This is a genomic window from Mesorhizobium sp. WSM1386 (assembly GCF_055901595.1).
In genome coordinates this window covers 3666366-3722084 of the sequence record NZ_CM148373.1, presented here as the reverse complement: position 1 = coordinate 3722084, position 55719 = coordinate 3666366, and the positions used below count along the sequence as shown (strand labels likewise).

Here is a 55719-nt window from a genome sequence, read left to right as displayed (position 1 = left end):
AGGCACGCGCTGATATTGCCCGCAGGCGTCAGCGATGGCGATCTTGGCAGACCGGTCTCGATCCGCAATGCCTGGTCTTCATCGACGAAACCTGGATCAAGACCAATATGGCTCCGCTGCGAGGCTGGGGGCCGAGGGGCAAGCGGCTGCGCGGCCTGGCGCCGCACGGCCATTGGCGCACGCTGACCTTCCTGGGCGCGCTGCGCTGCGATCGGCTCGCGGCACCTTGCGTCTTCGACGGACCGATCAACGGCCAATGCTTCCGCGCCTATGTCGAGCAGCAGCTCGTCACCGTTCTGAAGCCCGGCGACATCGTCGTCATGGATAATCTGGGAAGTCATAAGTCGGCGGCCATCAGGCAGATGATCAAGGCTGCCGGTGCCAGGCTTTGGTACCTGCCGCCCTACTCTCCGGACCTCAATCCGATCGAGCAGGCCTTTGCCAAGGTCAAACACTGGATGCGCCAGGCTCAGAAACGCACCGTCGAGGACACTTGGCGCCACATCGGCCACCTCGTCGAAACCATCGAGGCAGCCGAATGCAAGAACTACTTCGAAAACGCCGGGTACGCTTCCGTCAAAACCTGAAAGGCTCTAGATCACCGCGGCGACGCTGCGCAAGATCGGCTGCAGCCGCACCAGGCCGATATCCTCACGCTCGAAACGGCTGCCGACCTTGGTCAGCTTGGTCAGCACCTGCTCGCCCTCCTCCGGCCCGATCGGCGCGATGACGATGCCGCCGCTCGACAAATGATCGAGCAGGAAGCGCGGCAGGCTGTCGAAGGCGGCCCAGGCAACGATGCGGTCGAATGGCCCTTCGTTGGGCAAACCGCCGGAGCCGTCGGCCTGGCGGACAATGACATTGCCGATGCCGAGCGCCTCGAAACGTTGCCTCGCCTGTTCGACGAGCGTCTTGTAGCGGTCGACGGTGACGACCCGCGCCGCCAGCCGTGACATCACCGCCGCCGTATAGGCGGAGCCGGTGCCGATCTCGAGCACGCGGTTTCCCGCTTCGATGGCGAGTGCGGCGATCACCGCCGCTTGCATGTCCGCCCCTTCGATCGCCTCGCCGCATTCGATCGGCAGCATGCGGTCCGACCAGGCGATCTGATGGAACTGCGCTGCCACGAAGCCATGCCGCGGCGTCGCCTCGAAAGCCGCGATCAGGGCCTTCGGCACCGTTCCCCTGCCGCGCAGGCGCAAAAGGAAAGCCGCAAATCCTTCGCGATCGTCGATTGGAAAGCCCTGGTTCATGCAAGCGCCTTGCTCAATTGGTCACGGATCTCATGCGCGGTGAGGTCGAGCTGCAAAGGCGTCACCGACACCAGGCGGTTGCGCAGTGCGTAGAGATCGGTGCCTTGCTTGCCCTCGACCGGCTCGCGGCCGAAGCGCAGCCAATAGTAAGGCAGGCCGCGCCCGTCACGCCGCTCGTCGACCCAGAGGCTGTGCACGAGCTTGCCCTGCGAGGTGACCACGGTGCCTACGACTTCCTCGGGAAGGCAGTTCGGAAAATTGACGTTGAGCAGCACGCCATCGGGCAGCGGCGTCGCGACAAGCTTCTTCAGCAGCGCCGGCGCCAGCGCCTCGGTGGTCTCATAGGGAACCACGCGATCTTCGCCGACAGTGCTGTAGCCCTGGCTGAGCGCGATCGAGCGGATGCCGAGCAGCGCGCCTTCCATGGCGCCTGCGACGGTTCCCGAATAGGTCACGTCGTCTGCGATGTTGGCGCCCGAATTGATGCCCGACAAGATCAGGTCGGGGGCGCCGGGCAGGATCTTCTTCACGCCCATGATGACGCAATCTGTCGGCGTGCCGCGAACGGCAAAATGCTTCTCGCCGATCTTGCGCAGCCGCAGCGGCTCCGAGATCGAGAGCGAATGCGCATAGCCGGACTGGTCCTGCTCCGGCGCCACCACCCAGACATCGTCGGAGAGCGTGCGGGCAACGCGTTCGAGCGACGCCAGGCCCTCGGCATGGATGCCGTCGTCATTGGTCAGAAGAATGCGCATTATTTCGATTCGATCTTTTCCAGACCGCCCATGTAAGGCCGCAGCACTTCAGGAATGGTTACGCTGCCATCCTCATTCTGGTAATTTTCGATGACAGCTATGAGCGCGCGGCCGACAGCGGTGCCCGAACCGTTCAGCGTATGGACGAAGCGGTTGCCCTTGCCGTCCTTGTAGCGGGCGTCCATGCGGCGCGCCTGGAAATCGCCGCAGACGGAGCAGGACGAGATTTCGCGATAGGCGTTCTGGCCGGGCAACCAGACCTCGATGTCATAGGTCTTGCGTGCGCCAAAACCCATGTCGCCGGTGCACAGCACCATGGTCCGGAACGGCAATTCCAGCCGCTTCAGCACTTCCTCGGCGCATTGCGTCATCCGCTCATGCTCGGCGATCGACGATTCCTGGTCGGTGATCGAGACCAGCTCGACCTTGTAGAACTGGTGCTGGCGCAGCATGCCGCGCGTGTCGCGCCCGGCCGACCCTGCTTCCGAGCGGAAGCACGGCGTCAGCGCCGTATAGCGGAGCGGCAGCTTTTCATGCGCGGTGATTTCCTCGCGCACCAGATTGGTGAGTGGAACCTCTGCGGTTGGGATCAGGCCAAGCCGGCCCTCCCCGTGCGGCGTGAAGAACAGATCCTCCTCGAACTTCGGCAACTGGTTGGTGCCGAACAGCACCTCGTCGCGCACCATCAGCGGCGGAATGATTTCCTCATAGCCGTGCTCATTGGTGTGCAGGTCGAGCATGAACTGGCCGATCGCGCGCTCCATCCGCGCCAACCCGCCCTTCAGCACGGTGAAGCGTGAGCCCGACAGTTTTGCCGCGCGCTCGAAATCCATCATGCCGAGCGCTTCGCCGATCTCGAAATGCTCCTTCACCCAGTTCCGGCGCGTCGGCACTTCGCCGACGATATGCTTGACCACATTGTCGTGCTCGTCCTTGCCGATCGGCACGTCGTCGAACGGCACATTGGGCAGCACGGCAAGCGCGTCGTTCAGCGCCTTGTCGAGCTCGCGCTCGCGCGCTTCGCCATTCTGGATGAAGGTCTTGATCTCGCCGACTTCGGCTTTCAGTTTTTCCGCAAGGGCCGCATCGCCCGAACGCATGGCGTTGCCGATCTCCTTCGAGGCGGCGTTGCGGCGCTCCTGCCTGGTCTGCAACTCGGTGACATGCTCGCGCCGCGCCTCGTCCCTGGCGATCAATTCATCAACCGTGGACTGCGCCTCAGCCGCCGACCACGAGCGCTTGACCAGCGCCTCGACAAGGGCCTTCGGGTTGTCGCGAATCCATTTGATGTCAAGCATGGTTTATCCGTCCTCAGCTATGCGAGAGGGCGTAAACCGCATCCTTGATCGATGCAAGATAGAGCGGGCAGCGACTGTCTATTTCCGGCGCTGCCTGTTGTCTTACGGAGCAGCCGGCGCCGGAGGCTCGTCCGGCGTTTTATCCGCCACGGTCTCGCCGGCTTCCTGCTTCTCGCGCGCCACCCGCTGCTTTTCCTGATCCCGCTCGATCCACCGCGCGGCCCAGATCGAGACCTCGTAGAGAAGGATGGTCGGAATGGCCAAGCCGATCTGGCTCATCGGATCCGGCGGTGTCAGCACGGCGGCAACGATGAAGGCAATGACGATCGCCCATTTGCGCTTTTCCGCCAACGCCTTGGACGACAGCATGCCGACGCGCGTCATCAGGCTGGTCACCACCGGCAACTGGAATACCAGGCCGAAGGAGAAAATCAGCGTCATGATGAGGCTGAGATACTCCGACACTTTCGGCAGGAGCGAGATTTGCACCTGATCGTCGGTGCCGGCCTGCTGCATGGCGAGGAAGAACCACATCACCATCGGCGTGAAGAAGAAATAGACCAGCGAGGCACCCATCAGGAACAGAATGGGCGACGCGATCAGGAACGGCAGGAAAGCGTTGCGCTCGTTCTTGTAGAGGCCGGGCGCGATGAACTTGTAGATCTGCGTGGCGATCAGCGGAAAGGCGATCACCATGCCGCCGAACATGGCGAGCTTGACCTGCGTGAAGAAGAACTCCTGCGGCGCGGTGTAGATCAGTTCGACCTTGTGCGGATCGAGCCCCGCCCATTTCGTCGCCCATTTGAACGGGACGACCAGAAGGTTGAACAGCTTCTTGGCGAAGAAGAAGCAGACCAGGAAGGCGACGAAGAAGCCGCCGAGCGACCAGATCAGCCGCCGACGCAGTTCGATGAGATGCTCCATCAGTGGAGCGGACGATTTTTCGATCTCGTCCTTTTCCTTGTCCGAAACGCTCACTTGGCGGCTCCCGCCGTCTTTTTGGCTGCCGGCTTCTTCACTGGCGCAGGTTTCGGTTCGGCCTTCGCCACGGTCTTGGCAGCAATCGTCTTGGCCACAGCAGGTTTCGCCGCTTCAGGCTTTGGCGCAGGCGCGGTCTTCGCTTTCACAGGCGCAGAAGCTTTTGCCGCCGACGCTTTTGCAACCGGCCCAGCCTTTACCGGCGCAGCTTTGGTCGCCTTCTTCGCCGCGGTCGCCTTCGGCGACGCACTCGCAGGCGGTGCCACCACCGATTCATCGGTCATTGCCGGGAAAGTCACCGGCGCGACCTCCGCGCCGCCAGGCATGGTCGTCGCGCCGTTCTTCAACGGCTCGGCCGCCACGGGTGTAGAGGGTGCGGGCGTTGCCGGATCAGGGGCCGGCTTCGGCTTCATCGCCGCGTCGACGCCGGCGCGCACATCGGCTGCCGCCTGCTCGAAGGGATTGAGCTGCTTCTTGATCTCGGCAACGGGGCTGAGGCCCCTGAGCTCGTCGACCGACTTCTTGACGTCGTCGAGCTCTGCTTCCTTCAGCGCTTCGTTGAACTGCTTCTGAAAATCGGCGGCCATGGCGCGCAGCTTCGCCGTCGTGCGACCGAAGGTGCGCAGCATGTTAGGCAAATCCTTCGGCCCGACGACCACGATCATGACGATCGCGATCACCAGCATTTCGGTCCAGCCGACTTCAAACATGGCAATCTGTTCCGACTAGAACTTTCTGGCTCAGCTCTTGCTGGCTTTTTCCTTCACGGCCGAAACGGTCTCGTCGGCACGGTGTTCGACGGTGCGCTTGTCTTCGGCGACGTCGTCATCCGCCATGCCCTTCTTGAAGCTCTTGATGCCCTTGGCCATGTCGCCCATCAGTTCCGGAATCTTGCCGCGGCCGAACACCAGCAGCACGATCACCAGCACGATCATCCAGTGCCAAATCGAAAATGAACCCATAGCTAATCTCTCTCGAACGTTTTCCCTGGCGATGATCTATGCGTTTTCGCGTTGGGATTCAAACACAACAGCGACAGAGTTTATGAAAGGGTGGCGGTTGTCACGCATTTTCAGTGTGATGGCCCGCTACGAATCCGCGCATGTACAGTCTGCCGACTGCTTTTGAAACAGATTTCGCGGTCAATCTTCCGTGACGCGCGGCGTCAGCAGGCCGAGTTCCTCGAGATCGATGTCGGTCAACGGATCCTCGTCCTCGGCCAGCGCATCCGGGTCGGCCGGCGGCTGCGGAATGGAGAAATTAGACGGCATGCGGCCCGAAAGCAGGCCGGCGCCCTTCAATTCTTCCATGCCGGGGAGATCACGGATTTCCTCGAGCGCGAAATGGTCGAGGAAGGTTTCGGTGGTGCCGTAGGTGACCGGACGGCCGGGTGTCTTGCGGCGGCCGCGCATGCGCACCCATTCCGTCTCGAGCAGCGTGTCGAGCGTGCCTTTCGAGGTCTCGACACCCCGGATGTCCTCGATCTCGGCGCGCGTCACCGGCTGGTGATAAGCGATGATCGCCAGCACTTCGAGCGCCGCTCGCGACAGCTTGCGCTGCTGCACCGTATCGCGGCTCATCAGGAAGGCCAGGTCGCCGGCGGTGCGGAACGCCCAGCCATCGCCGACGCGCACCAGATTGACGCCCCGCCGGGCATAGATCTGCTGCAGCTCGACCATCGCGAGGGTGACGTTGATGCCGTCGGGAAGGCGCGCGGCAAGCTGCTTTTCGCTGACCGGTTCGGCGCTGGCGAACACGATCGCCTCTGCCATGCGCACGGCCTCCGCCATATGCAGGCGCTCGGCCGGATTCTGGACCTGCTCGGCGCCCCCCTCGGCAACAAGCTCCTGCTCCGGATCATCTTCGACCTTGAACGGGATCACGGAAGCGTTGGCGCGTTCGCTCATGTTGCCACCTCGACTGCCTTGATCGGCTGCACCCGGCCGCGCAGATAGATCGGTGCGAACGTCTGATCCTGACGAACGTCCATCGTGCCGTCACGCACCAGTTCCAATGTCGCCGCAAAGGAACTGGCGATCGCCGTGCGCCTTTCCTCGGGGCTGGTCATGTACACGATCAGGAAACTTTCCAGCGTCGTCCAGTCGCTAACCGCCCCAACCAGGCGGGTCAGGACGTCGCGCGCGTCCTTGAGCGACCAGACGCCACGCCTGGCGATCGTCACATTGTTGATTGCCTGCTTCTGCCGCTGCTGGGCATAGGCGGTCAAGAGATCGTAGAGCGACGCCGAATAGGCGTTGCGCTTCTCGATGATGACCATTTCGGGCATGCCGCGCGCGAACACGTCGCGGCCGAGCCGGTTGCGGTTGACCAGACGCGCCGCCGCGTCGCGCATGGCTTCCAGGCGCTTCAGCCGGAACTGCAGAACCGCCGCCAGTTCCTCGCCGCTTTCGCCTTCATCGCCCGGCTGCTTGGGGATCAGGAGCTTCGACTTCAGGAAGGCAAGCCACGCCGCCATCACCAGATAGTCGGCGGCAAGCTCCAGCCGCAGCGTCCTCGCCGTCTCGACGAAGGCCAGATACTGCTCGACCAGCGCCAGGATGGAGATGCGCGCCAGATCGACCTTCTGGGTGCGGGCAAGGTGCAGGAGAAGGTCAAGCGGACCTTCGAAGCCGGCCACGTCGACGACCAGCGACGGATCGCCCGTCAGCCGTGAATCGTCGTTCTCGGCCCACAGGCGGTCCATCGGTGCGGCCTTCGCGGCCTTGCTTTCCAATGTTTCCGCCACTGCCTAGTCACTTCCCTTTCAGCTAGGCCACCGCATCGAAATAGGTGGCGAATTCGGCGCGTATTTCGGTTTCTTCGGCCGCGTCGCGTTTCTCTATATAGGTCATCGCGCGCTTTGCACGCTCAAGCGACTTGCCCTCAAGCCCTTTGGTCCGCGAGGCGATGCCCGCCATCTCCTCGAAAACGCCGTTGCAGTGAAGGACCAGATCGCAGCCCGCCGCAAGGATCGAGGCCGCCTTTGTCGGGAAATCCCCAGAAAGTGCCTTCATCGAGGTGTCGTCGCTCATCAGGAGCCCATCAAAGCCGATCTCGCGGCGGATGATCTCGTCGATGACCTTGCCGGACGTCGTCGCCGGGTTGTTGGGATCGATGGCGCTGTAGACGACATGCGCCGTCATCGCCATCGGCAGATGGTTGAGCTCCCGGAACGGAGCAAAGTCGTGCCGCTGCAGATCACCGAGCGAGGCGTTGACGACGGGCAGCTCGAAATGGGTGTCGGCGAAGGCCCTGCCATGGCCTGGAATATGTTTCATGACCGGCAGCACGCCGCCCGACATCAGGCCTTCGGCAGCGGCGCGGCCGAGTTCGATGACCGGACGCGGCTCCTTGCCGTAGGCGCGCGCGCCGATGACGTCGCTGGCGCCCTCGATCGGCACGTCCAGCACCGGAAGGCAATCCGCCGTGATGCCGTAGCGCAGCAAGTCGAAGGCGTGCAGGCGCGCCAACAGCCAGGCCGCGCGGGCACCGGCGTCATGATCGTCGCGCCACAACGCGCCAAGCGCGCCGCCCGAGGGATAGTTCGGCGCCAGCGGCGGCCGCAGGCGCTGCACCCGGCCACCCTCCTGGTCGATGAACACCAGCGCATCGGGACGCCCGATGCAGTCGCGCATCTCGGCGACCAGGTCGCGGATCTGCTCGGTCTCGCCGATGTTGCGGGCAAATAGGATGAAGGCCCACGGGCATTCGTTGCGATAGAAATTGATTTCTTCGCGGGTGAGCGATTTCCCGGCACAGCCGAGGATCATGGATTTTGATTCGGTCATGCCTGGAGTCTAGGGCTTCGCGCGACGAAAGGGAATCGTCCCGGGATCACCGCCGCCCGGCGCCAGAACGGCTTCCACATGAAAAAGCCGGCGCGGTCTAAGACCGCGCCGGCTTGATTGGTTGACCGGTGACTAGAGCGGCTCACCGTTTCACGGAAACGGCAAACCGCTCTAACTCTTGGTTTTGACGCAATTCCGAACGGAAAATCGCTTCACGCTTTTCCTGGAATTGCTCTAGCGCGACACGAAGCAGTTGCCGCCGGCAGCCTTGTAGTTGGTGCACAGGTTGATGGCATCGTTGCGCGACTGGGCCACGACGCGAACGCGGTAGAACGTGCCCTTGCCGGCGATCTCGGCCTTGACGATGTTGGCTTTGCGACCGGAAAGCACGCTGGCGTAACGACGCTGCAGGTCCTGGTAACTCGACTGGGCGCTTTCCACCGTCGGCTGCGAAGCAACCTGCATCGACCACGAACCGCCACCGGTTGCCGTCGTTGCCGGATCGATGGAGGCGACCTGATCGGGCTTGACCTCGCCGACGACGTCGACCGGCTGGTCGGACGGACGCTGCGGCGCGATCGCAACCTTGGCCGGAGTATTGGCTGACTGCGTATTGGCTGACTGGGCCTTTTCCGGTTTGGCTGCCGGCTTGAGGGCCGGCGCGTCGTCCGACTGTGCGGCGACGGGCGCCACGGTGCCGGTCTGATCGGCATCGGCCTGGGCCGCAGGGGCGACATGCTGCGGCGCCGGATCGGCCGGTTCGGTGACGGCCACCTGCGGTGCGGCCGGTGCCGGGTCCTCGCGCGGCACCAGCGAGCCGTCCGACTTGACGACCATGGTCCTCACCTTGCGCGGCGCAACGGCGACGACATCGGCGTTGGTGCCCTTCTCGGCATCCTGCAGCACCTGCGCGATGCGATCCTCGGACTTGGGTGCCGGCGCTGCGTTGTCGGCTGACGCCGCATCGCCGGTCGGCGCTGCATTGGCAGTCGCCGGCGCCGCATTGGCGGTCGTCTGCGCGGCGTTGTTGTCGCCCGTTTCGCCGGCGGCAGCGTTCTGGTCGGCCGCGGCGTTCTGATCGGGGGAAAGATCGACGGCACGTGCCGGATCCTTCGCCTGCACATCCACCGGTTCCTCGACGTCGGTGACAAGCTTCTGCTGAACCGGCTCGGCCGGTTTCGCGCCCTTGACCACCGCGTCATAGACCTTGTTGTCCTGGTTCGGCACCACGGTGCCGCCCGGATTCTCAGGCTTGACCTTGATCGGCGAATTGTCGGCCTTGACGATCACCGGAGCTTCGCTCCCGCCCTTGCCGCCCAAAGACAGCGCAAAGGCGCCAAGACCGCCTGCAACCGCCACCGCACCGACAATCGCCGCGATGAACAGGCCGCGACGCCCCGACGACTTGGCCGCCTCGCGTTCGCCCAGACCCGGAACGGACATCGCCTCGTCGAGTTCCGGATCGTAGTCGAGTTCGTCGACGGTGAAATCGTCCGCCTGCGAAACCGGCTGGCTGCCTGGCAGGCTGTCGAGGTCGAAGCCGTCAGCGGCATCGGCATAACTTGCGGTCGCCGCCGCACGGGCCGGCATTTCCGCCGGTCGCGCCGCATAGGTCCGCGCTTCCGGCTGATAGGCCGGTTTGGGCTCTTCATAGGCCGGATTGAGCCCACCAGGGTTGAAACCGGCATTGTAGGAATCGTCGGCATAGGAAGCGCTGCCGGCGGAAGCCGGCGCCACCTCGACCGAATTCATCTCGGTCAAAAGGCTGGCGAACTCCGCATCGAGATCGTCATAGCCGGCAGCCGTCGGCGCATCGTCCTCGAAATGCAGCTCCGGAATGTCGAGATCGTCAGCCAGCGCCACGACGCGCTCGGGCACATCGACCGTTTCGACATCGGGCATCTCGTCGTAGCGCGGGGACTGCGGCGCCGGCGGTGCCGAGACTGGGGTTGTGTAGGCAGCAGCCGCAGCCGGTTCGGCCGCACGGTAGGACGGCACAGATGCCACCGCTGGGGCCGCTTCCGGTGTGGCGGTCCTGGCCGCCATCGAAGCGGACGGCTGCGCGGCAAACGCCGGCGGCTGGGGAACCGGCGTCACGCGGCTCCACGAGCGGGCTGGCTCCGTCGACGTGGAACGTTCCGCCAGCCAATCGCGAGAATCATCCCGATCCTGCGGGGAAGCGACCCCATCACGTGGATCGAGGCTGTTGGCCAAGGCGGCGTCGAATGCAGCATTGTCGAAATCGACGTCGACCTCGGCGGCATCCGAGCCGTGATCCCCGAGTTCATCGAACAGCATATCGTCGAGATCGACATCGGCGGCCTGGGCGGCATGCGCCTCTTCGGACGCCGGCTCGTCGAGATCCCAGTCGAGGTCGCCAGCAAGGTCGGCGGGCTCGTCGGCAACCGTCTCTGGTGCGGCAGCAGGCTGGGCGGGAGCAGCGGAAGGCTGGGCCACAAAGGGTTGGGCCACAAAGGGTTGAGCCATGACGGGCTCTTCCTTGGCCGACGGAGCCGTGCGCTGGGTCATGGCACCCAGCAGCGCGTTCAACTCGTCTTCCAGGCTTCGTTCATCGGCGGCAGGGGCCGTCACGGTTGCGGCGGGCGCCACCAGCCAGGCGGGAGTGGCCGCGGCCTCGGCGACGACGGGCTCTTCGGCAGGCTCGGCAGCACCGTCATCCAAGCTCGGATCAAATGCATCATCCGACACGGCTTCAGGGCTTGAAAATTCGCCAGTATCCACGGCATCGGCGCGCACTTCGTCTGCTTCCGCCTGATCGAAGGCCACCGGCTCGTCCGCTGGAACGTCAAAATCCACATCGACATCGGCGATGGCGTCGTCGAAACGGCCCTCGAAATCCTCGTCGGAAATCGCCTGGTCCTGGTCCTGGTCCTGGTCCTGGGCGGCCGCCACCGGCTCTGGGTATTCCACCGTGGTCGCAGCCGCATGACGCTGATCCACCGGATGGTCGTCGAGCATCAATTCGTCTTCGAGCGAAATCGAGGCCTCGTCGTCGAAATCAGGATCGGAGGCGGCCTCGACAACCGGCACTTCGGCAACCGCGTGCTGGGTCCCGGCGACTTCGTCCTCGATGCGGAAATCCCGATCGAGCGACGCGGCGAGCTCGTCCTCCATCGGCACATCGTCTTCGAAGGGCGAAACGTCTTCGAGCGAACTGGCGACGGCATTATCGAAATCGGCGTCGAAGGCAGGTTCGACGGCTGGTGCGGCTTCGGCAGCGCTGGGGTTCGCATGGCTGGCGACGGACGCCTGCTCATCGGCAGCAGTGAAGTCCAGGTGGAAATCGTCGTCGAGCGAAAGAGCAAGATCATCGTCCGCGCGAAGATCGTCGTCCGTCCCTTCATGAGCGGGAGCCGTTTCGAATGCCGGCTCATAAGCTTCGACAACCGGAGCGGCGTCGCTGTCGTCAGCGTCGAACTCGCCCATCAGTTCCTTTTCGAGGTCGATATCGAAGTCGCCCTCATCCGCCGGCTGACTGGCGACATCGGCTTTCGGCTTGACCGGCTGGCGCGGGTCGAATCCCATGATCCTGGTCAGTTCCGCGAACGGATCATCGTCGGCGATGTCGTTGTTGTCGGCTACTCTCAGCTGGGTTCTGTCTGCCATTATTGTTCCCGAACTCGCACTCAGTCGGACGCCATGGACGTCGCGCAGGGTTGGCCCTTACCAGCGCAATGTGGGCAAAAGGTGACAGGTTTTTTAGTCAAACCTAACGCATTTCGGTGGGCGCAGCGGCTCCGATCAGCGTCAGGCCGGACGTCAGAACGTCCGAAACAGCCTGCACCAGCCCTAGTCTGGCATGCGTCAATTCTCGGTCGTTAACCTTAACAAAACGTAAGTCCGGATTATCTGTGCCACGGTTCCAGTGTCCGTGGAAACTAGAAGCGAGATCATAGAGGTAGAATGCCAGCCTATGCGGCTCCAACGCAAGCGCGGCGGACTCGATGAGACGCGGATATTCGGCGAGCTTGCGGATCAGGCCGATCTCGCCCTCATCGGTCAGCGACGTCACCGCCGCCACAAGGCTGTTGCGGTCGAAATTCGCCTCGCCCAACTGCTCGCTCGCCTGCCGGAACACCGAATGGCAGCGCGCCGAGGCGTACTGCACATAAAACACCGGATTGTCCTTGGACTGTTCGGTCACCTTGGCGAAGTCGAAATCGAGCGGCGCATCGTTCTTGCGGTAGAGCATCATGAAGCGGATCGGGTCGCGCCCGACTTCCTCCACCACTTCACGCAACGTCACGAAGTCGCCGGAGCGCTTCGACATGCGAACCGGCTCGCCATCGCGAAACAGCTTGACCAGGTTGCACAGCAGCACGGTGAGCTTGACGTCGTCGCCGGCGATTGCGCGCGCCAGTGCCTCCAGCCGCTTGACGTAGCCGCCGTGGTCGGCGCCAAGCACATAGATCAGGTCGACGAACCCGCGATCGACCTTGTCCTTCAGGTAGGCGACATCGGCGGCGAAATAGGTGAATGAGCCGTCGGACTTGACCAGAGCCCGATCCATGTCGTCGCCGACCGCGGTCGAGCGGAACAGCGTCTGCTCACGGTCTTCCCAGTCGTCCGGCTTCTCGCCCTTGGGCGGCGGCAGCTTGCCCTTGTAGATATGGCCCTTCAGCGTCAGGTCGTTGATCGCCGACCGGATCTTCCTGGCATTATCGGCATGCAGCGTGCGCTCGGAGAAGAACACGTCGTGATGCACGTTGAGCAATGCCAGATCCTCGCGGATCATCGCCATCATCGCATCGATGGTCCGGTCCTTGACGATGGCCAGCGCCTCGTCATCCGGCATCTGCAGCAAGGAGCGTCCAAATTCCTTGACCAGCGCCTCCCCGACGGGGACGAGGTAGTCTCCAGGGTAAAGCCCTGGCGGGATCTCGCCGATGTCCTCGCCGAGCGCCTCGCTATAGCGCAGGAAGGCCGAGCGCCCGAGCACGTCGATCTGCGAGCCCGCATCGTTGATGACATATTCCTTGGTCACGTCGTAACCGGCAAAGGCCATGATATTGGCAAGCGCGTCACCGACAACCGCGCCCCGGCAATGGCCGACATGCATCGGCCCGGTCGGGTTGGCCGAGACATATTCGACATTGGTTTTCCGGCCGGCGCCGATCGTCGAGCGGCCATAGTTGCGCCCCTCGCCCAGAAGTGCCGACAGATGGGCCTGCCAGAAGCCGTCCTTGAGCCGGAGGTTGACGAATCCCGGACCGGCGACCTCGGCGGCGGCGACATCCACGTCATCCCGCAGCGCCAGCGCCAGCCTGTCGGCGAGCACGCGCGGGTTCTGCCCCGTAGGTTTGGCCAGCACCATTGCAGCATTGGTCGCAAGGTCGCCATGGCTGGCGTCGCGCGGCGGCTCGACGGCGATGCGCGACAGATCGGGCGAAACGCCGTCTTTGTCTTTCAGATCAAGCGCTTCGACAGCCTTTATGACTCGCGCGGTGAAATCGGCGAAGATGTTCATGGGTATTGCTCTGGCGGCTTTATGGCGAATCCGGCTCGTTGGCCGGCAAAATCGAGCCCGCCCTAGCTCAAATCCGGGGTGCGGTCAAACAAACGCCGGTGTTCCTTCAGCGCGTAAGTGTCGGTCATCCCGGCTAGAAAGTCGGCCACGCTGCGGGCCTTGATGCGATCTTCAGCCCGGTCCAGCCCCTCGCGCCAGCCATCCGGCATGGCGCGCGGGTCGGCGAAATAGACGTCGAACAGGTCCCTGACGATCTGCTCGGCATCGGCGCGTACCCGCATGACTTCCTGGTGGCGGTAGAGGTGCTTGTAGAGGAAGGCCTTCAGTTCCTTCTCCACCGCTGCCATCTCGGCGGAAAAGGTCACCATCGTCTCGCCCGCCGCCCTCACCGCATCGGCGCTCTGCGGCCTGACGCGCTCCAGATTGGCTGTCGTCGACATGATCACGTCCTCGACCATGGCGGTGATCTGCCGCCGCATCAGCTCATGGCCGGTGCGAACGTCATCGAGCCTTGGATAGCGCTCGCGTACACCCTCCAGGATCGTTCCCGGCAGCGAGACAGTCTTCAGCATGTCCAGCGTCAGCAGCCCTGATCTCAACCCGTCGTCGATATCGTGGTTGTTGTAGGCGATGTCGTCGGCGATCGCGGCACATTGCGCCTCGATGCCGGCGAACCGGTCCAGTTCGAGGTCCTGCAACTGCGAGTAATCGCGGATTGCCTGCGGCACCGCTCCTTTCAGGCCCTTGCCGCTGCCGTCGGTCAGCGGGCCATTGTGCTTGACCAGCCCTTCCAGCGTTTCCCAGGTCAGGTTCAGCCCGTCGAATTCAGCGTATCGCGCCTCAAGCCTGGTCACGATGCGCAGCGATTGCGCGTTGTGGTCGAAGCCGCCCCATTGGGACATCTTCTCGTTCAGCGCGTCCTCGCCGGTGTGGCCGAAGGGCGTGTGGCCGAAATCATGCACCAGCGCCACCGCCTCGGCCAGATCCTCGTCGCCGCGCAGCGCGCGCGCCAGAGCACGCGCGATCTGCGCCACCTCGATCGAATGGGTCAGCCTTGTGCGGTAGTGGTCGCCTTCATGGGCGATGAAGACCTGCGTCTTGTGTTTCAGCCGCCGGAACGCCGTCGAATGGATGATGCGATCGCGGTCGCGCTGGAACGGCGTGCGGGTCGGGCTCTCGACCTCGTCGAACAGCCGGCCGCGCGAGCGCGCCGGATCCGTGGCATAGGCCGCGCGCGGCCGATAGCCGAATCCGATGTCGCCCAACTCGTTGGTCATGGCCGATGCTGCCGCGGTTGACTTGATCTAGTTGACTTGGCCCCTCTCGCTTCATACCTATCATGTGAAACCGAAAGCAAGGTGACGCCCATGGGCGCTGATGCCAAGACTGCCATGAAAGTCGATATGACCGAGGCCGCCGCCAGGCGGATCGCCAAGATCGTCTCTGGCGAAGCCGGCAAGACGGCGCTGCGCGTTTCCGTCGAAGGCGGCGGCTGCTCGGGCTTTTCCTACAAGTTCGACCTGGTCGATACGCGCAATGACGATGATGTGGCCATCGAGAAGGATGGCGCAACGGTGCTGATCGACGATTTGTCGCTGGTCTATATGGGCGGCTCGGTGATCGACTTCGTCGACGATCTGATGGGCCAGTCCTTCCAGATCAAGAACCCGAACGCGGTCGCCTCCTGCGGCTGCGGCACCAGTTTCTCCATCTAGCGGCATTGCGATGCCGGTCATCGGCGCGGTCCGTCAGGTCGCGCTGTCGGCCGGACGCGACCTTGATTCGACGCTGGCCTTCTGGCGCGATGTGCTCGGTATGGGCGTTCACGCCCGCTACGATCCACCGGGAATCGCCTTCATCATGGCGGGCGAGGTGCGCCTGCTGTTCACAGACGGCGTTCCGGCCGGCACCGTCTATCTCGACATTGCCGGCCTCGAGCCCTTCCACGCCGACGCGAAAGCCATGGGGGTCCCCTTCACCGCGCCGCCGACGCTGGTGCATCACGATACCGAAGGCCAGTTCGGTCCGGCGGGAGAAAGCGAGTGGATGGCCTTTATAAAAGATCCGGCTGGCAATACGATCGGCCTCGTCGAACGCCATCCGCCGCAGGAAGAATAAGACCGTCATGAAAATCGTCACCTGGAACATCAACGGCGTTCGCGCCCGCATCGGCAACCTCACCCATTGGCTGACCGAGAGCGCGCCCGATATCGTTTGCCTGCAGGAAATCAAGACGGTCGACGACCAATTCCCGCGTGCCGAGATCGAGGCGCTGGGCTACAATGTCGAAACCCATGGCCAGAAAGGCTTTAATGGCGTGGCGCTGCTGTCGAAGCTGCGCTTCGACGAGGTCACCAAGGGCCTGCCGGGCGACGACGCCGACGAACAGGCGCGCTTCATCGAAGGCGTGTTCTCGACCGACAAGGGCGCCCTTCGCGTCGCCTCGCTCTATCTGCCGAATGGCAATCCGATCGATGACGAGAAGAAATTTCCTTACAAGCTGTCCTGGATGGCGCGGCTGGAGCGCTGGGCCGAAGAGCGCCTGAGGCTGGAGGAGGCGCTGGTGCTGGCTGGCGATTACAACGTCATTCCCGAGCCGATCGACGCGCGGTTTCCGGAGAACTGGCTGGGCGACGCGCTGTTCCAGCCGCAGACGCGGCAAGCCTTCCGGCGGCTGCTCAACCTCGGCTTCACCGAGGCGGTGCGCGCGGTCACCGATGCGCCGGACACCTACACCTTCTGGGACTATCAGGCCGGCGCCTGGCAGAAGAACAACGGTATCCGCATCGACCATCTGCTGCTGTCGCCGGAAGCCGCCAACCGATTCTCGTCGGCCTCGATCGAAAAACATGTGCGCGCGTGGGAAAAGCCGTCCGACCATGTGCCGGTGGCGATCGACCTCGCCTTGTTGCCGGCCTGACGGAGAAGCGCCCCCGGCCCAGATGCCGGGACACAGCCGAGCTGGACCTCATCTCGCCACATTCAGGCGCATGATGGGAGATCATCATGGCGGCTGGGGTTCCCATGAGCATTCGATTTCTTGTTTGTCCGATCGGCTTGGCATTTGCCACCGCCGCCTGGGTGCCGGCTTTCGCCGCACCGGAATGTCTTGCCAATGGCAAATCCTATCCGGTCGGTCAGGTCGCCTGCCTGACCGTTGCCGACCAGAGCCATCTGGCGCGCTGCGAAATGGTGCTCAACAACACATCCTGGACGAAGGTCGGCGACAGCTGCCCCGAAAACACGATGGCGCCACACCTGCACGTCACCCCGATCTCGACGCCCGCGCCAAGCATGGTGCCGACGGAACCCACCGAGAACTAAGCCAATCTCCCCCCCCTTGTGGGTCCCTTGTGGGGGAGATGTCCGGCAGGACAGAGGGGGGCGCCGTAGAGCGCCAGTCCCAACAGCAACCGAGCATCGAGAATGCCTCGCCTCTGCCTCCAAACCATCGTGCAAACGCCAAGTCGATGCGCAAGGTGATGACCGACGCCGAGTTGAAGCTCTGGAACGAGCTTCGCGCGCACCGGTTGATGGGGCTTGGCTTCCGGCGGCAATTTCCGATCGCCGGCTACATTGTCGACTTTGCTTGTCCAGAGAACAAACTGGTCGTCGAAGTTGATGGCTCCCAACACGCGGAAGCCGATGCCGTCGCGGGCGACGAAGCGAGATCATCACGTCTGGGGAAGAATGGCTGGACCGTCCTGCGCTTTTGGAATGACGACATCATCCGTGACCTCGACAATGTCTGCCAGCACATTGCAATCGTGGCCGGTGTTGCGGGTACATCAGTATAACAGCAAGGCTGGCGGGACAGCGCCCCCCTCTGTCCTGCCGGACATCTCCCCCACTTGGGGGGAGATTGGCTGTCACAACCGTTTTCGCCAATCTCCAACGTTGCAAGAAAACGCGCCGGCAGCCAAGCTGCCAATCTCCCGGTCCAAACACCCCCTTGCGGGGACATCGGCAGTTCGGCGGTCAACGCCTTACTGTTCCGCGTTGGTGGTGCCCTTGGTCAGGATGTCGTCGGCGAGCGAGATCGCCGTGCGCCGGTCGGCTTCGCCGGCGGCGGCGAAGGCCTCTTCCTGCATGCCGCGGATCCAGGGCTGATCGGCCGGCGAGGCGCGTTCGAGCGCCGCCGTCATCATCGCCAGGCCACGAACGATCTTGCCGCTCTGGAACAGCAGGTGGCCAAGCGTCGCCTGGGCACCGGCATGGCCCTTCTCGGCGGCAAGCTGGAACCAGCGCCCGGCCTGCTTGACGCTGGCCTTCACGCCGCCCTCGCCCTTGAGGAACATCTGCCCCATTTCGAACTGGGCGTTCGGGTTGCGGTAGTTGGCGGCGGCGCGCATGTAATATTCCTGTGCCGCCACCTCGTTCTCGGCGACCGGGCTGCCGGGAATGCCTTTGCGCAGGTAATCGCCGAGCGCCACCAGCGCGTCGGAGACGTAGCTTTCCTCGGGCGAACCGGGCTCTACGTCCTGGTCGACGATCTCCGAGAAGAACTTGAACGCTTCATAGTCGTCGCGCGCCACGCCGTCGCCCTCGGCATACATGCGGGCAAGCTTCCAGGTGGCGCCGATCTGGCCGTTTTCGGCGGCATATTTATAGGCCTCGGCGGCCTGTTCCTTGTGGCCGTTCTTGTAGGCGGAGAAGCCGAACTGGAACACCGCCCACGGGCTCGACTGCGGCTTCACGCCGGTCTTGTCGTCGAACACCTTGTCGTCGAAGGCCAAAGCCTGGCCCACCGCGCCAAAGATCGCAAACGCGACCAGTGCCGGAAGGACAGATGACCTCAACAACTCTGGTGTTGACTTCAACAACTCAGATATCCGCATAGCAGTGTGTTTCTTTCGCACCGCCCGGATGGGTGACCGCGCCGTCGCGGGCGGAACCTACCGTCTGTGCGTATTTCCAAATCGCGCCCGACTGATAGTCGGTCGTGCGCGCCTTCCATGTCTTTGCCCGCGCCGCCAGTTCGGCCTCGGTCAGCGCCACTTCGATCGTGCCATTCACCGCGTCGATCGAGATCACATCGCCATCCCGGATGAGACCGATCGGACCGCCAACCGCCGCTTCCGGCCCGACATGGCCGATGCAGAAGCCGCGTGTCGCGCCCGAGAAGCGGCCGTCGGTGATCAGCGCCACCTTGCCGCCCATGCCCTGGCCATAGAGCGCTGCCGTCGTCGACAGCATCTCGCGCATGCCTGGCCCACCGCGCGGCCCTTCGTAACGGATGACGAGAACCTCGCCTTCCCGGTAATTGCGATGCGTCACCGCCTCGAAACATTCCTCTTCCGAATCGAAGCAGCGCGCCGGCCCGGAGAATTTCAACTCCGTCATGCCCGCGACCTTCACGATCGCGCCTTCGGGGGCAAGGTTTCCCTTCAACCCCACGACACCGCCGGTTTGGGTAATGGGTCTGTTGGCCGGGCGGACCACATCCTGGTGTTCATTCCAGGAAACATGCTCCATATTTTCGGCCAAAGTGCGGCCAGTGACCGTCAGGCAATCGCCGTGCAGATAGCCATGGTCGAGCAGCGTCTTCATCAACAGCGGAATGCCGCCGGCCTCGAACATGTCCTTGGCGACATATTTGCCGCCAGGCTTGAGATCGGCGATGTAAGGTGTCTTCTCGAAAATCCTGGCCACGTCGAACAGGTCGAACTTTATCCCCGCCTCATGTGCGATCGCCGGCAGATGCAGGGCCGCATTGGTCGAGCCGCCGGTGGCCGAGACCACGGTCGCCGCGTTCTCCAGCGCCTTCAGCGTGATGATGTCGCGCGGCCGGATGTTTTTCGCGATCAGTTCCATGATTTTTTCGCCGGAGGCGAAATTGAAGCGGTCCCGCATTTCGTAAGGCGCGGGCGCTCCGCAGGAATAAGGCAGCGCCAGGCCGATCGCCTCGGCGACGGTCGCCATGGTGTTGGCGGTGAACTGGGCCCCGCAGGAGCCGGCCGAGGGACACGCGACCTGCTCGATCTCGAGCAGTTCGTCATCGCTGATCGTGCCGACCGAGTGCTGGCCGACAGCCTCGAACACGTCCTGCACGGTGATCTGCCGGCCGCGATAGCTGCCGGGCAGGATCGAACCGCCATAGATGAAGATCGACGGCACGTTGAGGCGCACCATGGCCATCATCATGCCGGGCAGCGACTTGTCGCAGCCGGCCAAGCCGACCAGCGCGTCGTAGCAATGGCCGCGCATGGTGAGTTCGACCGAATCTGCGATGACCTCGCGCGACACCAGCGACGACTTCATGCCCTGGTGGCCCATGGCGATGCCGTCCGTGACCGTGATGGTGCAGAATTCGCGCGGCGTGCCGTTGGCGGCTGCGACGCCCTTCTTGACCACTTGCGCCTGGCGCATCAGCGAGATGTTGCAGGGCGCCGCCTCGTTCCAGCAGGACGCGACGCCGACCAGCGGCTGCGCGATCTCGGCCGCGGACAGGCCCATCGCATAGAGATAGGAGCGATGCGGCGCACGCGCCGGACCGACGGTCACATAGCGGCTAGGGAGCTTGGCCTTGGAAATGACTTTGGCGTCCATTCTCTTCCTTGCCCCATCTTCCCTGCAAATGGGGCGGTGCGGCCTCTCCCATCGCCGAGCCTTTTGGCGCGTTTCCCGAGACAAGATCGAGGTGCGCCGGGTTTATGGCGGGAAATGGGCAATTTCCTCGGCCTTGCTTCTAGCCCAGGGGTTGTTCAGAAAGTGTTGCCAAAACGTCACAATCGCACGAGGCGGCAACAGTGCCGCCTATATGCAACGCGGCTTGGATACCGGGCGCACCGGCGACGCCGGCTCAAACGAAAAAGGCCGGGCATTGCCCGGCCTTTTTCTAGAATTTTCAGCTACTTAGAACTTGATCTTGATACCGCCAGAAATCGCTGTGATCAGATCGTTGCCGAAATCGTAGCTAGCATCCTCGCCTGCGACATATCCGTTCTCACCAGCTAACTCCCCTGAGTGGCCGCTGGTCAGCACGCCGATCGCTCCAGCAAGCCGCACTTCGATATTGGGCCGCGGCGTATAGGCGACGCCGCCGCCCAGGGTCCACGTATCAGATTGCGCGCCATAGCCATGCGAGGTACCACGATCCCAGGAAAGCTGGCCGGCGGCGCTCCACTGATCGTTGAATTTGTGGCCGACACCACCTGAAACGGTCCAGCCATCGCGGTACATCAGGTCGAGCGAAGTCACCGCAACCGGAGAACCCGTGACGCATGACGATGCCGCAAAGCCCACTGGGCAGATCGGGACGCTTTGCAGCAAGCTCCAGTTGACCCACTTGAGCGAGCCGAAAGCGAGCCAGCCGGGCGCGATGCCTGACTGCAGTTTCAACTCCACCGAGTCCGGCATGTACTCCGTCGCACCGAAGATCGGCGTAATTTTCCCGCCAACACTGGTAAGATCAAGCGTTCCCTCGATATTGTCGAGCTTGACTTTCGAATTGTAGACTAGGCTCGCGCGCAATGCGATGTCGGGGATTTCGTAGGCGACGCCGGCTCGCCAACCCCAACCGTTGGCCTCTAGGTCGACGCGGCCGATCGGTGACGGCCCAAATGGATTGAAACCCACCAAGCTTTCTTTGAAGCCTGAAATTTCCTGGTAGAATAGGCCGCCGATAAAACGGAGCTGGCCCTTGCCGACATCGAACTTGTAGGAGCAGGTGCCGGCGTAATTGTTGCTCTTGATATCCGTTTCGACGTTGGAAAACGCGCCATTCCACGACGCGCCGGGGGCTGTGTGGGCGCCCCAGGGCTGTGAATAGTCGACCATGCAGTCGACGCCTTGCACAACCTGAACTTTCCCACCAATACGGGGTACCCAATAGCCCTCGGCGCCATCCGCCGTGGAATTGAGGAAATTGAAGCCGCCCGGACCCCGCGCATTTTCATACTTGCGGTCTGGCATCACATAAGTCGCTTCCGCCTCCGTAGCGAACGGCGCCGGATCGAACAGCAAGTCGATATCGTAGCCGCCGCGCTCCAGGCCGCCAGCATGCGCTGAACCCATCGCCGTCCCGATCAAAGCCAGCGAAAAGCACCCCGCCCCCAGCAGGGCTTTCAAACGCAAAGTGTTCATGGATGTCCTCCCCGAATAACTAGTGGCTCAAGCTAGAACCAATTCGGGTTAACGGCGCAACAACGAATTCCGAGGCGTACATGTACATGTTGACCAAACGCGTTTTCGACAAAATGCAACGCGGCGCCAGAACGCCGAAAATAGCTGACCAAGGCCTGCCCTGGCCTTGAAAGGGAAAGAAAACCGGCCGAAAAGGATCAAAAACAGCCTTTTTACGGGCCTACTGGCCCCATTGTTACATTATGGCAACAATGGGGCAAAAACTTCCGTTTACGTCAAAATTAACGCAACGGAATGCCCTTTTTCGAGGCAGGTTACGCATGGGAATTTCCTCCGGCGTCACGGCGAATCTTGCCTCTCAACCGGCGTCGCGAACCCTGGTCAGCGCCACCGAAAGCTTGTCCTGCGCATCGCGGTATTCGGCGAGCTTCTCGCGTTCGGCCTCGACGATCTCGGCCGGCGCGCTGGCGACGAATCTTTCGTTGGACAGCTTCTTGTGCAGGCGTGCGATCTCTTCGGTGACCTTGGCCAGTTCCTTCTGCAGTCGTGAGGCCTCCGCGGCGAGATCGATCAGGCTGCCGAGCGGCAGGCAGATCGTCGCCTCGTTGAGCACGATCTGCGCCGAGCCCTTGGGTGCGGCATCGGCGAGCGAGATATCGCCGACGCGCGCCAGGCGCTTGATCGCCGACTCTTCGCGCACCAGCCGTTCACGCGTCACGGCGTTGGCGCCGACGACGACGAGCGGCGCTATCGCGCCCGGCGGCACGTTCATCTCCGAGCGCACCGAGCGGATGCCGGAGACGAGATCGACCAGCCAGTTGATGTCGGCGGCCGCGGCCGCGTCCTCGAAGTCCGGAGAAGGCCAGGCCGCATGGCACAGCAGCGACTCACGCTCCTTGCCCTCGCCCGCCGTCTGCGCCCACAGCTCTTCCGTCATGAACGGCATCATCGGGTGCAAGAGCTTGTAGATCTCGTCGAGCACGAAGGCGACGCAGGCGCGGCTTTCGGCCTTGGCGGCCTCGTCCGTGCCCATGAACACGGGCTTCAGCAGTTCCAAGTACCAATCACAGAACAGGTTCCAGACGAAGCGATAGGCAGCGCCCGCCGCCTCGTTGAAGCGGTATGAGGTGATGCCGTCGGTGACCTCGCGCGCCGCGCGCGTCAACTCGGTCAGGATCCAGCGGTTGACCGCCAGCTTGGCGTCGTTCAGCCAGAAATCATCGTTGCGGGCGACTTCGTTCATCTCGGCGAAGCGGGTCGCGTTCCACAGCTTGGTGCCGAAATTGCGGTAGCCGGCGATGCGCGCCGGATCGAGCTTCACGTCGCGCCCCTGCGCCGCCATCACAGCCAGTGTGAAGCGCAGCGCATCGGCGCCATATTCGTCGATGAGGTCGAGCGGATCGACGACGTTGCCTTTCGACTTCGACATCTTCTGCCCGTTCTTGTCGCGCACCAGCGCGTGCATATAGACCGTGTGGAACGGCTCCTCATCCATGAAGTGCAGGCCCATCATCATCATGCGGGCGACCCAGAAGAAGATCAGGTCGAAGCCGGTCACCAGTACGTCGGTCTGGTAGTAGGTCTTCAGCTCCGGCGTCTGGTCCGGCCAGCCCAGCGTCGAGAATGGCCACAGCGCCGACGAGAACCAGGTGTCGAGCACGTCCTCGTCCCGGGTCAGGATCTCACCCGGCTTGTAGTTCTCGAGCTTGTCCTCGACCCAGGCCTTCCACGGCCCTTCCAGGGCCAGATAATATTCTATCGCCGCGCTCAAAGCCTCCTCTTCGGTCTTCTCGACGAAGACGCGCCCGTCCGGCCCGTACCACGCGGGTATCTGATGACCCCACCAAAGCTGGCGCGAGATGCACCAAGGTTCGATATTTTCCATCCACTGAAAGTAGGTTTTCTCCCAGTTGCCCGGTATGATCTTGGTGCGCCCCTCGCGCACCGAGGCGATCGCCGGCTTGGCGAGTTCGGCAGCATTTGCATACCACTGCTCGGTCAGGAACGGCTCGATCGGCACGCCGCCGCGATCGCCATGCGGCACGGCGTGGCGATGCGGCTCGACCTTGTCGAGGAAGCCGCCGACCTCCATCAGTTCGACGATCTTCTTGCGCGCGGCGAAACGGTCGAGCCCGTCGAGTTCGTCCCAGACCGCCAGGTGTTCGGGCGTCACATCGAGGCCGCCGAGAAAATCCTCATTATCCTTGAGCTTGATGGCGGCTTCGACGGTCAGGATGTTGATCGCCGGCAGCTTGTGGCGCTTGCCGACCTCGAAGTCGTTGAAATCATGCGCCGGCGTGATCTTGACCGCCCCCGAACCCTTTTCAGGGTCGGAATACTCGTCCGCCACGACAGGGATCTTTCTGCCGACGATCGGCAGCACCACGTTCTTGCCGACCAGATGCTGGAAGCGTTCGTCATCCGGATGCACAGCGACCGCGGTGTCGCCCAGCATCGTCTCGGGACGCGTCGTCGCCACGATGATGAATGTTTTCGGGTTTTCCGGGTCGAACGCCACGCCCTCGATCGGATAACGGAAGTGCCAGAGGTTGCCGTTGACCTCCTGCTGCTCCACCTCGAGATCGGAGATCGCGGTCAGCAGTTTCGGGTCCCAGTTCACAAGGCGCTTGTCCTTGTAGATCAGGCCCTCCTTGTAGAGCGTGACGAACACTTCGAGCACGGCCTTGGACAGGCCCTCGTCCATGGTGAAGCGTTCGCGCGACCAGTCGGCCGAGGCTCCGAGCCGCTTCAGCTGGTTGAAGATGGCGCCGCCGGATTCGGCCTTCCATTCCCACACTTTCTCGATGAACTGTTCGCGCGTCAGGTCGCGGCGGTGGATCTGCTTTTCCATCAGCTGGCGCTCGACCACCATCTGCGTGGCGATGCCGGCATGGTCCATGCCTGGCTGCCAGAGCACGTTCTTGCCGCGCATGCGCTCGAAGCGCACCAAAATGTCCTGCAGCGTGTTGTTGAGCGCGTGGCCCATATGCAGCGAGCCGGTGACGTTGGGCGGCGGAATGACGATGGTGAAGGCTTCGGCCCCCTCCTCGGCGCCGGCGCCGGCGCGAAACGCGTCTGCCTCTTCCCACACCTTGGCGATTTTCGGCTCGACGGTCTTTGCGTCGTAGGTCTTTTCAAGCATGGGGAAACGGTCCGCGCTGTCGGGATTTTGCTGTTTCGGTGTAAATCGGAAGGCCTTGGCCAAGTCAACCGCAAGGGCGGACTCGGTTCACCACAAGCAGATAGGCGCGGCCTTGTCCATTTCAACGGAAGGTCGTGCGAGTGCCAGTCGCGTCTTGACCACCGGCATCACCGCTACCGTGCCGGCGCTGCCGTAAAGCGCATCGGCTTCAGGAAAGCGCCGATCGAGGGCGGCGCTTTGATTCCGGAATGGGCTGTGATCCTTACTGCGCGCCGCGCGCGACGCGCTCGATTTCCTCACGCACCAGTCTTTCGACCAGCGTCGGCAGATTGTTGTCCAGCCAGTCCTGCAGCATCGGCCGCAGCATCTCTTCGGCCATCTCGTCGAATGTCTTCTTGCTGCGGCTGGCAAAGGCGTCGGACAACTCACCGAAGGCAGCGGCCACCTGCCGGCCCGTGTGCTCGGAAAGGATTGCGGCGCGGGCCGCGGGCGCTTCATTTGCGGCACGCACCTCGGAGGTGCCTGCCGGAGCACCGCTTGACGAAGGCCGCTCGAAAGCAGGCTCCGCCACCGGTTCATCCACTGGCGCCTCGGGTTGGACAATCGGCTTGCGGACGCTCCTGTCCGGCATCGCCTTCGCCTGCTCGCCAACCGCGGCGATCTCGCGCCGCCAATCGGCGACGATGGCATCGCTCGTCGCACCGGCCTCGGGGGGCCCAACCTGCGGGACCATTGGCGCTTCCGTCCTGACGGCAGGCGCCGGCTCGGCGGCGATCCTGGCGCTGACCTCGGCAAGCGTCATCGACGGCTTGACCGGGACGGCATCGACGCGCGGCGATTCCATGCGCGCGATCACAGGGGCGGGCGATGGCGCCTGGATTTCTGCGAGCGCCACCGGCTTCCTGACTTCGGGGGCAGCCTGCAACTCGGCGCGAAACGCGTCGACGTCGGTGGTTGCAGCCGCGCCCGATGCCGGCTCCAGGTCCTGGCGCAGATCATCGGCCTCGCCCGGCTGCTTGCGGCCGTTGTCGCTATCCTCGATGATCCTCCTGATGGAAGCCAGTATCTCTTCCATGGAAGGTTCGCGCTGTGCGCTGCTTGCCGTCGCCATCGTCACATCCGCCGCCCTTGTGACCTCAGTAGTCTTCCGCTCCGGCAAAAAGCCGGATTCGAATCATGGCCACAGCGTAACCGACGGATCGCCGCACGAGAATCCCCAATCTGGGGACATGTGGGATTTCAACAGATTAGAGCAATTCCAGGAATTGCTCTAATCTAAAGCGTGAAACGGCTTTCCCGGGAAAAGCGCGTAGCGCTTTCCCTTGGGAATTGCGCCGAAACTGGGAGATAGAGCGCGGCGCCGAAAAAGCGGGACAGTTTTTCGAATATCCCGCTCGACCAAGAGGGTCGTAATGCGACCCGGCGGAGCCTAGAGCCATTCCAGGAAAAGTGCGACACGGTTTTCCCGGGAAAAGCGCGTAGCGCTTTCCCTTTGGGAATTGCGTAAAAACAAAGAGATAGAGCGGTTCGCCGTTTCCGTGAAACGGTGAAATGCTCTAGCGGCCGTCCGGGGTGCGCAGGCCGATCCACTTGTCCTTGACGGCGTTGTAGTGCTCCTCGGGCTTGTACTTCGCCACCTGCAAGGCGAGCCGGTCGATCGACAGGCGCCCCATGGCCGAGAGGATGGCATAGCTCGCCACCACCACATCGTGCTCGGAATTGGCCTGGTTGATCTTGGCGGTGATGACCGCGGCCTGCGCGTTCAGCACGTCGAGTGTCGTGCGCTGACCGACATTGCGCTCTTCGATGACGCCGTTCAGCGCCAGTTGCGCGGCGTCGATCACCTGCTTGTTGGCGGAGACACTCTGCTGCGCGGCGGTGTATTGCGACCATGCCGTGGCGACGGCCTGACGCACCTGGTCGCGGCTGACATCGACCTGGATACGGGCTTGGCCGAGCGATTCCTTGCTCTGCCGCACGAGCGCGGAGGTCCGGCCTCCCGAATAGATCGGAATGGTCAGCGTCGCGCCGATATTGGCCGAGGTCGAATTGCCGTTGGAGCCGGTAACGTCGGGAATGGATTTGCGGTAATCTTGCGAAATGCCGGCCGAAGCCGACAGCTGCGGCAACAGCGCGCCCTCGGACGATTTCACCGAGAACGCGGCAGCGTCGACGAGATGCTGGGTGGCGAGAATGGCTGGATGTTCATTTGCCCCGATGGCAATCGCCGCGTCGAGGCTCGACGGCATTAGCCTGCCCAATGGCGAAGCCGGCTTCAACTTGCCCGGCTCGTCGCCGACCACCTGGTGATAGGTCGCGGCACTGGCCAACGCCTGCGCGCGGGCGGCGCTGAGCGAGGCCACCGCCGAGGCGCGCGACGCGTCGGCCTGCGCAACGTCGGTGCGCGTGCCCTCGCCAACCTCGAAACGCGAGCGCGCGGCACGCGCCTGCTCGGTCAGGAACTGCAGGTTCTGTTCGGTCAGCACCGCGATCTGCCGATCGCGAATCACGTCCATATAGGCCGTGGCCGCGCTGAACAGGGTGTTCTCCTCGGTGTTGCGCAGGCTTTCGACCGACGCCTTGACCTGGGATTCGGCCGCGGCCACGTTGTTCCTGGTCTGGAAGCCGTCGAACAGCGACTGGTTGATCTGAATGCCGTAGCTGCCGGACGTCAGCTTCGAGTTGCCGCCGCCATTTGCCCGGCGCGTGTTCGTATAATCGATGTTGGCCGAGCCCGTAACCGTCGGGCGCCAGCCCGACTTGGCGATGGCCACGCCTTCGTCGGTGACGCGCACGCCGGCGCGGGATGCATTCAGCGTGGAGTTGTACTGATAGGCCTTGGCGAGCGCGCCGGAGATGGTTTCCGCCGAGGCGGTCAGCGAAGAAAGCGCTGTCGCGGAGGCAAGGACAGCGGCAAAAAGGGTCTTGGATACAGACGGCACGGTATATCCCTCATTCGTTTTCCATGGGAACCGCGCCGCGCCGGTTTCTCCCTGGAGCAACCGGCGTGGCGTGTTTCATGTTCCCCGTCGCTCAGCCCAAAGTGCCCCCAGTTTGGGATTTGCAACGATTGTTCAAATGCAAGCGACCATGACAAGGCCTCTGCTGCAAGGCCAAATCATTCAGAATTCAAAAGCATGCTCACGTTCGAATCCAGGTAGTGGCTTAATTGCCGCATTAAATGCCCTTCTCCCGGTTACAACCCCCCCCGCCTTGAAAAAAAGTCGCGCCACGCCGGAATTGCCCTGCCCTTCGACGGCGACCAGGCGTCCACCTTCGGCGAGCTGGTCGAGCAGCGATTCCGGCACTTTCTCGATGCTGCCGCCGATGAAGATGACGTTGTAGGGTGCCTTGGCCGCATGGCCCTGCGGCAGCGCCCCTTGGACCACGGTCACATTGCCGCAGCCCAGCGAGGAAAGCGTCGACTTGGCGGTTTCGGCCAGCGCCGGGTCGCTTTCGAGCGCCACCACGGACTTCGCCAGCCGGGACAGGAGGGCCGAGGCATAGCCGGTGCCGCAGCCGACATCCAGCGCCGAATCGGCCGCGCTGATTTCGGCCAGCTGCATCAGCTTGGCCAGCGGCGAGGCTTCCATCAGGTAGCGTGCGCCGCCAGCGCCAGTGGCGATACGGATGTCTTCGTCGATATAGGCAAGCTCACGCTGGGCAGCGCCGACAAAATCCTCGCGTGGGACCGAAAGCATCGCGTCAAGCAGCGGCGCGCTGGTCACGTCGGTGGTGCGAACCTGACCGTCGACCATCTTGACGCGGAGTTCGGAAAAATCAGCGTTCATGTCCCAACCAATCCGCTTGCCGCGCCAAACCGCGGTTCATTACGATTGGAACTTCAGGCCCCGGCGCTGGCGCGCGGGAGCCTGGGGCATTGGAGGCCTCGCCCGGAATCGAACCGGGGTGCAAGGATTTGCAGTCCTCTGCGTAACCACTCCGCCACGAGGCCTCATTGCTCCCGGCGTTCCACCCGGTTCCAATAGGTTGCGGCGAAAATGGCGTCAAGCGGCCACCACGCATTCCGCGCGGTTTCCTCTGCATGAATTTGCCTCTCCGTATCGAGTATCGCGGCCACCGTGGTCGCGACGCACATTAGCAACGCGTTAGGTATATCAGCAGATTGCGAGAAACTCCACGCCCCTGCCGCCGTTGAGGAACGAGGAGGACTGCGCCATGCGGCCGGCAATCCGGAACAATGGAACGAGCGCCTGGGACGGCTTGTCGCGATCAGCATGCGAGGAGTTGCTGCGTTACGCCATCGAGTGCATTTCAATAGAAGGCACCAGCCGGCTTTCGCCGCGTGATCGCGCGCGCCTCGCCTCGGCCGCCGCTGTTCTCAAGGAAATCCGCGAGGACCTGGAAAGAAGCGCGGAAAGCAAACCGGATCCACGAAAATCCGAAACCCGAACAGGGGCATAGCGGACAGGCGATCGAGGGCGCGGCTGGCGCCCGGCCGCTCAATCCGGCCGTCGCCGCCGCTCCCACCAGATGACGAAGCGGCGACGGTGGCGGCGCACCATGGCAAATTCATAGGAGAGCACCAGCAATCCGAGCGGCACCATCCAGAAGCCGAGAATCGGCAGGAAGCCGAGAATGCCGCCAATCGTCAGAAGCACGCCGATCGCGATTCTGAGCCCGCGCGACTGCGGCATGATGAACTCGCGCCCGAACACCGAGATCTTTCGTGCCGGTATCCGGTTTTCGTCTGCTGCCGTCATCGCGAATGGCTGTCCCGTCTGTGCCTCGACAATACCTGTTTACGAAAGCCGCGACCACCATTTCGGTTCCACGCCGATCGCCAAGACGGCTAATATGAGGGCGGCCGCCGCCGATTGCGAGAAACACCTGAGCGAAAAAGTCTCGGAAAAATACGAAATGCTTCTTTGCAAAGCGGAAAAGGGTTTGCTATAGGCTGCGCCACTTGCTGAAGAGCCTCTGTTCCCCGGTAGCTCAGTGGTAGAGCAACCGGCTGTTAACCGGTTGGTCGCTGGTTCGAATCCGGCCCGGGGAGCCAACATTTCCAAGGGTCCGTTCCGGACACATAGGTTACGGTTTATACCGGAGACATGGGTAACACTTTTGGCCCGAAAGGGTTTTGGAGTGGTTCGAGCCTGCATGTCTCATCGTCGAAATATCCCAAATCATAGTCCATGAAGGTAGCCAGCCAGATATGGTCCTCGACCTGTTTGATGCCGACGGTCTGGCCGGCGAAGACGAGACTGAGATTGATCTTCTTGCGATTGTAGCAGATGCGGCCGCAGGTGGTGACGGTGACAGCCTTGTCGTGAAACGGATAGTCGAGGTCCGGCAGGCCGGTGTAGGGGCGCGTTGAGGGCGTGTAGCGCTCTGCCGGACAGTCCATGCCGAGTGCCTGATGCGGGCGTTCTGAGTTGAACTCGTCGATGAAGTCATCGAACCTGGCCTGCTGCTGAAGGAAATTGGCGCCTGCCGGTTTGGTGGCTTCCCTCTTCAGGGTGAGGTGCATGCGTTCATGGCGCCCGTTCTGCTGCGGGCAGCCCGGCTTGATGCGCTCGATGTCGATGCCCAGGCGCAGCCACCAGACCGACAGCTTGCTGAGGTTGAACAGCGCGTTGGGGCTGGCGAAGGGAACGCCATTGTCGGTCCTGATCGCGCTGGGCAGGCCGAACTCTTTGAAAACGCTTTCGAACACGGTGAAGGCAAAGGCTTCCTTGGTGGTCGACAGCGCCTCGCAGGCGATGAGATAGCGGCTGGCGAAGTCGGTGATGGTCAGGGGATAGCAATAACGTCGGTCGGCGAGCATGAACTCGCCCTTGTAGTCGGCACACCAAAGATCGTTGGGTCGATAGCCGTTTGAAAGCGGTGTCCCCGTCGCCCTGTTGCGCCTTCGCTTGCGGTGCTCGACCATGCCGTGCCGGTCGAGCACCGCATGCACTGTCGAGATCGCGGGCCGGTGCACATCGGGATACAGCCGGGCCAGCCGCTCGCGTATCTTCGGCGCCCCCCATGTCGGCTTATCTTGCTTCAGGCGCACAATCAGCTTCTCGATTTGAAACGGAAGCTGATTGGCGTGGCGATAGGGCCGGCGCGATCGATCCGTCAGCCCTTCAAGGCCGCTGTCATTGTAGCGCGTGAGGATCTTGTAGCCGGTCTTGCGCGAGATATCGAACTCCCGGCAAAGCACCGCCATCTTCTCGCCGTCCAGCAACCGGGCGACGAACTTCAGCCGCTCTTCCATGACGTTACACTCCTTCCAAGGCACCTTGCTCTCCTTGCAAAGGGCCCAAAGTGTAACCCATCTATCCGGAATGAACTGTCACCCATCTCTCGGGAAGGGCACAAGCACTTAGCTTATAGATTGCCCTTCGGTTCCTTCAACCAAAACCCCATCTGGGCTACATCTCATGCTTTCCCGATCGATCGACGCACACGAACTTTATGTGCGCATAGGACATCATCTGTCGGCGATGCCGGCCCGCATGGAGGCTTACAGTCCGGAAAAGCAGGTCTGGATTAGCAAGGCTGTCGCTCTAGTCGAAGCTGTTGGGGATCTGGTTGACATGGGTCGTATTACAGAGGTGGCTGAGTGGTATCCAACCCGTCCGGCAATTTACGGTCCAAGCGTCTGGGGCATTCTTCAAAGGGCGCTGGCGCGCGCTGAACTCGCGGCGCCGGCCGCGACCTCTGGGGCGTTTCTGCCGGTAGGGAATGCCATGGACGCCATGTCCGCCATCGGCAAGGTTCTCAAGGAAGCTCGATCCAGGCTGCTCATCGTCGACCCTTATCTGGATGAGACGATTCTGACCGACTTCGCTCCAATGGGCGCCGAAGGCGTGAAGATCGATCTTTTATGCGACGGCGCCTCTGTGAAGGCCACACTGGCGCCGGCTGTTAGACGATGGTCAGCCCAATATGACGCCAAGCGCCCGATCGAGGCGCGAACCACGGGCGCCCGACTGCTGCATGATCGACTTATTATCGTCGATGACGCCAAGGTCTGGAATGTGAGTCAGTCATTCAAGGATCTGGCAGCGAGATCCCCAGCGTCGATAACAGTGGTGCCGGCCGAAGTCGCAGTGCTTAAGATTCCGGCCTACGTCGACATGTGGACAGCCGCCGCTCCACTCTGAGCCCGCCACCGTGAGGCAGCGGGCCATCTCTAGATGCGCGTAGTGCCATTCTCCCCACCACCAAAATGTCGTATCGGCGGCGGCCGATCGTCGCTTCGCCCTTGATCTGATCGACAGCCCACCTCAACGATTCCGACCAGTGCGCGAACAAACCCAACCATATCGTTTGCCGTGATGGCTGCCTCGTCGGGACTTTGCCCAATGTGCTCGGCGGCTTTGCAACATGACAGCCGGATGAGATCGTAGTGTAAATCCCTTTCATCCTCTGGCAGCGCCGCTAATTTCATGGCTCGGCGATGAATCAACCGCAGCAATTGTTCGAGAGCTGTTCCGACACTCATGCGCTTGCTCCGCATTGGTCGAGCGTCCCCGGCGCTACAGGCGCGCGTTGGTACGTCGTATAGCCGTCCTCCGTGCGGAAGGCTGCATCAGAAGCCGTTAATATATCGTGTATTGCTAATATAAGACACTTCGCAAGAAGCCGCCCCTGCCCTAGGCCCGAGCGGGCGCTGAAGCAAACAGAGCCGCCCGCGCTATCCTGAGGTGGTCAGTTCGCGACCTTGCCGAGAAAGCTGGTATCGCATTCACGACGGTTCATCGCTACGAACAGACCGGAAATGCGAGCGAGACCACGAAGGCATCGTCGCGGCGTACGCTGCGCACAATGTTGACATCACGAATGGCGAAGGCACTGGAGCTAGGTTGCGGAAGACATGACCATTTTCTATCACTTCACGACGGCCGATGCTCTCTTCGGCATAGGGCTTCACGGGCTTATGGTACGTCCAGCCTTTCGCCATGACGCCTAGCGCTCTCAGCCAAGGATCATTTGAGCTAGCACAATCGTGAGAAGCATTGATGCCGGAACGGCGATGAGACAATACGCCTCAACGATCCTGTTTTGCCGCTTGTCCATTTGGGGTGCCTCCTCGACCCGCACCTTGTCGCCGATCTCCGTTAGCGAGCGCCTATGTCCGAAGGCAGGCTCGTCGAGAAAGGCCCCCGCCTTTAACAGCTCTCGACGAGCCGTGCGCCGCTTTACCCCCGGACAGCACAACGCTCTCGCAGTCTGCTTCGAGCGTCAAGCGACTGTTCCGTTCGCATGCTCGTTCGCGCAATCAGGTTGCCCCAATGTCACATTCGGTGGACGCGTACGATCTTGCCAGATCTTGCCAGCCCGCCCTGCCGGTGGCCATCTTATCGTTTGAACGTCGGCTCCCAGTCGCTGTTGAGCTTCGCGTGTGGCTTTCGTAGTCAGGAACAGATGTGAAGAACACCGGCCGGCGATCACGGCGAGCAGCTTCGCATGCCGAGCAGATGAACAATCCGCAAGATCCTGATGCATTGACCCGTGATCCGGTCCGAGCCGGTCAATCGGCACTTGGATGGCGAGGCGGGTCGACCTGCAGCACATAGGGTGCCCACAGGTGACATAGACTGTTTCGTGGGCGGCCAGGGTGTCGGCGAGGGTCTTCTGAGGCAAGGCGATCTCCGTTGAGGGGTTCGCCGCGACGGGAGGATTATATTCCTGCTTCAGCCTCGCCTGCCACTACCTCGAGGTTGCGCGATAAAGTCCAAGGGTGTGAATTTGGACCAATCCGCGCAAAAGAATGGCCAAAGCGGAGCGCTCCTTGCATTTTAGCTAAATTGGCTTTGGAAGTAGTTCATGAACTTCCGGGCGGGGGGCTCATGATCACAGACCTTTTCCTCACTGGCGTCGCAGCATTTTCAATGCTTGTCCCGCCCTACTTCATCCTCAAGTGAGGTGGAGCGGTCTGGTCTATTGCTTATCTCTGAAATCCAGCAGCTTGGCATGGCGCAGCTTCTCCTCGCCCTTCAGGAACCGCACCCGGCCGACTAGACCAGGTTTCAGCCATTCGGCCTTGTCGCTCTTGAGCCTTACAGGCGCCGGTCCGCCCATCTTGCCTTGGACGCGGTCCCAAAGGCGCTGCCGCTTGTCTGCCTTGAAGGTAACGAAGGCGGCGCCGGCATACCGACCCTTGTCGGCCATCAGCACCATCGCAGGCTTGCCGGCTTCCCGCTGCACGCCAATGATGTCCATGTCCTTTTCGGCATAGCACTTTATCTTGCGCCAGTTCATCGTCGGGCCGCTGCGGTACGGGCTGTCCTTGCGCTTCGACACCATCCCCTCCAGGCCAGCCTGGTCGACAAGGTGATAGACAGCATCCCCCGTGCCTGGCATAGCCTCGCTGAACTGAATGCGGTCGCCGGTAGGAACAAGCTCCTGAAGGATCTCGCGACGGTCCTCTGCCGGCATGTCGCGCAGATCGTGTCCGTTCAGGTGTAGAAGATCGAATGCAACCAGATACACGTCGCGCGATGGATTGCGGCTGGTGACGGCTGACTGAAGCGCGTGGAAGTCGGACAGGCCCGCCTCATTAATGGTGATCGCCTCGCCATCGATGATGAAGTCTTCCGCCTCGATCGCCGCCGCTTCGCCTGCGAGCTGGATGTAGCGGCCCGTCCAGTCGTAGCCGTTCTTGGTGATCAGCCGGATGCCGTCTTCGTCCTTGATGACCTGGGTGCGGTAGCCATCAAACTTGATCTCGTGGAGCCAGTCATCGCCGTGCGGTGGCGTATCGACCAGTTCGGGCTCCATCGGATGGATAAACTTCAAACGCATGAAACTGACTCGCGAATCGCGACTCAATTAGGATGCGCTTAATTAGTTCCGGAAAATTTTAACGAATCGTTGACCGCGCTGTCCCATTCTAGGACGGCGCGGTCAAACCCCAACCGGGCTGCGCAGGCGGCTCCGGCACTCAAGCGCCCGCCCCCATGTCGGAGCCGCCACTGCACACCAAATTACCATCGATGGTTGAATCAACCGTTACCGCACGTGCTTTCCAGTGTGCGTTCCTGATCATTAGACTTTGACGGAACGGAGGGTTCCGGAACATTTTAGACGAACTGAAAGTTCGATGGGGATGACGAAGCTATCGGACCTCGGCCCGCCGATCCCCGGAAAGTTGCACGGCGGCGCAGACATCCGGAAGAGCAGCATAGCGGCAGCGACGCCACCTTCGTGGCGCCGCCACCATTGTCGAAATCAAGCCGCGATCCCACCGCGGCCGGAATTCATGCCGCCCATCCAGGGGAGCGGAGCAAGCGGCTCTTGCAGGATTTTGACGGATCTTGCGAACCCGGCGACAGCATCACGCGCGACCGACAGTGAAACCTGGCCGTCGTAAGCACGCTGGCAGGCCCGGAAGGCGGTTTCGAAAATCGGGCCCCGCCGCTCCCGTGGCCAATCATGCAAGAAGTCGAAAGCGTCTTCGAGACATCCCAGCTCTTGAATGAACTGGCCATTGCTTACCAACACCGGTTGATCGAACATCCTATCGCCCATCTAGACCTCCTTTCGGTTGAGCGAACCAGTTTGCCGAATCGGCTCGTCACGCGGCTGCATGCTCAGGCTCCGCGAACACGCCACCATCTCCGCGTCTGGGCGGGACCGCGACATACGCGGGAACCGGCGGCGGATCATCGTCGTCATCTCGCCAGGGGTACCGCAACCAGCTGCGCCGGGCTTTGTCGCGACGCCGATCTGAGGATCGGCCGCCGTTACTCCGCCGCCTGGAAACCGACGGCTTGCCTTCAAATTCGTCCAACTGGTTGAGAGCACGAAGAATATCGCCGACCTCCACAATGGCGCCGTTGTCCAATCGACGTAAGGCAGGCCTGCCCGGAACCGCATGGACATCGGAAGCCCAAAAAGCGAGCAAAGCCCGTTTTGCGCCGATCGTCATCTCCTCTTTCAGCACGTCATCAGGCGTCTGCAGCCCAGCGTATTCCGCGGCGAGATTTTTCGGTTCAGGTTCATGATAATCGTAAGCTTCGGATCTCATCTCCATTCTCCGCAATCTGTGCCTCCCGGCAGAGCCGGGAGGCAGGCGACAAACTGGATTGCAGGGTCAAGCTACTTCGCGCTCCGGCTCTGCGTTCAGCTTGATGGCTTCCTTCTTGTCGGATTTCTTGAGGGGAAGCCCTTTGGCTTCGGAGCTGATCTCGATGCGCCGGGGCTTGAGTTCCTCGGGCACTTCGCGGATCAGGTCCACCGACAGCAGGCCATTCTGGAGATTGGCTGCCTTGACCTTGACGTGGTCTGCAAGTTTGAACACCTGCTTGAAGTTGCCTATCGCCAGACCGCGATGGAGGATTTCCCGATTTTCCTGATCAGGTTTCCTCTGTCCGATCACGGACAATTCGGGTCCGTTCTGCACAAGCTCCACTTCGTCGAGACCGAAGCCGGCGACAGCCATCGTGATGCGATAATCATTGTCGCCATTCTTCTCGATATTGTAAGGAGGCCAGTCCGAACGCACGCTGTTTTCGAGCATGTCGAAGAGTCGGTCGAAACCGACCGTTGTGCGGTAAAGGGGGGCATAATCAAAGCTTCTCATAGCCATATCCTCCGTGAAGCAACATGGGGTTACGAGGCCGCCGCGGTGTCGCCGCGGCGCCATTTTGTCGAGCCGTAGCCTCGACGGAAAACGATCTGGGAATCGCGTTTTTTCTCTTCAAGAGGTCGTTGCGAAAATTTTTTCGGAACGCACACAGGCGATATTCCCAGTGGGAGAATGCGCTGTTTTCACCCGAGCGCGAGGGCTTCGTTCTCCAATCCGACGCCCTCTAGTTTGGGCTCAGACCTGCGCCAGGCCTCCATCGACAAAAACCTCGCCGCCGGTCATGAAGCTGCTGTCCGAGGACGCCAGGAACGCCGCCACGGCGCCTGTCTCGGAGGGGTCGCCCATCCGCCCGAGTACGGTGGTCGCTCCCATCGCTTCCATCCCCTCTTCACCCAGAACCTCCAGCGCCAGTTCGGTCGTTGTCGGCCCCGGTGAGAGCACATTGACGCGGATGCCCGTGCCGCGCAGGTCCAGCGCCCAGCTGCGCGCCAGGTTGCGGACCGCCGCCTTGGTCGCGCTGTAGATGCTGAACGCCGGCGTCCCCATCACGCTCGTGCTCGACCCGGTCAGGATGATCGACGCCCCCTCAGCCATGAGCGGCAGGGCTTTCTGCACCGTGAAGACCAGCCCCTTCACATTGAGGTCGAAGATGTTGTCGTAGTGCTCGGGCGTGATTTCGCCCAGCGGCGCGAACGCGCCGGTCCCGGCGTTGGCGAGCAGGATGTCGACCCCGCCGCGCTCGGCCTTCACCGTCTGATAGAGCCGGTCGAGGTCGGCCATGTCGGTTACCGAACCGCGCACCGCCCTTGCATTGGGGCCGAGCTGCGCCACCGCGGCATCGAGCGCCTCTTGCCGCCGACCGAAGATGTAGACGAACGCGCCTTCGTCGATGAACCGCTGGGCGGCTCCGAGTCCGATGCCGCTTCCGCCGCCCGTCACCACTGCCGTCTTGCCCTGTAGTCTGCTCATGATGTGCTCCTTTGTTGAGGTTGCACTCACTTGGCCACCCACCCACTTATTGACAAGTATGCACCTTTTGGTAAGTGGGTAGAAATGTCATCAAATCGCTCAGAGCCGGCTTCGTCGCGGACACAGGCTCCGCTGCCAGCACAAAATTGCACGCCGACGATGCCTGGTTTCACCTGCGGCCTCGACGCGACCCTGCGGCTCATTGCCGGCAAGTGGAAGCCGCTGATCCTTTACTTCCTCGCTCAGGACGGCCCGATCCGCTACGGTGAGTTGCGGCGAGCCGTCCGCGACGTCAGCGACAAGATGTTGATTCAGCAGCTCAAGGAGCTGGAGGGCGACGATCTCGTGAAGCGGACCGACTACAAGGAGATCCCCCCGCGGGTGGATTACAGTCTCACGCCCTTGGGCCGCGGCCTGGCCGAGGCCCTCGTACCGCTATGCTCCTGGGGCACGGCAAACATGGCCGAGGTCACCCGCCTCTTCGCCGAGCGCGAGGCCTCGAATGGCAAAAGACGCGGATCCCTCCTGGGCGACTGAAAACAGTCATTCGCTCTTCCGTCTTCTCGGCTCGCCTTCGGCAACGCGGCTCGATGTCATCATGGCCGATTGATCGGCTCCGGCGAGCCTACAGTTCCAGAACTCCGATCCGGAAAATCAACAAGCGCTCACGGCTTGCGCGCGGTTGTGCGCCGCGCGATAGATGTGCCGGTTCAGGGAGGAATCATGCGGAGAATCTCGGCATCGGTGCTGCTGCTCGCGGCTGCGCTTTACGCGAATTGTGCCCTGGCACTCGACAGCAGCGGCACGCCTGTCGTGGTCACGCCGCTGGCTTCGCGCACCACCACCGCGTCCGGGCAGCCGATCACGCTGCCGCAGAAGAACGTGCAGGTGCTGGTATCGACTTACGACATCGCGGCGGGCGCGACCTTGCCGGTCCACCGGCACCCCTTCCCCCGCTATGCCTATGTCGAGGCCGGGACGCTGAAGGTCACCAATGTCGAGACCGGCAACAGCAACACCTACAAGACGGGCGATTTCATCATCGAAATGATCGGCCAGTGGCATCAGGCCACCAACATCGGCGATGGCCCGGTCAAGCTGCTGGTGATCGATCAGGTCGAGGAAGGCACCAAGAATACGGAATTGCGCCAGTAGCCAAGGCGATGCCTGCGCCCCGAAGGCGGGAACGCGATGCGCCGCCCGCCTTCCCCCGGTCGCCGACAATCGGCCCGCCCCAAGCGCTCGATCCAGCGCTCAGCCCCAGGAGCCGACCATCTGTCGTGTCGTCGCGTTCAGCCGGTTGAAAGCGTTGATCAGGGCGATCTGGACAACGAGCGCGGCAAGCGCCTTTTCGTCATAGTGCCGGGCAGCTTCGTCCCAGACATCGTCCGGCACGGCGTCTGCCCGGTCGGCGAGCCTTGTGCCGGCCTCCGCCAGCGCCAGGGCCGCGCGTTCGGCATCGGTGAAGTATGGCGTCTCCCGCCATGCCGCCAGCGCAAAGATGCGCTCGTCCTTCTCGCCGGCCTTCTTCAGTTCGCGCGCATGCATGTCGACGCATAGGCTGCAGGCATTGATCTGGCTGGCGCGCAGATGGATCAGCTTGCGCGTCACATAGGGCACGTCGGCCGCCTCGGTCGACTTGTCCAGCGCCAGCAACGCCTGCAGTGCGCCTGGGATAAGCATCACCGGGTTCTTGATTCTCGCTTGCATGGTCTTCTCCTTTGAAACCGTGTTTCGGTAGGGCGTGTTTTGCCGAGCCCGGGAGCGGAGCCTCCGGGCGCGAATTGTTGCGATCGGCAGCAGTGCCGACCGGTTTGGTCGAGAAAGGGTTCGGCCGTCAGCCCTGCTTCGCGGCCACCTGCTCCAGCCGTTCCAGAATACGCGGCCAGCCGCTTCCCATGCCGACATATCCGCGCTCGTCGGCGGGCCGGAACCCCGAATGCTCCATCCGCACCCGGGTCGCCGCACCTTCGGGCGTGAGCGACCAGGTCACCACGGTCCTCAGCCCGCTGTCGGATTCGCTTCCGTCGCCCCAGCTATAGGCAAGCAGGCGCGGCGCCTCTACTTTCAACACCACGCAGTTCGTCACCCCGGACCAGCCCGGCACCGGTGCCGCCCGGAAGGTGAAGCGATGCCCCTCCTGCGCCGCGAAATCGTTCTGCATGAGCCACTCGGCAACGAGTTCAGGCACGGTCAGTGCGCGCCATATCTTCTCCGCCGAATGCGGAATCAGCCGCTCGACGACGATCGATTTGGTTTGCGTCATGCCTCGTTCCTCCTTGCCGTGTTCGCGCTGCTGGGGCGAAATCAATAACTCGCCAGCTATGAATTAACCCATAACTCCGCAGTTATACAACTGTCAAGCCGGGAAATGCCCGCCTGGTCCAAATGGCGGCCTGCCGTTCACGCTTTCGCGCCGGCCGCCCGGGTGCTAGGGCTTTCCGCGACATCATGGACTGGATCATCCCTTGACCGCTGAAACTCGCCCACCGCTGATCGAAATCTGTGTCGAAGGCATCGATGGCCTGTTCGCCGCGCAGGAGGCCGGCGCCGACCGGGTCGAACTGTGCGCCAGCCTTGTCGAAGGCGGCATCACGCCGAGCCTAGGCACGGTGCGCGCCGCGCTGGACCAGGCCACCGTGCCGTTTCACGTCATGGTGCGGCCGCGCGGCGGCGATTTTCTCTACAGCGAGACCGAATACCACTCGATGCTCGCCGATGTCGCAGCACTCCGCGACCTCGGCGTGCCCGGCGTGGTGTATGGCTGCCTGAACGCCGATGGCACCATCGATGAACGCCGCATGGGCGAATTGACCGAGGCGGCGGGTCCGCTGAACGTCACCTGTCACCGCGCCTTCGACATGACGCGCGATCCCAGCGAGGCGCTGGAAGCGCTGATACGCTGCAAGGTCGGCCGCGTGCTGACCAGCGGCCAGCGCGACACCGCCATCGAAGGCCTGCCATTGTTGGCGGAGCTGGTGCGACAGGCCGGTGACCGGATCATCATCCTTGGTTGCGGCGGGCTCGATCTCGGCAACATCGCAGAGGTGCGCGGAAAGACCGGGCTGGCGGAAATGCATTTCGCCGCCCTCAAGGAGGTGCCGAGCGCCATGCGCTACCGCAACCCAAAGGTTGGCATGGGCGGCTCCGATCTCGACCGTGAGTACCGCAACATTTTGACCGACACACCGCTGGTGGCGGCAACGATCGCGGCGGCCAAGGCATGACCTCCTCTATCAGCCGCATATCACAAGGCGACGAAGCCTCTATCCTGGCCCTCAACAACGAGCATGCCGCCGAACTGTCGTGGCTCGAAGCCGAGCGGCTGTCCTTCCTGCTCGGCGAAGCGTTTTACGCCAGGCGCATCGGCGATCTCGAAGCCTTCATCATGACCTTCGACCAGGACGCCAGCTATGACAGCCCGAATTTTGTCTGGTTCCGCGAACGCTACGAACGCTTCGTCTATGTCGACCGTGTCGTGGTGGCCGCGCATGCGAGGGGCCGTGGCCACGCGCGCCTGCTTTATCAGGATCTGTTCGACCACGCCCGGCGCGCCGGCCACACGCTGGTCACCTGCGAGGTCAACAGCGACCCGCCCAACCCCGCCTCGGACGCCTTCCACGCCACGCTCGGCTTCGCCGAAGTCGGCGATGCGGTCATCCATGGCGGCAAGAAGGCGGTGCGCTATTACGCCAGGCGGATCACCGCTTGAAGACACGGGCTAGCTGAACAAACGCCGCCGCGCTATATCGGCAAACAGGTCGCCGTGCCCCAAGCTCGGTACATTTAAGACCATTGATGGATCACCGCCCGAACGACAACTGGTTCGAAGGGCATTTCTGATCATCTGGTTGAGGCTATGACGGCATTCACCAGTTGCGGTTGAGCCATTCGCGCGCCGGCCGCTCGATGACGTAGTAGCTGCCGAGCGCGCAGGCAAAAACCCCGGCCAGCATCAGCCACGGGTCGCTGCCTTGTTCGTAGACGAATTTGTAGAATGGCTGCTGCCACAGATAGAGCGAATACGACCACAGGCCCAACGTCGCCATCGGCCAGGACGACAGCAATCCGGAAAAGAACTGGGTGCTGAAATCGAGCGCGTTGACGGCAATCGCCAGCAGCGGCACGGCGACAAGGTAATGGATCGGCGTCGGCACGGGGTCCATGAACAGCAAAACCGCGCCGGCCGCAGCCGCCATGGCGACGTAAGGCCCCTTCAACATGGCCGGCAGCCTGCCATCGGCCTTGAGCAGGCAGATCGACGCCGACAGCAGGATCGATGCAATGTGCACATCGGTGCGCCAGTAGGTGGTCTCGTAGTCAAGTCTGAACACCCAGTAAGACACCGCCCCGTTCGCCATGGCGAGCAAGGCCAGCGCCAGCAGCAACGGTATGACGCGATCGCGCCTGGCGACGGTGGCGCTGATCAGGGCCAGGATCACATAGGCATGCTCCTCGACGCAGAGCGACCAGATGTGGTCCAGCGCACCGGCCCGGGTGACGAGAATTCCGGCGTAGTTGTAGGTGAATGTCAGCGCCGTCAGCGCCGCCTTCCATTTGAAGGCGATGAACGTTCCCGACAGCGCGACCATGGCAACGGCAACGAACACCAGAAGCGCTGGATAGATGCGCGAAAAGCGGCGCTTGAAGAACTTCTTCAGCGGGTACCGTTCGATGAACAGGATCTCGCCCATCAGCCGGCCGCTGAGCACGAAGAAGAATTCGACGCCCAGCACCCCGAGATTGATTCCGGGAACCGGAAAGAAATGCCCGATCAGCACCAGGGCGATCGACAGTCCGCGCCAGCCGTCGAGATAGGCCAGCCTGGTTCTGGTCGATCTGTCGGCGACCGATCGCGGCGGAACCAAATGGGTGGCGGAAATTTCGGACATGCCGATCCCTTCGCGTTGGACATGCGAAAGGCACGGCGGTGCATATTCCGAACCCGGCTCGCATTCCCGCCCCAAGTCATATTGCAGTGCAAGGTAAATTTGTGCAAGTGCGAGATTGCAGTCCGGGCAGTTCCAGGAGAAGGAGCTGGCCGGAATTGCTTCAAGCAAAGGCGCAGCGCAGGGGGGCGACACCTTGATGGAACTGGATCGCTAAGGGTCGCCGCATACGAAAAAGGGGCCGTGGCGGCCCCTCTCCTTTGTCCAAACCGATGGTGTCAGGCGTTGGCTGCCGCCACCGCCCGTTTGGCCATCACCGAGATCAGATTGGCGCGATAGTCGGCGGAAGCGTGGATGTCGGTCATCAGGTTCTTGGCAGGCACCTTCACGCCCTTGAGCGACGCGGCGTCGAAGCTCTTCGCCAGCGCCGCCTCGATCTCCTTCGAGCGGAAGACGCCGTCGTCGCCGGCGCCGGTGACGGCGACGCTGACGCCATCCTTGCCCTTGGCCACGAACACGCCGACGATCGCGTAGCGCGAGGCCGGATTGCGGAATTTTTCATAGGCGGCCTTCGCCGGTGCGGTGAAGGTGACCGCGGTGATGATCTCGCCATCCTTCAATGCGGTCTCGAACAGTCCCTTGAAGAACTTGTCGGCAGCTATCTCGCGCTTGTTGGTGACGATGGTGGCCCCCAGCGCCAGCAGCGCCGCGGGATAGTCGGCCGCCGGATCGTTGTTGGCGATCGAGCCGCCGATCGTGCCCCTGTGGCGTACCGCCGGGTCGCCGATCAGCGACGCCAGATGGGCAAGCGCCGGGCACGCCTTCTTCAGCTTCTCGTCATTGGCGACGTCGAAATGCGTCGTGGCGGCGCCGATGGTGATCGTCTTGCCCGACACTTTGACACCTTGCAACTCCGTGATGCGCGACAGATCGACGAGATCGGAAGGCGCCGCCAGCCGCGTCTTCATGGCCGGGATCAAAGTCATGCCGCCCGAGAGCAGCTTGGCGTCGTCCGTCTTGATCAGCTTGGCGGCTTCAGAGACCGAGCCGGCACGGTGGTAGTTGACTGCGTACATGGGGTCCTCCTTGAGAGTGCTTGGTCAGTAGTGGGTAGTCGGTAGTGAATGCTCAGCTGCCGTTGTTGATGAAGCGCTTCCCTATTCGCTACTCACTACTCCCTGCTCACTCTTTTCAGTGCTTCGTCGCGGCACGGATCGCTGCCCACACGGTGGACGGCGAAGCCGGCATGGCAATGTCGGGGATGCCGATGGCATCGGTGATGGCGTTGATCACCGCCGGCGGCGAGCCGATGGCGCCGGCCTCGCCGCAGCCCTTGATGCCGAGCGGATTGCCCGGACACGGGGTGTTCGACGTCGAGACCTTGAACGAAGGCAGGTCGTCCGCGCGCGGCATGGTGTAGTCCATGTAGCTTGCCGTCAGCAGCTGCCCGCTGGCGTCATAGTGAGCGCCTTCCAGCAGCGCCTGGCCGACGCCCTGGGCGATGCCGCCATGCACCTGGCCCTCGACGATCATCGGGTTGATGATGTTGCCGAAATCGTCGGCGGCCACGAACTGGACGATCTCGGTCGTACCGGTTTCCGGATCGATCTCGACCTCGCAGATATAGCAGCCCGCCGGGAAGGTGAAATTCGACGGATCGTAGAAGGCCGTTTCCTTCAGCCCGGGTTCCATTCCGGCCGGCAGATTGTGCGCGGTGTAGGCGGCAAGCGCCACCTGGAACCACGGCACGTTCTTGTCGGTGCCGGCGACCTTCAGCGCGCCGTTCTCGATGACGATGTCGCCTTCGTCGGCCTCGAGCAGATGCGCGGCGATCTTCTTGGCCTTGGCCTCCACCTTGTCGAGCGCCTTGGCGATCGCCGACATGCCGACCGCACCCGAGCGCGATCCGTAGGTGCCCATGCCCATCTGCACCTTGTCGGTATCGCCATGGACGATCGAAACCGAATCGATCGGCACGCCGAAACGCTCGTTGACCAGCTGCGCGAACGTCGTCTCATGGCCCTGACCATGGCTGTGCGAGCCGGTCAGCACCTCGATCGTGCCGACCGCGTTGACCCGCACTTCCGCCGATTCCCAAAGGCCGACGCCGGCGCCGAGCGAGCCGACCGCCGCCGACGGCGCGATGCCGCACGCCTCGATGTAGCAGCTCATGCCGATGCCGCGCAGCTTGCCCTGCTTTGCCGCCGCGGACTTGCGCTTGGCAAAGCCGGCATAGTCGGAGGTCTTCATGGCCGCATCGAGCGAGGCGCCATAGTCGCCGGCGTCATAGTTCATGATCACCGGGGTCTGGTGCGGAAAGACGGTGATGAAGTTCTTGCGCCGCAGTTCGGCCGGAGAGACGCCGAGTTCGCGCGCTGCTGCTTCCATCGTGCGTTCCAGGAGATAGGTGGCCTCCGGCCGCCCTGCCCCGCGATAAGCATCGACGGGTGCCGTGTTGGTATAGACGGTGCGCACATTGGCATGGATGGCCGGAATATCGTACTGCCCCGACAAAAGCGTCGCGTAGAGATAGGTCGGCACGCAGGACGAGAACAGCGACATGTAGGCGCCGAGATTGGCGATCGTATCGACTTTGAAGCCGGTGATCCGGTTGTTCTTGTCGAACGCCATCTCGACGGTCGAGACATGGTCGCGGCCATGCGCGTCGGTGAGGAAGCTTTCGGTGCGGTCTGCGACCCATTTGACCGGCACGCCGGTCTTCTTCGACGCCCACAGGCAGACGATCTCTTCGGGATAGATGTAGATCTTGGAACCGAAGCCGCCGCCGACATCGGGCGCGATCACCCGCAGCTTGTTTTCCGGCGCGACATTGTAGAAGGCGCTCATCACCAGCCGCGCGACATGCGGGTTCTGCGATGTCGTCCAGCAGGTATAGTGATCTTCCGCCTTGTCGTAGTGGCCGAGAGCCGCGCGCGGCTCCATGGCGTTCGGCACCAGCCGGTTGTTGACGATCTTCATGCGGGTGACATGCGCCGCCGCCTTGATGGCGGCGTCGGTCGCCTTGGCATCGCCGATCTCCCAGTCGAAGATCAAATTGTTCTCGGCCTCGGCGTGGACCTGCGGCGCGCCCTTTTCGAGCGCCTTGGTGGCGTCGACGACGGCCTTCAGTTCCTTGTAGGTGATCTCGACCGCCTCGGCCGCGTCACGCGCCTGGCCCTTGGTCTCGGCCACGACGATGACGACGGCGTCGCCGACATAGCGGACCTTGTCGACGGCCAGCGGCGACCATGCGCCCATCTTCATCGGAGAACCGTCCTTGGAATGGATCATCCAGCCGCAGATGAGGTTGCCGATGCCGTCGGCCTTGAGTTCCTTGCCGGTTAGCACGCCGATGACGCCCGGCATGCCCTGCGCCTTCTTGACGTCGATCTTCTTGATCTGCGCATGCGCGTGCGGGCTGCGCACGAACGCCGCATGCTTCATGCCGGGAACCACCATGTCATCGACATAGCGGCCCGCGCCGGTGATGAAGCGCTTGTCTTCCTTGCGCGCCACGCGAGCGCCAACACCTTCAATGCCCATCAGAAATTCCCTCCCGAGATTGTAGGGGAGTAGGTGAGTAGGGCAGTACGGCAGTAGGGAAAATTGGCTCCGGTTCCCTACTGCCCTACTGCCTTACTGCCCTACTGCCTCGTTCACGCAGCTTGTTTCGCTTTACCCTTGGTCCCCTTCGACATCGTCTTCGATGCGGCGAGGATCGCCTTGACGATGTTGTGGTAGCCGGTGCAGCGGCAGATATTGCCCTCCAGTTCGGCCCGCACCGTCGCCTCATCGAGGCCTTCGGGATGGCGCTTGATCATGTCGGTGGCCGTCATGATCATGCCTGGCGTGCAGAAGCCACATTGCAGGCCGTGATGTTCCTTGAACGCCGCCTGCACGGGATGCAGGTCGGCGCCGTTGGCGAGACCTTCGATCGTCACCACGCTGGAGCCGGACGCCTGGACCGCGAGCATGGTGCAGGACTTGACCGCCTTGCCGTCGACATGCACGACGCAGGCGCCGCATTGCGACGTGTCGCAGCCGACATGCGTGCCGGTGAGGCCGAGATTCTCGCGCAGGAAGTGAACCAGCAGCGTTCGATCCTCGGCAGCGCCGCTGACCCGCTTGCCGTTCACCATCAACGAAACGTCCGACATGGTCCCTCCCTGGGTATCAACCTTGGTCATCACGCTGCCGACGCGCTGTGGCACTTCGGCCATGCGTCATTCGTACACCGCACCACGCACAAAAAACAGCGCGACGGAAAAGCGGGATCATTGTACTTTCGGTCATGGCCAGGGCCAAGGATGCATTCCCCTCACCCCATTGCCAAAACGCCGGTTGGAAGCAACAATGTCCTTCGACGCCCGCGCGCCGGAAGCTTGTAAAAACAACAGCGCATAAAAACAGCGTCGGAGGAAATGCGGGAGAACGCCGCTGACGAGTTCACGGACGCGCTACGCATGCGGCTTGTCGGCGCTGACGACGGACGAGCCCGACATGGACGCATTTGCATGCGCGGTGGCCGCCGAGGCTGCCGCCATCGACGCAGGTTTTGCCCTGCTGTTCTTCTCCCAGAGCCTCGTCGAGGCCGACGCCCTGTCACGGGCACTTCTGACCCACGCACCGGGGCTCCACCATGCCGGCTGCTCGACCGCCGGCGAGATCACGCCGCAGGGCCTCGAGGACGGCCATGTGCTCGCCATGCTGCTGCCCTCGGCGGCGTTCACCGCCGTCAGCACCATGGTCGACGATCTGTCCTCGTCGGGCATGGACAGGATCACCGGCGAGGTTGAAGCCTTGAGGCGCAACCTGCGCGGCCGGGTCGGCGGCGAGCACACCAGGAACACGTTCGCGCTCTGCTTCATCGACGGGCTATCCTATGCCGAGGAGGCGGTCAGCTCCGCCATCCACTGGGGCCTTGACGACATCCCCCTGCTCGGCGGCTCGGCCGGCGACGATCTGAAGTTCGAGACGACACGCCTGATCTCGAACGGCAGGGTCACCTCGGACAGCGCCATCATCGTGCTGATCGCCACGGAAATCCCTTTCCACGTCTTCAAGACCGACAATTTCGTTCCGACCGACGAAAAGCTGGTGGTGACGGCATCGGATGCCGATCATCGCATCGTGCGCGAGTTCAACGCCACCAATGCGGCAGACGAATATGCCGCTTCCGTGGGCATCCTCCCGCAGACCCTGACGCCCTTGAGCTTCGCCTCGCATCCGGTGGTGGTGAAGGTGGGCGGCGAATATTACTGCCGCTCGATTCAGAGAATGCACGCGGACGGCTCGCTGTCGTTCTTCTGCGCCATCGACGACGGCGTCGTGCTGTCGATCGCCCAGCCCAAGGACATGGTGGAATCGACACGCGCCGCCCTGCGCGAGGTCGAGGAGCGGCTGGGTGGCATCGACCTGATCCTCGGCTTCGACTGCGTGCTGCGCCGGCTCGACGCGCGCAACCGGCAGGTCTTTCGCGACATTTCGGAGCTTTACCGGATCAACAATGTCGTCGGCTTCGGCACCTATGGCGAGCAGTACCGGTCGATGCATCTGAACCAGACCTTCACCGGCATCGCTTTCGGCGACCGCCAGGCGGCAGAATAAGGCGGCCGGACAACATGCCGCTCAGGGACATAAACGATCTTGAAAAGCTGAAGAAGATCAACGCCGCACTGGTCAGTCGCGTCGAGCGGTCGATGGACCAGCAAGGCAACGCCTTCTCGCTGTTCCAGACCGCGATTTCGCTGGAAAATCGCGTGCGAACGCGCACCGAAGAGCTGCATTCGACGCTGCGCCGACTGGAGCAATCCAACATCGACCTCAGCGCCGCCAAGGAAAATGCCGAGCTGGCGAACCTGTCCAAGACGAGGTTCCTCGCCGCCGCCAGCCACGACGTGCTGCAACCGCTGAACGCGGCCCACCTCTCCGTCTCGGCGCTGGCTGAAGTGCAGACCAGCGACGAGGGCAGGAAGCTGGTGCGCCAGGTCGAGCGCTCGCTCGAAACGATGGAGGACCTGCTGCGCACCCTGCTCGACATTTCCAAGCTCGATGCCGGCGTGGTGAAGCCCGACATTGGCGACGTCAGCCTGGAGGCGTTGTTCTCGTCACTGCGCTCGGATTTCCAGCCGGTGGCGGCACTCAAGCAGCTGTCGCTGAAGTTCCGGCCGGTCAATGCCGTGGTCCGCTCCGACCGCACATTGCTGCGTCGCATCCTGCAGAACATACTTTCCAATGCGCTAGGCTATACCCGTTCGGGTGGCGTCCTTGTCGGCACCAGGCATCGCGGCGACACCATCCGCATCGATGTCGCCGATACGGGCTGCGGCATTCCCGAGGACCAGCGCGAGGCGGTGTTCGAGGAGTTCCATCGCGGCACCTTGCCCGCCAATGCCGAGCTCGACGGCGGCGGTCTCGGGCTCGGGCTCGCCATCGTGCGCCGCATGGCCGGCGCGCTCGGGCACCCCGTGACGTTTTCGTCGAAGGTAGGCCGCGGCACGATCTTCCACATCGATGTTCCTGTCGGCATCGGCGCCCCCGCCGACGCCATCGCCAGCGCCGCCAGCCTGGAGCGTCCGCGCGGCTACGGCCTGTTCGGCACCAAGGTGCTGCTGGTCGAAAACGACATCGAGGTGCTGGAGGCGATGACCTTCCTGCTCGAACGCTGGCAATGCCTGGTGCGGGCCGCGACCTCGACCGACGATGCGCTGGACATGCTTGGCGACACCGACTGGGTGCCCGACATCGTCATCGCCGACCAGCATCTCGACGGCGGCGATCTCGGCACCGCCACCATATCGGAGGTCCGCAACTATCTCGGCCGCACCGTGCCGGCGCTGATCGTCACCGCCGACAGTTCCGAGGAAATTGCCAAGGCCGCCCGCGCGGGCGGCATCGAACTGATGCGCAAACCGCTGAAACCGGCACAACTAAGGGCGCTGCTGGCACATTTGCTGGCTTAGGCTACCCTCCCCTCGATGGGAGGTCGGCGCGGAGCGCCGGGGTGGGGTGCGGCGCCAAGCTCCCCCATCCCGCTCCGCTTCGCGGATCGACCCTGCCCACAAGGGAGGGTAAAAGATCAAAACCCAGCTTGATCCCGAAACAGCTCCGCATTGTCCAGCTTCGAAACCTCGATCACCGCTTGGGTGCGGCTGTAGACATTGAGCTTGCGCAGGATCTCGGAGACATGCGCCTTGACCGTGGTCTCGCCGACCTGCAGTTCGTAGGCGATCTGCTTGTTGAGCAAGCCCTGGCGCAGCATCTGCAGCACCCGCAACTGCTGCGGCGTCAGCTTGGACAGGCGCTGGACCATGTCGGCGCGGTCGCTGCTGTCGGCGTCCGCCGGCTGGCCCTCATAGGTTTGCGGCACGTAGATGGCGCCGTCCATCACCGAGCGAATGGCGGCCGCCAGGTCGCTCTTGCGCGCCGATTTCGGAATGAAGCCGGCCGCACCATAGGACAAGGCCTCGGAGATGATCCTCGGCTCCTCATATCCCGACACGATCACCACCGGCAGGCGCGGATAGCGGGTCCTGAGCTGCAGCAGGCCGTCGAAGCCATGCACGTCGGGCATTGAGAGATCGAGAAGCGCCAGGTCGAAAGGCTTGGCGTCAGCCAGGAGATCGAGCGCCTCGGTGATCGAGCGCGCCTCGACCGTATCGACTTCCGGATAGGCCATCTGAACGGCGCTGTGCAGCGCCTCGCGAAACAGCGGATGGTCGTCGATGATGAGGAACCGGGCGCGATCATTGACTGCGGTCATGACATTCGTTCCGAAGCCCCGTGTTCAGTTTCCAGCACAAGCTAATCCCACGAGCATGACCGGATTATTGCCAAATAGTCTACCGTTGATAGCCGGATTCGCATACAGGCACGGCGGCGCGAGTGCCCTGTGAAATGGGACGCCTTGCCCGGCCCCTGAATTCGGCCGAAGGTACCCGGCATCCGACGTCCAAGACAGAGACCGCCATGACCGCTTTCGTTCTCCCCGTCCCGCCAACGCCTTCTGTCGCCGTCAGCGGGTCGGCCGAGCGTTTTGCCGTGCGCCGGATCTTCTGCGTCGGCCGCAACTACGCGGCGCACGCCCGCGAATTCGGTAATGATGAGCGCGATCCGCCCTTCTTCTTCACCAAGCCGGCCGACGCAGTGGTCGATTCCGGTGTGACCATTCCCTACCCGCCGCTGACCGCCAATCTGCACCATGAGATCGAGCTGGTCGCCGCGATCGGCAGACCGGGCTTCCGCATCCCGCGTGAGCGGGCGCTGGATCATGTCTGGGGTTATGGCGTCGGCGTCGACCTCACCCGCCGCGATTTGCAGGACGAGGCCAAGAAGGCGGCGCGGCCCTGGGACTGGTCGAAGGCATTCGACCGCTCGGCGCCCTGCGGCCCGCTGGTCCCGGCGCAAAAAGGCGGCCACCCACGGAAGGGCCGCATCTGGCTCGCGGTCGACGGCAAGGTCAGGCAGGACGCCGATCTCGCCGAGCTGATCTGGCCGATCGCCGACGTCGTCTCGATCTGCAGCGAGGCGATGGAGCTCGAAGCCGGCGACCTGATCTTTACCGGCACGCCCGCCGGCGTCGGTGTGGTCAAGCCGGGCGAGACGATGACCGGCGGCGTCGACGGCATCGGCACGATCGAAGTGACCATCGGCCAACCGAAGTAAGCGCATGAGCGAGTTCGTCCTGCACAATTACTATCGGTCCTCCACCTCCTATCGGGCACGGATCGCGCTGGAGATGAAGGGGCTGAGCTACAGCTATGTCCCGCACCATTTGCGCCATGGCGACCATCTGGAGCCGGCCTATCTCGCGGTCAATCCGCAGGGGCTGGTGCCGGCGCTGGTGCTGGGCGACGGCACGCTTTTGACGCAGTCGCTGGCTATCATCGAATATCTCGACGAGATCCAGCCCGAACCGCCGCTGCTGCCTGGGGACGCACTTGGCCGGGCGCGCGTGAGAATGCTGGCGCAGATGATCGCCTGCGACATCCACCCGGTGAACAATCTGCGTGTGCTGACCTCGCTGCGCACCCTGTTCGGCGCCGGCGACCAGGACATCACCAACTGGTTCCGCCACTGGGTGAACGAAGGTTTCCGTCCGCTTGAAAAGCTCCTGGCGTCGTCGCCGCAGACCGGAACATTCTGCCACGGCGAGACTCCGGGGCTCGCCGATATCTGCCTGGTTGCGCAAATCGCCAGCAACGCCCGTTTCGGCGTGGACTTGGCGCCCTACCCGACAATCGCACGCATCAACGCCGCCTGCATGGCACTGCCAGCCTTCCAGAAGGCCGCGCCTGAGAAACAAATCGATGCCGAGTAGGCATCCTCTATCACATCCGGCGGAATCGATTTCCGCTTGACCGGACAAGGAATCGGCTATCGTTTCCCGCAATGCGTGCCGTCTTAAGGGTGGAGTGACCGATGAAAGCCGTCGTCTTCGAGAAATTCGGCGAAGCGCCGACGATCCAGACCGTTCCCGATCCGAAACCGGCCGCCGATGGCGTCGTCATCAAGGTCGAGGCAACCGGTCTTTGCCGCAGCGACTGGCATGGCTGGATGGGCCATGACGCCGACATCCGCCTGCCGCATGTGCCCGGCCACGAACTCGCCGGCATCGTCGTTGCCGCCGGCAAGCATGTGACCCGCTGGAAGGCCGGCGAGCGCGTCACCGTGCCGTTCGCCGTCGGCTGCGGCCATTGCTTCGAATGCAATTCGGGCAATCACCAGGTTTGCGAACATCAATCGCAGCCCGGGTTCAACGCCTGGGGCTCCTTCGCCGAATATGTCGCCATCGAGCATGCTGACACCAATCTGGTGCGCCTGCCCGACGAAATGGAATTCGCCACCGCCGCCAGCCTCGGCTGCCGCTTCGTCACCTCGTTTCGCGCCATCGTCGACCAGGGCCGGGTGACGCCGGGCGAATGGGTGGCGGTGCATGGCTGCGGCGGCGTCGGCCTGTCGGCGATCATGATCGCCAGTTCGATGGGCGCCAATGTCATCGCCATCGACCTCACCGACGAGAAGCTGGAGTTCGCCAGGAAGATCGGAGCCGTGGCGACCATCAACGCATCCACGACGCCGAACGTGGTCAAGGCGGTCAAGCAGATCACCAACGGCGGCGCGCACATGTCGATGGACGCGCTCGGCCACCCGACCACCTCGTTCAACTCGATCGCCAATCTGCGCCGGCGCGGCCGCCACGTGCAGGTCGGGCTGATGCTTGGCGATCACGCCCGCCCGCAGGTGCCGATGGACAAGGTGATCGCCTTCGAGCTCGAAATCCTCGGCAGTCACGGCATGCAGGCCTATCGCTACCCGGCGATGATGGAGATGATCCGCCACGGCAAGCTCAAGCCTGAACTGCTGGTCGGCAAGAAGATCAGCCTCGACGAAGCGCCCGCCGCCCTGATGGCGATGGGTGGCTTCGAGGGGATCGGAATCGGTGTGGTGACGAAGTTCTAAATGCGGCCGTCGCTTTCCGAACTACCGCGCAAACTTCTTCGCCCCGAACACGCAGGCCACCACGCCGAGCGTGACAACCACCATTAGCGGGCTGACCTGCTCGTGCAGCAGCGTCGCCGCCAGCGCGAGGCCGAAGAAGGGCTGCAGCAACTGCAACTGCCCGACCGCGGCGATGCCGCCTTGCGCAAGGCCGCGATACCAGAAGACGAAGCCGATCAGCATGCTGAACAGGGAGACATAGGCGAGCCCGATCCAGGCGTGGGAGCCGACGGCGGCAAACGACGGCGGCAGGGTCGCCAAAGTCAGCACCAGCATGATCGGCAGCGACAACGTCAGCGCCCAGCAGATCACCTGCCAGCCACCGAGCTTGCGCGACAGCGCGGCGCCCTCGGCATAGCCCAGGCCGCAGACGACGATGGCGGCGAGCATCAGACCGTCGCCGACCGGCGAGGCCGTCACGCCCTGCATCAGCGCAAAGCCCCCGACCAGCGCGCTGCCCACGCAGGAAAACAGCCAGAACGCCGGTCGTGGACGCTCGCCGCCGCGCAGCACGCCGAAGATCGCGGTTGCCAGCGGCAGCAGGCCGACGAAGATGATCGAGTGGGCGGAGGTGACGTGCTTCAGCGCCAGCGCGGTCAGCAGCGGAAAGCCGACCACCACGCCGAGTGCGACGATCACCAGCGACAGCAAATCCCCGCGCTCCGGGCGCGTTTGCCGGAACAGGAGCAGCATGGCCAGGCCAAGCAGCCCGGCAATCGCCGCGCGGGCCGATGTCAGGAATGTCGGATCGAAATCCACCACCGCCACGCGCGTCGCCGGCAGCGAGCCTGAGAAGATCAGCACGCCGATAAATCCGTTCAGCCAGCCGCTCGCGATCTTGTCCATTCCAGGCTCCATGTCTTTCGCCCTCTATCGGGCAGGCACCCATGGTGCAGCCAGAGACAATGGGGTACAATTTCACGAAACTGTAATGAACGATCGAGCAGTACAGATCACTGAACACGCTTTGGAAACGGACGGCGCACACGCCCCTCTCGCGACTACCCTGGTCGAAAGCGTAATGGCGACCATTCGCCAGCGTATCGCCGCGCGCAGCCTGACACCGGGAGCGCGACTGCCCTCGATCCGCGCCTTCGCCAAATCCATGCAGGTGTCGAAATCCACCGTGGTCGAGGCCTATGAGCGGCTCGCAGCCGAAGGCGCGATCCGCTCCCGGCCGGGCTCGGGCTTTTATGCCGCGGGCTCGCTGGCGCCGCTATCGCTGGCCGAGATCGGCCCGCGACTCGATCGTGCCGTCGATCCGCTCTGGGTCTCGCGCCAGTCGCTGGAAGCCGGCGACGAGATCCTGAAACCCGGCTGCGGCTGGCTGCCGGCCAACTGGATGCCCCAGTCCGCCTTGCGTCGCGCGCTGCGCACGGTGGCGCGTGCCGATGATGTCGCGCTCGCCGATTACGGCACGCCGCTCGGCTTGCCGCCCTTGCGGCAATTGCTGGCGCGGCGCATGGCCGGGCATGGCATCGAAGTCTCGCCCGAACAGATCATGCTGACCGAATCGGGCACACAGGCCATCGACCTGTTGTGCCGGTTCCTGATCGAGCCCGGCGATACGGTGCTGGTCGACGATCCCTGCTATTTCAATTTCCACGCTTTGCTGCGCGCCCACCGCGCCAAGGTGGTCAGCGTTCCCTACACGCCATCGGGACCGGATATCGAGCTGTTCGCGCAGGCGCTCGCCGAACACCGGCCGCGGCTCTACATCACCAATTCCGCCATCCACAACCCGACCGGCGCGATCCTGTCGCCGGTCACCGCGCACCGGCTGCTGAAACTCGCCGATCAATCGGACCTGACCATTGTCGAGGACGATATCTTCTCCGATTTCGAACATGCCCCCGCCCCCAGGCTTGCGGCCTTCGATGGTCTCAGCCGCGTTGTCCAGATCGGCAGCTTCTCCAAGACACTGTCGGCCTCGGTCCGCTGCGGCTTCATCGCCGCGCCCCGCGACTGGATCGAGGGCCTGACCGACCTCAAGATCGCCACGACCTTCGGTGGCGGACGGCTGGCGGCCGAACTGGTGCTGACGCTGCTGAAAGACGGCAGCTACCGCAAGCACATGGACTTGCTGCGCGCCAGGCTTGCGCGCGCCATGAGCGAGACCAGCACCCGCCTGAAGGCGATCGGCATCACGCCCTGGATCGACCAGCCGGCCGGCCTGTTCCTGTGGTGCAGCCTGCCCGATGGCGTGGACGCGGCCGAAGTCGCACGCCGCGCCCTGGCCGACAATGTCGTGCTGGCGCCAGGCAATGCTTTCAGCCTGTCCCAGACCGCCAGCCGTTTCCTCCGCTTCAATGTTGCGCAGTGCGAAGACAAGCGGATTTTCAAGGTGATCGAGGCGGCGATGGCGCGCTGATCTCAGCGGCTCACGCAGACCTCCCGCACGCAGTCGCGCAACCAGCGTTGCGCCGGGTCGGCATCGAGGCGCGGATGCCAGAGCATCGAGATGGTGACATCTACGATGGCGACCGGCAGCGGAAAACTGTGCATGCCGGCGCGCGCACCCACCGTATGCCGCTCGGGCACGCTGGCGATCAGGTCCGAGCCGCGTCCCATGGCGAGCGCGGCCGAGAAACCCGACACCATGCACACGACCGTCCGCTGCAAGCCAAGCGCGCTCAGGGCCTCATCGATCGGCCCTCTCTCGCGGCCACGCCGCGAGACGCTGATGTGCCGGCCGGCCGCATAGCGCTCGGGCGTCACCGGGCCATCGCCCAAGGGATGGCCGGCTCGAACAACACCGATGAAGCGGTCGCGAAACAGCGCCTGGATACGCACTTCGGGACCGGTTTCACCGGCGACGCCGATTTCCAAGTCGATCGCCGCGTCGCGCAGCGACATCGCATCCTTGTCGGACTTCGGCGCGAAACGCAGCCGCACCCCTGGCGCATCGACCTCGATGCGGGCGACGAGACGAGGACCGAATTCCTCGACGAAGCCTTCGTTGGTGCGCAATGTGTAGACGTTGTCCAGGCTTGAGAGATCAAGCAACTCGGCAGGGCGCAGCAGCGCCT

At 63.0% G+C, this 55719-nt stretch carries 54 protein-coding genes and 2 tRNA genes (2 of these 56 running past the window's edge); 19 read left to right on the top strand and 37 right to left on the bottom strand.

Features of this window, described 5'->3' with window-relative positions:
• The gene (locus AC0NIH_RS18250) for an IS630 family transposase (protein WP_287389127.1) occupies nucleotides 1–587 on the top strand (it extends 362 nt beyond the left edge of the window). Within the gene, nucleotides 1–587 belong to an annotated coding region that runs on past the window's edge; the region does not span the whole gene.
• Nucleotides 588–593: 6 nt separating this feature from the next.
• Here the strand turns inward: AC0NIH_RS18250 and AC0NIH_RS18245 are convergent.
• The 12 genes from AC0NIH_RS18245 to AC0NIH_RS18190 all read right to left on the bottom strand — a co-directional run bounded on the left by AC0NIH_RS18245 (nucleotide 594) and on the right by AC0NIH_RS18190 (nucleotide 14837).
• Nucleotides 594–1253, bottom strand: a complete 660-nt coding sequence (locus AC0NIH_RS18245) for a protein-L-isoaspartate(D-aspartate) O-methyltransferase (RefSeq protein WP_473460654.1) — start codon at nucleotides 1251–1253, stop codon at nucleotides 594–596.
• A complete protein-coding gene (surE, locus tag AC0NIH_RS18240) occupies nucleotides 1250–2008 on the bottom strand; it encodes a 5'/3'-nucleotidase SurE (protein ID WP_023778729.1) in 759 nt (252 codons plus the stop codon). The genes AC0NIH_RS18245 and surE overlap by 4 nt, the downstream gene beginning before the upstream one ends.
• On the bottom strand, nucleotides 2008–3306 hold the full coding sequence (serS, locus tag AC0NIH_RS18235; protein ID WP_473460657.1) for a serine--tRNA ligase: 1299 nt from the start codon (nucleotides 3304–3306) through the stop codon (nucleotides 2008–2010). Before serS ends, surE begins: the two co-directional genes overlap by 1 nt.
• A gap of 102 nt (nucleotides 3307–3408) precedes the next feature.
• Nucleotides 3409–4284, bottom strand: a complete 876-nt coding sequence (gene tatC / locus AC0NIH_RS18230) for a twin-arginine translocase subunit TatC (protein ID WP_473460659.1) — start codon at nucleotides 4282–4284, stop codon at nucleotides 3409–3411.
• Nucleotides 4281–4994, bottom strand: coding sequence for a Sec-independent protein translocase protein TatB (gene tatB, locus AC0NIH_RS18225; RefSeq protein WP_023778726.1), 714 nt, complete (start codon nucleotides 4992–4994; stop codon nucleotides 4281–4283). Before tatB ends, tatC begins: the two co-directional genes overlap by 4 nt.
• 30 nt (nucleotides 4995–5024) lie before the next feature.
• Nucleotides 5025–5246, bottom strand: a complete 222-nt coding sequence (locus tag AC0NIH_RS18220) for a twin-arginine translocase TatA/TatE family subunit (protein WP_013895102.1) — start codon at nucleotides 5244–5246, stop codon at nucleotides 5025–5027.
• Nucleotides 5247–5426: 180 nt separating this feature from the next.
• Complete coding sequence (gene scpB, locus AC0NIH_RS18215) at nucleotides 5427–6191, bottom strand: SMC-Scp complex subunit ScpB (protein WP_473460661.1); 765 nt, start codon at nucleotides 6189–6191, stop codon at nucleotides 5427–5429.
• Entirely contained in the window at nucleotides 6188–6988 is an 801-nt protein-coding gene (locus AC0NIH_RS18210; protein ID WP_473460693.1) for a segregation and condensation protein A, read from the bottom strand. Before AC0NIH_RS18210 ends, scpB begins: the two co-directional genes overlap by 4 nt.
• 64 nt (nucleotides 6989–7052) lie before the next feature.
• Nucleotides 7053–8072 carry a beta-N-acetylhexosaminidase gene (gene nagZ / locus AC0NIH_RS18205; RefSeq protein ID WP_287270576.1) on the bottom strand — a complete coding sequence of 340 codons (1020 nt, stop codon included), beginning with the start codon at nucleotides 8070–8072 and terminating at the stop codon, nucleotides 7053–7055.
• Nucleotides 8073–8306: 234 nt separating this feature from the next.
• The gene (locus AC0NIH_RS18200) at nucleotides 8307–11699 is read right to left on the bottom strand and encodes an SPOR domain-containing protein (RefSeq protein ID WP_473460664.1); all 3393 of its coding nucleotides are present in this window, start codon (nucleotides 11697–11699) and stop codon (nucleotides 8307–8309) included.
• Between the two features lie 103 nt (nucleotides 11700–11802).
• Entirely contained in the window at nucleotides 11803–13560 is a 1758-nt protein-coding gene (gene argS, locus AC0NIH_RS18195; protein WP_023778721.1) for an arginine--tRNA ligase, read from the bottom strand.
• A gap of 62 nt (nucleotides 13561–13622) precedes the next feature.
• Nucleotides 13623–14837 (bottom strand): deoxyguanosinetriphosphate triphosphohydrolase, encoded by a 1215-nt coding sequence (locus tag AC0NIH_RS18190; protein ID WP_473460666.1) that lies wholly within the window; start codon nucleotides 14835–14837, stop codon nucleotides 13623–13625.
• A gap of 90 nt (nucleotides 14838–14927) precedes the next feature.
• Here AC0NIH_RS18190 and erpA point away from each other — a divergent pair, with 90 nt between their 5' ends.
• From erpA to AC0NIH_RS18165, 5 genes are all read left to right on the top strand, one after another.
• Nucleotides 14928–15275, top strand: coding sequence for an iron-sulfur cluster insertion protein ErpA (gene erpA, locus AC0NIH_RS18185; protein WP_352710961.1), 348 nt, complete (start codon nucleotides 14928–14930; stop codon nucleotides 15273–15275).
• A 10-nt stretch (nucleotides 15276–15285) separates the two neighbouring features.
• Nucleotides 15286–15678, top strand: a complete 393-nt coding sequence (locus AC0NIH_RS18180) for a VOC family protein (RefSeq protein WP_473460668.1) — start codon at nucleotides 15286–15288, stop codon at nucleotides 15676–15678.
• A gap of 7 nt (nucleotides 15679–15685) precedes the next feature.
• Nucleotides 15686–16480 (top strand): exodeoxyribonuclease III, encoded by a 795-nt coding sequence (xth, locus tag AC0NIH_RS18175; protein ID WP_013895093.1) that lies wholly within the window; start codon nucleotides 15686–15688, stop codon nucleotides 16478–16480.
• An 86-nt stretch (nucleotides 16481–16566) separates the two neighbouring features.
• Nucleotides 16567–16884 carry a hypothetical protein gene (locus tag AC0NIH_RS18170; RefSeq protein ID WP_352568485.1) on the top strand — a complete coding sequence of 106 codons (318 nt, stop codon included), beginning with the start codon at nucleotides 16567–16569 and terminating at the stop codon, nucleotides 16882–16884.
• Nucleotides 16885–17030: 146 nt separating this feature from the next.
• A complete protein-coding gene (locus AC0NIH_RS18165) occupies nucleotides 17031–17357 on the top strand; it encodes an endonuclease domain-containing protein (RefSeq protein ID WP_474025009.1) in 327 nt (108 codons plus the stop codon).
• A gap of 189 nt (nucleotides 17358–17546) precedes the next feature.
• On the opposite strand, the gene AC0NIH_RS18160 is transcribed toward AC0NIH_RS18165, so the two are convergent.
• From AC0NIH_RS18160 to AC0NIH_RS18125, 8 genes are all read right to left on the bottom strand, one after another.
• On the bottom strand, nucleotides 17547–18398 hold the full coding sequence (locus AC0NIH_RS18160) for a tetratricopeptide repeat protein (RefSeq protein WP_031250208.1): 852 nt from the start codon (nucleotides 18396–18398) through the stop codon (nucleotides 17547–17549).
• Complete coding sequence (gene ilvD / locus AC0NIH_RS18155) at nucleotides 18385–20109, bottom strand: dihydroxy-acid dehydratase (RefSeq protein ID WP_023778714.1); 1725 nt, start codon at nucleotides 20107–20109, stop codon at nucleotides 18385–18387. Before ilvD ends, AC0NIH_RS18160 begins: the two co-directional genes overlap by 14 nt.
• A gap of 306 nt (nucleotides 20110–20415) precedes the next feature.
• Nucleotides 20416–21645, bottom strand: a complete 1230-nt coding sequence (locus tag AC0NIH_RS18150; RefSeq protein WP_023778713.1) for an OmpP1/FadL family transporter — start codon at nucleotides 21643–21645, stop codon at nucleotides 20416–20418.
• A 358-nt stretch (nucleotides 21646–22003) separates the two neighbouring features.
• Complete coding sequence (locus AC0NIH_RS18145) at nucleotides 22004–24787, bottom strand: valine--tRNA ligase (protein ID WP_473460672.1); 2784 nt, start codon at nucleotides 24785–24787, stop codon at nucleotides 22004–22006.
• 262 nt (nucleotides 24788–25049) lie between these two features.
• A complete protein-coding gene (locus AC0NIH_RS18140) occupies nucleotides 25050–25898 on the bottom strand; it encodes a PopZ family protein (RefSeq protein WP_473460674.1) in 849 nt (282 codons plus the stop codon).
• Between the two features lie 445 nt (nucleotides 25899–26343).
• On the bottom strand, nucleotides 26344–27729 hold the full coding sequence (locus AC0NIH_RS18135; protein WP_473460676.1) for a TolC family outer membrane protein: 1386 nt from the start codon (nucleotides 27727–27729) through the stop codon (nucleotides 26344–26346).
• Between the two features lie 180 nt (nucleotides 27730–27909).
• Nucleotides 27910–28578 (bottom strand): protein-L-isoaspartate O-methyltransferase family protein, encoded by a 669-nt coding sequence (locus AC0NIH_RS18130; RefSeq protein ID WP_473460678.1) that lies wholly within the window; start codon nucleotides 28576–28578, stop codon nucleotides 27910–27912.
• A 90-nt stretch (nucleotides 28579–28668) separates the two neighbouring features.
• Nucleotides 28669–28742: transfer RNA gene (locus AC0NIH_RS18125), tRNA-Cys, on the bottom strand.
• 224 nt (nucleotides 28743–28966) lie between these two features.
• Here AC0NIH_RS18125 and AC0NIH_RS18120 point away from each other — a divergent pair.
• Complete coding sequence (locus AC0NIH_RS18120) at nucleotides 28967–29212, top strand: hypothetical protein (protein ID WP_031250207.1); 246 nt, start codon at nucleotides 28967–28969, stop codon at nucleotides 29210–29212.
• 38 nt (nucleotides 29213–29250) lie between these two features.
• Here the strand turns inward: AC0NIH_RS18120 and AC0NIH_RS18115 are convergent, their stop codons facing one another.
• Nucleotides 29251–29511: a hypothetical protein gene (locus tag AC0NIH_RS18115; protein WP_473460680.1), complete on the bottom strand. Its 261-nt coding sequence runs from the start codon at nucleotides 29509–29511 to the stop codon at nucleotides 29251–29253.
• A 221-nt stretch (nucleotides 29512–29732) separates the two neighbouring features.
• Between AC0NIH_RS18115 and AC0NIH_RS18110 the strand changes: the two genes are divergently transcribed.
• A tRNA-Asn gene (locus AC0NIH_RS18110) sits at nucleotides 29733–29807 on the top strand.
• Nucleotides 29808–29846: 39 nt separating this feature from the next.
• Here AC0NIH_RS18110 and AC0NIH_RS18105 read toward each other — a convergent pair.
• On the bottom strand, nucleotides 29847–31034 hold the full coding sequence (locus tag AC0NIH_RS18105) for an IS481 family transposase (RefSeq protein ID WP_023764329.1): 1188 nt from the start codon (nucleotides 31032–31034) through the stop codon (nucleotides 29847–29849).
• 142 nt (nucleotides 31035–31176) lie between these two features.
• Here AC0NIH_RS18105 and AC0NIH_RS18100 point away from each other — a divergent pair, with 142 nt between their 5' ends.
• Entirely contained in the window at nucleotides 31177–31902 is a 726-nt protein-coding gene (locus AC0NIH_RS18100) for a hypothetical protein (protein ID WP_473469811.1), read from the top strand.
• 29 nt (nucleotides 31903–31931) lie between these two features.
• Here the strand turns inward: AC0NIH_RS18100 and AC0NIH_RS18095 are convergent, their stop codons facing one another.
• The 6 genes from AC0NIH_RS18095 to AC0NIH_RS18070 form a co-directional block, all read right to left on the bottom strand.
• Entirely contained in the window at nucleotides 31932–32243 is a 312-nt protein-coding gene (locus AC0NIH_RS18095) for a hypothetical protein (protein WP_140780136.1), read from the bottom strand.
• Between the two features lie 1439 nt (nucleotides 32244–33682).
• Nucleotides 33683–34546: an ATP-dependent DNA ligase gene (locus AC0NIH_RS18090; RefSeq protein ID WP_474025008.1), complete on the bottom strand. Its 864-nt coding sequence runs from the start codon at nucleotides 34544–34546 to the stop codon at nucleotides 33683–33685.
• A gap of 426 nt (nucleotides 34547–34972) precedes the next feature.
• On the bottom strand, nucleotides 34973–35272 hold the full coding sequence (locus AC0NIH_RS18085; protein WP_023763476.1) for a DUF982 domain-containing protein: 300 nt from the start codon (nucleotides 35270–35272) through the stop codon (nucleotides 34973–34975).
• A gap of 46 nt (nucleotides 35273–35318) precedes the next feature.
• Nucleotides 35319–35771: a hypothetical protein gene (locus tag AC0NIH_RS18080; protein ID WP_473467220.1), complete on the bottom strand. Its 453-nt coding sequence runs from the start codon at nucleotides 35769–35771 to the stop codon at nucleotides 35319–35321.
• Nucleotides 35772–35837: 66 nt separating this feature from the next.
• Nucleotides 35838–36326 carry an Hsp20 family protein gene (locus AC0NIH_RS18075; RefSeq protein ID WP_023763474.1) on the bottom strand — a complete coding sequence of 163 codons (489 nt, stop codon included), beginning with the start codon at nucleotides 36324–36326 and terminating at the stop codon, nucleotides 35838–35840.
• A 240-nt stretch (nucleotides 36327–36566) separates the two neighbouring features.
• Nucleotides 36567–37301, bottom strand: a complete 735-nt coding sequence (locus AC0NIH_RS18070; RefSeq protein ID WP_352710991.1) for an SDR family NAD(P)-dependent oxidoreductase — start codon at nucleotides 37299–37301, stop codon at nucleotides 36567–36569.
• A 159-nt stretch (nucleotides 37302–37460) separates the two neighbouring features.
• Between AC0NIH_RS18070 and AC0NIH_RS18065 the strand changes: the two genes are divergently transcribed.
• A complete protein-coding gene (locus AC0NIH_RS18065; protein ID WP_473467222.1) occupies nucleotides 37461–37838 on the top strand; it encodes a winged helix-turn-helix transcriptional regulator in 378 nt (125 codons plus the stop codon).
• A gap of 186 nt (nucleotides 37839–38024) precedes the next feature.
• Complete coding sequence (locus tag AC0NIH_RS18060; RefSeq protein WP_287276014.1) at nucleotides 38025–38456, top strand: cupin domain-containing protein; 432 nt, start codon at nucleotides 38025–38027, stop codon at nucleotides 38454–38456.
• Between the two features lie 99 nt (nucleotides 38457–38555).
• On the opposite strand, the gene AC0NIH_RS18055 is transcribed toward AC0NIH_RS18060, so the two are convergent.
• Entirely contained in the window at nucleotides 38556–39011 is a 456-nt protein-coding gene (locus tag AC0NIH_RS18055) for a carboxymuconolactone decarboxylase family protein (protein ID WP_013895073.1), read from the bottom strand.
• Nucleotides 39012–39138: 127 nt separating this feature from the next.
• Entirely contained in the window at nucleotides 39139–39567 is a 429-nt protein-coding gene (locus AC0NIH_RS18050; RefSeq protein WP_023763471.1) for an SRPBCC family protein, read from the bottom strand.
• 202 nt (nucleotides 39568–39769) lie between these two features.
• Between AC0NIH_RS18050 and AC0NIH_RS18045 the strand changes: the two genes are divergently transcribed.
• Nucleotides 39770–40528 carry a copper homeostasis protein CutC gene (locus AC0NIH_RS18045; RefSeq protein ID WP_473467225.1) on the top strand — a complete coding sequence of 253 codons (759 nt, stop codon included), beginning with the start codon at nucleotides 39770–39772 and terminating at the stop codon, nucleotides 40526–40528.
• Nucleotides 40525–41013 carry a GNAT family N-acetyltransferase gene (locus AC0NIH_RS18040; RefSeq protein ID WP_473467227.1) on the top strand — a complete coding sequence of 163 codons (489 nt, stop codon included), beginning with the start codon at nucleotides 40525–40527 and terminating at the stop codon, nucleotides 41011–41013. The genes AC0NIH_RS18045 and AC0NIH_RS18040 overlap by 4 nt, the downstream gene beginning before the upstream one ends.
• 157 nt (nucleotides 41014–41170) lie before the next feature.
• Here the strand turns inward: AC0NIH_RS18040 and AC0NIH_RS18035 are convergent, their stop codons facing one another.
• The 4 genes from AC0NIH_RS18035 to AC0NIH_RS18020 all read right to left on the bottom strand — a co-directional run bounded on the left by AC0NIH_RS18035 (nucleotide 41171) and on the right by AC0NIH_RS18020 (nucleotide 46347).
• Nucleotides 41171–42193, bottom strand: coding sequence for an acyltransferase family protein (locus AC0NIH_RS18035; RefSeq protein ID WP_473467229.1), 1023 nt, complete (start codon nucleotides 42191–42193; stop codon nucleotides 41171–41173).
• A 275-nt stretch (nucleotides 42194–42468) separates the two neighbouring features.
• Nucleotides 42469–43266 (bottom strand): FAD binding domain-containing protein, encoded by a 798-nt coding sequence (locus AC0NIH_RS18030; protein ID WP_473467231.1) that lies wholly within the window; start codon nucleotides 43264–43266, stop codon nucleotides 42469–42471.
• Nucleotides 43267–43381: 115 nt separating this feature from the next.
• Nucleotides 43382–45733: a xanthine dehydrogenase family protein molybdopterin-binding subunit gene (locus AC0NIH_RS18025; protein ID WP_023780353.1), complete on the bottom strand. Its 2352-nt coding sequence runs from the start codon at nucleotides 45731–45733 to the stop codon at nucleotides 43382–43384.
• A gap of 113 nt (nucleotides 45734–45846) precedes the next feature.
• The gene (locus AC0NIH_RS18020) at nucleotides 45847–46347 is read right to left on the bottom strand and encodes a (2Fe-2S)-binding protein (RefSeq protein WP_023763466.1); all 501 of its coding nucleotides are present in this window, start codon (nucleotides 46345–46347) and stop codon (nucleotides 45847–45849) included.
• Between the two features lie 343 nt (nucleotides 46348–46690).
• On the opposite strand from AC0NIH_RS18020, the gene AC0NIH_RS18015 reads away from it, so the two are divergent.
• Nucleotides 46691–47797 carry an FIST N-terminal domain-containing protein gene (locus tag AC0NIH_RS18015; protein ID WP_473467234.1) on the top strand — a complete coding sequence of 369 codons (1107 nt, stop codon included), beginning with the start codon at nucleotides 46691–46693 and terminating at the stop codon, nucleotides 47795–47797.
• 14 nt (nucleotides 47798–47811) lie between these two features.
• Complete coding sequence (locus AC0NIH_RS18010) at nucleotides 47812–49152, top strand: hybrid sensor histidine kinase/response regulator (protein WP_287275996.1); 1341 nt, start codon at nucleotides 47812–47814, stop codon at nucleotides 49150–49152.
• A 116-nt stretch (nucleotides 49153–49268) separates the two neighbouring features.
• On the opposite strand, the gene AC0NIH_RS18005 is transcribed toward AC0NIH_RS18010, so the two are convergent.
• Nucleotides 49269–49952, bottom strand: coding sequence for a response regulator (locus AC0NIH_RS18005; RefSeq protein WP_013895059.1), 684 nt, complete (start codon nucleotides 49950–49952; stop codon nucleotides 49269–49271).
• A gap of 206 nt (nucleotides 49953–50158) precedes the next feature.
• Here AC0NIH_RS18005 and AC0NIH_RS18000 point away from each other — a divergent pair, with 206 nt between their 5' ends.
• From AC0NIH_RS18000 to AC0NIH_RS17990, 3 genes are all read left to right on the top strand, one after another.
• Entirely contained in the window at nucleotides 50159–50854 is a 696-nt protein-coding gene (locus AC0NIH_RS18000) for a fumarylacetoacetate hydrolase family protein (RefSeq protein ID WP_287275993.1), read from the top strand.
• Between the two features lie 4 nt (nucleotides 50855–50858).
• Nucleotides 50859–51509 (top strand): maleylacetoacetate isomerase, encoded by a 651-nt coding sequence (maiA, locus tag AC0NIH_RS17995; protein WP_023763462.1) that lies wholly within the window; start codon nucleotides 50859–50861, stop codon nucleotides 51507–51509.
• A 101-nt stretch (nucleotides 51510–51610) separates the two neighbouring features.
• The gene (locus tag AC0NIH_RS17990; protein ID WP_023763460.1) at nucleotides 51611–52651 is read left to right on the top strand and encodes a zinc-dependent alcohol dehydrogenase family protein; all 1041 of its coding nucleotides are present in this window, start codon (nucleotides 51611–51613) and stop codon (nucleotides 52649–52651) included.
• 21 nt (nucleotides 52652–52672) lie between these two features.
• Here the strand turns inward: AC0NIH_RS17990 and AC0NIH_RS17985 are convergent, their stop codons facing one another.
• A complete protein-coding gene (locus tag AC0NIH_RS17985; RefSeq protein ID WP_473467237.1) occupies nucleotides 52673–53536 on the bottom strand; it encodes a DMT family transporter in 864 nt (287 codons plus the stop codon).
• A 175-nt stretch (nucleotides 53537–53711) separates the two neighbouring features.
• Between AC0NIH_RS17985 and AC0NIH_RS17980 the strand changes: the two genes are divergently transcribed.
• Nucleotides 53712–55061, top strand: a complete 1350-nt coding sequence (locus AC0NIH_RS17980; RefSeq protein ID WP_473467239.1) for an aminotransferase-like domain-containing protein — start codon at nucleotides 53712–53714, stop codon at nucleotides 55059–55061.
• 2 nt (nucleotides 55062–55063) lie between these two features.
• Here AC0NIH_RS17980 and AC0NIH_RS17975 read toward each other — a convergent pair whose 3' ends face one another.
• Nucleotides 55064–55719 carry the 3' portion of a LysR family transcriptional regulator gene (locus tag AC0NIH_RS17975; RefSeq protein WP_473467241.1) on the bottom strand. Its footprint extends 235 nt past the window's final position, so only the last 656 of its 891 coding nucleotides appear in the window; the start codon falls outside the window, past its right edge — the gene reads right to left on this strand; its stop codon occupies nucleotides 55064–55066.

What these genes read in the sequence shown, in the direction of transcription:
- AC0NIH_RS18245 (WP_473460654.1), bottom strand. Translation starts at nt 1,253, where the DNA reads ATGAACCAGGGCTTTCCAATCGACGATCGCGAAGGATTTGCGGCTTTC.
- surE (WP_023778729.1), bottom strand. Translation starts at nt 2,008, where the DNA reads ATGCGCATTCTTCTGACCAATGACGACGGCATCCATGCCGAGGGCCTG.
- serS (WP_473460657.1), bottom strand. Translation starts at nt 3,306, where the DNA reads ATGCTTGACATCAAATGGATTCGCGACAACCCGAAGGCCCTTGTCGAG.
- tatB (WP_023778726.1), bottom strand. Translation starts at nt 4,994, where the DNA reads ATGTTTGAAGTCGGCTGGACCGAAATGCTGGTGATCGCGATCGTCATG.
- AC0NIH_RS18220 (WP_013895102.1), bottom strand. Translation starts at nt 5,246, where the DNA reads ATGGGTTCATTTTCGATTTGGCACTGGATGATCGTGCTGGTGATCGTG.
- scpB (WP_473460661.1), bottom strand. Translation starts at nt 6,191, where the DNA reads ATGAGCGAACGCGCCAACGCTTCCGTGATCCCGTTCAAGGTCGAAGAT.
- AC0NIH_RS18210 (WP_473460693.1), bottom strand. Translation starts at nt 6,988, where the DNA reads ATGGACCGCCTGTGGGCCGAGAACGACGATTCACGGCTGACGGGCGAT.
- nagZ (WP_287270576.1), bottom strand. Translation starts at nt 8,072, where the DNA reads ATGACCGAATCAAAATCCATGATCCTCGGCTGTGCCGGGAAATCGCTC.
- AC0NIH_RS18200 (WP_473460664.1), bottom strand. Translation starts at nt 11,699, where the DNA reads ATGGCAGACAGAACCCAGCTGAGAGTAGCCGACAACAACGACATCGCC.
- argS (WP_023778721.1), bottom strand. Translation starts at nt 13,560, where the DNA reads ATGAACATCTTCGCCGATTTCACCGCGCGAGTCATAAAGGCTGTCGAA.
- AC0NIH_RS18190 (WP_473460666.1), bottom strand. Translation starts at nt 14,837, where the DNA reads ATGACCAACGAGTTGGGCGACATCGGATTCGGCTATCGGCCGCGCGCG.
- erpA (WP_352710961.1), top strand. Translation starts at nt 14,928, where the DNA reads ATGGGCGCTGATGCCAAGACTGCCATGAAAGTCGATATGACCGAGGCC.
- AC0NIH_RS18180 (WP_473460668.1), top strand. Translation starts at nt 15,286, where the DNA reads ATGCCGGTCATCGGCGCGGTCCGTCAGGTCGCGCTGTCGGCCGGACGC.
- xth (WP_013895093.1), top strand. Translation starts at nt 15,686, where the DNA reads ATGAAAATCGTCACCTGGAACATCAACGGCGTTCGCGCCCGCATCGGC.
- AC0NIH_RS18170 (WP_352568485.1), top strand. Translation starts at nt 16,567, where the DNA reads ATGGCGGCTGGGGTTCCCATGAGCATTCGATTTCTTGTTTGTCCGATC.
- AC0NIH_RS18165 (WP_474025009.1), top strand. Translation starts at nt 17,031, where the DNA reads ATGCGCAAGGTGATGACCGACGCCGAGTTGAAGCTCTGGAACGAGCTT.
- AC0NIH_RS18160 (WP_031250208.1), bottom strand. Translation starts at nt 18,398, where the DNA reads ATGCGGATATCTGAGTTGTTGAAGTCAACACCAGAGTTGTTGAGGTCA.
- ilvD (WP_023778714.1), bottom strand. Translation starts at nt 20,109, where the DNA reads ATGGACGCCAAAGTCATTTCCAAGGCCAAGCTCCCTAGCCGCTATGTG.
- AC0NIH_RS18150 (WP_023778713.1), bottom strand. Translation starts at nt 21,645, where the DNA reads ATGAACACTTTGCGTTTGAAAGCCCTGCTGGGGGCGGGGTGCTTTTCG.
- AC0NIH_RS18145 (WP_473460672.1), bottom strand. Translation starts at nt 24,787, where the DNA reads ATGCTTGAAAAGACCTACGACGCAAAGACCGTCGAGCCGAAAATCGCC.
- AC0NIH_RS18140 (WP_473460674.1), bottom strand. Translation starts at nt 25,898, where the DNA reads ATGGCGACGGCAAGCAGCGCACAGCGCGAACCTTCCATGGAAGAGATA.
- AC0NIH_RS18130 (WP_473460678.1), bottom strand. Translation starts at nt 28,578, where the DNA reads ATGAACGCTGATTTTTCCGAACTCCGCGTCAAGATGGTCGACGGTCAG.
- AC0NIH_RS18120 (WP_031250207.1), top strand. Translation starts at nt 28,967, where the DNA reads ATGCGGCCGGCAATCCGGAACAATGGAACGAGCGCCTGGGACGGCTTG.
- AC0NIH_RS18115 (WP_473460680.1), bottom strand. Translation starts at nt 29,511, where the DNA reads ATGACGGCAGCAGACGAAAACCGGATACCGGCACGAAAGATCTCGGTG.
- AC0NIH_RS18100 (WP_473469811.1), top strand. Translation starts at nt 31,177, where the DNA reads ATGCTTTCCCGATCGATCGACGCACACGAACTTTATGTGCGCATAGGA.
- AC0NIH_RS18095 (WP_140780136.1), bottom strand. Translation starts at nt 32,243, where the DNA reads ATGAGTGTCGGAACAGCTCTCGAACAATTGCTGCGGTTGATTCATCGC.
- AC0NIH_RS18090 (WP_474025008.1), bottom strand. Translation starts at nt 34,546, where the DNA reads ATGCGTTTGAAGTTTATCCATCCGATGGAGCCCGAACTGGTCGATACG.
- AC0NIH_RS18085 (WP_023763476.1), bottom strand. Translation starts at nt 35,272, where the DNA reads ATGGGCGATAGGATGTTCGATCAACCGGTGTTGGTAAGCAATGGCCAG.
- AC0NIH_RS18080 (WP_473467220.1), bottom strand. Translation starts at nt 35,771, where the DNA reads ATGAGATCCGAAGCTTACGATTATCATGAACCTGAACCGAAAAATCTC.
- AC0NIH_RS18075 (WP_023763474.1), bottom strand. Translation starts at nt 36,326, where the DNA reads ATGAGAAGCTTTGATTATGCCCCCCTTTACCGCACAACGGTCGGTTTC.
- AC0NIH_RS18070 (WP_352710991.1), bottom strand. Translation starts at nt 37,301, where the DNA reads ATGAGCAGACTACAGGGCAAGACGGCAGTGGTGACGGGCGGCGGAAGC.
- AC0NIH_RS18065 (WP_473467222.1), top strand. Translation starts at nt 37,461, where the DNA reads ATGCCTGGTTTCACCTGCGGCCTCGACGCGACCCTGCGGCTCATTGCC.
- AC0NIH_RS18060 (WP_287276014.1), top strand. Translation starts at nt 38,025, where the DNA reads ATGCGGAGAATCTCGGCATCGGTGCTGCTGCTCGCGGCTGCGCTTTAC.
- AC0NIH_RS18055 (WP_013895073.1), bottom strand. Translation starts at nt 39,011, where the DNA reads ATGCAAGCGAGAATCAAGAACCCGGTGATGCTTATCCCAGGCGCACTG.
- AC0NIH_RS18050 (WP_023763471.1), bottom strand. Translation starts at nt 39,567, where the DNA reads ATGACGCAAACCAAATCGATCGTCGTCGAGCGGCTGATTCCGCATTCG.
- AC0NIH_RS18040 (WP_473467227.1), top strand. Translation starts at nt 40,525, where the DNA reads ATGACCTCCTCTATCAGCCGCATATCACAAGGCGACGAAGCCTCTATC.
- AC0NIH_RS18035 (WP_473467229.1), bottom strand. Translation starts at nt 42,193, where the DNA reads ATGTCCGAAATTTCCGCCACCCATTTGGTTCCGCCGCGATCGGTCGCC.
- AC0NIH_RS18030 (WP_473467231.1), bottom strand. Translation starts at nt 43,266, where the DNA reads ATGTACGCAGTCAACTACCACCGTGCCGGCTCGGTCTCTGAAGCCGCC.
- AC0NIH_RS18025 (WP_023780353.1), bottom strand. Translation starts at nt 45,733, where the DNA reads ATGGGCATTGAAGGTGTTGGCGCTCGCGTGGCGCGCAAGGAAGACAAG.
- AC0NIH_RS18020 (WP_023763466.1), bottom strand. Translation starts at nt 46,347, where the DNA reads ATGTCGGACGTTTCGTTGATGGTGAACGGCAAGCGGGTCAGCGGCGCT.
- AC0NIH_RS18015 (WP_473467234.1), top strand. Translation starts at nt 46,691, where the DNA reads ATGGACGCATTTGCATGCGCGGTGGCCGCCGAGGCTGCCGCCATCGAC.
- AC0NIH_RS18010 (WP_287275996.1), top strand. Translation starts at nt 47,812, where the DNA reads ATGCCGCTCAGGGACATAAACGATCTTGAAAAGCTGAAGAAGATCAAC.
- AC0NIH_RS18005 (WP_013895059.1), bottom strand. Translation starts at nt 49,952, where the DNA reads ATGACCGCAGTCAATGATCGCGCCCGGTTCCTCATCATCGACGACCAT.
- AC0NIH_RS18000 (WP_287275993.1), top strand. Translation starts at nt 50,159, where the DNA reads ATGACCGCTTTCGTTCTCCCCGTCCCGCCAACGCCTTCTGTCGCCGTC.
- maiA (WP_023763462.1), top strand. Translation starts at nt 50,859, where the DNA reads ATGAGCGAGTTCGTCCTGCACAATTACTATCGGTCCTCCACCTCCTAT.
- AC0NIH_RS17990 (WP_023763460.1), top strand. Translation starts at nt 51,611, where the DNA reads ATGAAAGCCGTCGTCTTCGAGAAATTCGGCGAAGCGCCGACGATCCAG.
- AC0NIH_RS17985 (WP_473467237.1), bottom strand. Translation starts at nt 53,536, where the DNA reads ATGGACAAGATCGCGAGCGGCTGGCTGAACGGATTTATCGGCGTGCTG.
- AC0NIH_RS17980 (WP_473467239.1), top strand. Translation starts at nt 53,712, where the DNA reads ATGGCGACCATTCGCCAGCGTATCGCCGCGCGCAGCCTGACACCGGGA.